The organism is Paenibacillus sp. J22R56 (assembly GCF_056269375.1).
On the sequence record NZ_JBWDNV010000009.1, the window covers coordinates 56,730 to 114,400 of the forward strand.

General features: G+C 47.9%; 54 protein-coding genes, 1 pseudogene and 1 riboswitch (2 of these 56 cut by a window edge). Of the genes and pseudogenes, 5 read left to right on the top strand and 50 right to left on the bottom strand.

Annotation, left to right across the window (positions count from 1 at the left end):
• The 13 genes from pucD to AC0YNT_RS21445 all read right to left on the bottom strand — a co-directional run.
• On the bottom strand, nucleotides 1–59 hold the start of the coding sequence (gene pucD, locus AC0YNT_RS21385; protein WP_475806458.1) for a xanthine dehydrogenase subunit D. The gene continues 2,254 nt to the left of window position 1, outside the view; only the first 59 of its 2,313 coding nucleotides appear in the window; its start codon is at nucleotides 57–59; the stop codon falls past the left edge of the window.
• Between the two features lie 21 nt (nucleotides 60–80).
• Nucleotides 81–983, bottom strand: a complete 903-nt coding sequence (locus tag AC0YNT_RS21390; protein WP_475806459.1) for an FAD binding domain-containing protein — start codon at nucleotides 981–983, stop codon at nucleotides 81–83.
• A 19-nt stretch (nucleotides 984–1,002) separates the two neighbouring features.
• Nucleotides 1,003–1,932 carry an ABC transporter permease gene (locus AC0YNT_RS21395; RefSeq protein WP_475806460.1) on the bottom strand — a complete coding sequence of 310 codons (930 nt, stop codon included), beginning with the start codon at nucleotides 1,930–1,932 and terminating at the stop codon, nucleotides 1,003–1,005.
• A gap of 17 nt (nucleotides 1,933–1,949) precedes the next feature.
• Nucleotides 1,950–3,068: an ABC transporter permease gene (locus tag AC0YNT_RS21400; protein ID WP_475806461.1), complete on the bottom strand. Its 1,119-nt coding sequence runs from the start codon at nucleotides 3,066–3,068 to the stop codon at nucleotides 1,950–1,952.
• Complete coding sequence (locus AC0YNT_RS21405) at nucleotides 3,065–4,609, bottom strand: ABC transporter ATP-binding protein (RefSeq protein ID WP_475806462.1); 1,545 nt, start codon at nucleotides 4,607–4,609, stop codon at nucleotides 3,065–3,067. Before AC0YNT_RS21405 ends, AC0YNT_RS21400 begins: the two co-directional genes overlap by 4 nt.
• A 314-nt stretch (nucleotides 4,610–4,923) precedes the next feature.
• Nucleotides 4,924–6,081 (bottom strand): BMP family ABC transporter substrate-binding protein, encoded by a 1,158-nt coding sequence (locus tag AC0YNT_RS21410; RefSeq protein ID WP_475806463.1) that lies wholly within the window; start codon nucleotides 6,079–6,081, stop codon nucleotides 4,924–4,926.
• Between the two features lie 184 nt (nucleotides 6,082–6,265).
• Nucleotides 6,266–6,868: a nucleotidyltransferase family protein gene (locus tag AC0YNT_RS21415; RefSeq protein ID WP_475806464.1), complete on the bottom strand. Its 603-nt coding sequence runs from the start codon at nucleotides 6,866–6,868 to the stop codon at nucleotides 6,266–6,268.
• Nucleotides 6,789–7,856 carry an XdhC family protein gene (locus AC0YNT_RS21420; protein WP_475806465.1) on the bottom strand — a complete coding sequence of 356 codons (1,068 nt, stop codon included), beginning with the start codon at nucleotides 7,854–7,856 and terminating at the stop codon, nucleotides 6,789–6,791. Before AC0YNT_RS21420 ends, AC0YNT_RS21415 begins: the two co-directional genes overlap by 80 nt.
• Nucleotides 7,857–7,909: 53 nt before the next feature.
• Complete coding sequence (locus AC0YNT_RS21425; RefSeq protein WP_475806466.1) at nucleotides 7,910–9,235, bottom strand: 5'-deoxyadenosine deaminase; 1,326 nt, start codon at nucleotides 9,233–9,235, stop codon at nucleotides 7,910–7,912.
• A 43-nt stretch (nucleotides 9,236–9,278) separates the two neighbouring features.
• On the bottom strand, nucleotides 9,279–10,865 hold the full coding sequence (locus tag AC0YNT_RS21430; protein WP_475806467.1) for a PucR family transcriptional regulator: 1,587 nt from the start codon (nucleotides 10,863–10,865) through the stop codon (nucleotides 9,279–9,281).
• 292 nt (nucleotides 10,866–11,157) lie between these two features.
• Complete coding sequence (locus AC0YNT_RS21435) at nucleotides 11,158–13,119, bottom strand: stalk domain-containing protein (protein WP_475806468.1); 1,962 nt, start codon at nucleotides 13,117–13,119, stop codon at nucleotides 11,158–11,160.
• A gap of 82 nt (nucleotides 13,120–13,201) precedes the next feature.
• Complete coding sequence (locus tag AC0YNT_RS21440) at nucleotides 13,202–14,182, bottom strand: serine hydrolase domain-containing protein (protein ID WP_475806469.1); 981 nt, start codon at nucleotides 14,180–14,182, stop codon at nucleotides 13,202–13,204.
• An 18-nt stretch (nucleotides 14,183–14,200) separates the two neighbouring features.
• A complete protein-coding gene (locus AC0YNT_RS21445) occupies nucleotides 14,201–15,613 on the bottom strand; it encodes an MDR family MFS transporter (protein ID WP_475806470.1) in 1,413 nt (470 codons plus the stop codon).
• 211 nt (nucleotides 15,614–15,824) lie between these two features.
• Here AC0YNT_RS21445 and AC0YNT_RS21450 point away from each other — a divergent pair, with 211 nt between their 5' ends.
• Complete coding sequence (locus AC0YNT_RS21450; RefSeq protein ID WP_167280639.1) at nucleotides 15,825–16,451, top strand: DedA family protein; 627 nt, start codon at nucleotides 15,825–15,827, stop codon at nucleotides 16,449–16,451.
• Nucleotides 16,452–16,509: 58 nt separating this feature from the next.
• Here AC0YNT_RS21450 and AC0YNT_RS21455 read toward each other — a convergent pair whose 3' ends face one another.
• Nucleotides 16,510–16,788: a hypothetical protein gene (locus AC0YNT_RS21455; protein WP_441888951.1), complete on the bottom strand. Its 279-nt coding sequence runs from the start codon at nucleotides 16,786–16,788 to the stop codon at nucleotides 16,510–16,512.
• 210 nt (nucleotides 16,789–16,998) lie between these two features.
• Between AC0YNT_RS21455 and AC0YNT_RS21460 the strand changes: the two genes are divergently transcribed.
• Nucleotides 16,999–18,411, top strand: coding sequence for a hypothetical protein (locus tag AC0YNT_RS21460; RefSeq protein WP_475806471.1), 1,413 nt, complete (start codon nucleotides 16,999–17,001; stop codon nucleotides 18,409–18,411).
• Between the two features lie 66 nt (nucleotides 18,412–18,477).
• Here the strand turns inward: AC0YNT_RS21460 and AC0YNT_RS21465 are convergent, their stop codons facing one another.
• The 13 genes from AC0YNT_RS21465 to corA form a co-directional block, all read right to left on the bottom strand.
• A complete protein-coding gene (locus AC0YNT_RS21465) occupies nucleotides 18,478–19,266 on the bottom strand; it encodes an undecaprenyl-diphosphate phosphatase (protein ID WP_167280642.1) in 789 nt (262 codons plus the stop codon).
• 150 nt (nucleotides 19,267–19,416) lie between these two features.
• Nucleotides 19,417–20,715, bottom strand: coding sequence for a hemolysin family protein (locus AC0YNT_RS21470; RefSeq protein WP_475806472.1), 1,299 nt, complete (start codon nucleotides 20,713–20,715; stop codon nucleotides 19,417–19,419).
• A 139-nt stretch (nucleotides 20,716–20,854) separates the two neighbouring features.
• Entirely contained in the window at nucleotides 20,855–21,214 is a 360-nt protein-coding gene (locus tag AC0YNT_RS21475) for a Lin0512 family protein (protein WP_167280644.1), read from the bottom strand.
• A gap of 14 nt (nucleotides 21,215–21,228) precedes the next feature.
• On the bottom strand, nucleotides 21,229–22,368 hold the full coding sequence (locus AC0YNT_RS21480; protein ID WP_475806473.1) for a DUF3900 domain-containing protein: 1,140 nt from the start codon (nucleotides 22,366–22,368) through the stop codon (nucleotides 21,229–21,231).
• 21 nt (nucleotides 22,369–22,389) lie between these two features.
• Nucleotides 22,390–23,493, bottom strand: coding sequence for a nitric oxide synthase oxygenase (locus tag AC0YNT_RS21485; RefSeq protein ID WP_475806474.1), 1,104 nt, complete (start codon nucleotides 23,491–23,493; stop codon nucleotides 22,390–22,392).
• Between the two features lie 91 nt (nucleotides 23,494–23,584).
• The gene (gene modB / locus AC0YNT_RS21490; protein WP_475806475.1) at nucleotides 23,585–24,268 is read right to left on the bottom strand and encodes a molybdate ABC transporter permease subunit; all 684 of its coding nucleotides are present in this window, start codon (nucleotides 24,266–24,268) and stop codon (nucleotides 23,585–23,587) included.
• Between the two features lie 149 nt (nucleotides 24,269–24,417).
• Entirely contained in the window at nucleotides 24,418–24,864 is a 447-nt protein-coding gene (locus AC0YNT_RS21495; RefSeq protein WP_475806476.1) for a disulfide oxidoreductase, read from the bottom strand.
• A gap of 6 nt (nucleotides 24,865–24,870) precedes the next feature.
• Complete coding sequence (locus tag AC0YNT_RS21500) at nucleotides 24,871–25,659, bottom strand: DsbA family protein (RefSeq protein WP_475806691.1); 789 nt, start codon at nucleotides 25,657–25,659, stop codon at nucleotides 24,871–24,873.
• Nucleotides 25,660–25,763: 104 nt separating this feature from the next.
• Nucleotides 25,764–27,845 carry a HelD family protein gene (locus AC0YNT_RS21505; RefSeq protein ID WP_475806477.1) on the bottom strand — a complete coding sequence of 694 codons (2,082 nt, stop codon included), beginning with the start codon at nucleotides 27,843–27,845 and terminating at the stop codon, nucleotides 25,764–25,766.
• Between the two features lie 203 nt (nucleotides 27,846–28,048).
• Nucleotides 28,049–28,327 (bottom strand): DUF1294 domain-containing protein, encoded by a 279-nt coding sequence (locus AC0YNT_RS21510; RefSeq protein ID WP_475806478.1) that lies wholly within the window; start codon nucleotides 28,325–28,327, stop codon nucleotides 28,049–28,051.
• 20 nt (nucleotides 28,328–28,347) lie between these two features.
• Nucleotides 28,348–30,840 (bottom strand): ATP-dependent helicase HrpB, encoded by a 2,493-nt coding sequence (hrpB, locus tag AC0YNT_RS21515; protein WP_475806479.1) that lies wholly within the window; start codon nucleotides 30,838–30,840, stop codon nucleotides 28,348–28,350.
• A 109-nt stretch (nucleotides 30,841–30,949) separates the two neighbouring features.
• Nucleotides 30,950–31,768: a hypothetical protein gene (locus tag AC0YNT_RS21520; RefSeq protein WP_475806480.1), complete on the bottom strand. Its 819-nt coding sequence runs from the start codon at nucleotides 31,766–31,768 to the stop codon at nucleotides 30,950–30,952.
• Nucleotides 31,769–31,798: 30 nt separating this feature from the next.
• Entirely contained in the window at nucleotides 31,799–32,752 is a 954-nt protein-coding gene (gene corA / locus AC0YNT_RS21525; protein WP_475806481.1) for a magnesium/cobalt transporter CorA, read from the bottom strand.
• 125 nt (nucleotides 32,753–32,877) lie between these two features.
• Between corA and gluQRS the strand changes: the two genes are divergently transcribed.
• Nucleotides 32,878–33,846 carry a tRNA glutamyl-Q(34) synthetase GluQRS gene (gluQRS, locus tag AC0YNT_RS21530; protein WP_475806482.1) on the top strand — a complete coding sequence of 323 codons (969 nt, stop codon included), beginning with the start codon at nucleotides 32,878–32,880 and terminating at the stop codon, nucleotides 33,844–33,846.
• Between the two features lie 57 nt (nucleotides 33,847–33,903).
• Here gluQRS and AC0YNT_RS21535 read toward each other — a convergent pair whose 3' ends face one another.
• From AC0YNT_RS21535 to lepB, 16 genes are all read right to left on the bottom strand, one after another.
• Complete coding sequence (locus tag AC0YNT_RS21535; RefSeq protein WP_475806483.1) at nucleotides 33,904–34,614, bottom strand: adenosylcobinamide amidohydrolase; 711 nt, start codon at nucleotides 34,612–34,614, stop codon at nucleotides 33,904–33,906.
• A complete protein-coding gene (gene cobD / locus AC0YNT_RS21540; protein WP_475806484.1) occupies nucleotides 34,611–35,702 on the bottom strand; it encodes a threonine-phosphate decarboxylase CobD in 1,092 nt (363 codons plus the stop codon). The genes AC0YNT_RS21535 and cobD overlap by 4 nt, the downstream gene beginning before the upstream one ends.
• 18 nt (nucleotides 35,703–35,720) lie before the next feature.
• Nucleotides 35,721–36,533 carry an adenosylcobinamide-GDP ribazoletransferase gene (gene cobS / locus AC0YNT_RS21545; protein ID WP_475806485.1) on the bottom strand — a complete coding sequence of 271 codons (813 nt, stop codon included), beginning with the start codon at nucleotides 36,531–36,533 and terminating at the stop codon, nucleotides 35,721–35,723.
• Complete coding sequence (gene cbiB / locus AC0YNT_RS21550; RefSeq protein WP_475806486.1) at nucleotides 36,515–37,495, bottom strand: adenosylcobinamide-phosphate synthase CbiB; 981 nt, start codon at nucleotides 37,493–37,495, stop codon at nucleotides 36,515–36,517. The genes cobS and cbiB overlap by 19 nt, the downstream gene beginning before the upstream one ends.
• Complete coding sequence (cobU, locus tag AC0YNT_RS21555) at nucleotides 37,492–38,112, bottom strand: bifunctional adenosylcobinamide kinase/adenosylcobinamide-phosphate guanylyltransferase (RefSeq protein ID WP_475806487.1); 621 nt, start codon at nucleotides 38,110–38,112, stop codon at nucleotides 37,492–37,494. Before cobU ends, cbiB begins: the two co-directional genes overlap by 4 nt.
• Nucleotides 38,113–38,123: 11 nt before the next feature.
• Nucleotides 38,124–39,188, bottom strand: a complete 1,065-nt coding sequence (gene cobT / locus AC0YNT_RS21560) for a nicotinate-nucleotide--dimethylbenzimidazole phosphoribosyltransferase (protein ID WP_475806488.1) — start codon at nucleotides 39,186–39,188, stop codon at nucleotides 38,124–38,126.
• 32 nt (nucleotides 39,189–39,220) lie between these two features.
• A complete protein-coding gene (locus AC0YNT_RS21565; protein ID WP_475806489.1) occupies nucleotides 39,221–40,021 on the bottom strand; it encodes a heme ABC transporter ATP-binding protein in 801 nt (266 codons plus the stop codon).
• Nucleotides 40,018–41,055, bottom strand: a complete 1,038-nt coding sequence (locus tag AC0YNT_RS21570) for a FecCD family ABC transporter permease (protein WP_475806490.1) — start codon at nucleotides 41,053–41,055, stop codon at nucleotides 40,018–40,020. The genes AC0YNT_RS21565 and AC0YNT_RS21570 overlap by 4 nt, the downstream gene beginning before the upstream one ends.
• A 1-nt stretch (nucleotide 41,056) precedes the next feature.
• The gene (locus AC0YNT_RS21575) at nucleotides 41,057–42,034 is read right to left on the bottom strand and encodes an ABC transporter substrate-binding protein (RefSeq protein WP_475806491.1); all 978 of its coding nucleotides are present in this window, start codon (nucleotides 42,032–42,034) and stop codon (nucleotides 41,057–41,059) included.
• Nucleotides 42,035–42,195: 161 nt separating this feature from the next.
• Nucleotides 42,196–42,412, bottom strand: a riboswitch (cobalamin riboswitch).
• 143 nt (nucleotides 42,413–42,555) lie between these two features.
• The gene (locus AC0YNT_RS21580) at nucleotides 42,556–44,802 is read right to left on the bottom strand and encodes a heavy metal translocating P-type ATPase (protein ID WP_475806492.1); all 2,247 of its coding nucleotides are present in this window, start codon (nucleotides 44,800–44,802) and stop codon (nucleotides 42,556–42,558) included.
• A gap of 135 nt (nucleotides 44,803–44,937) precedes the next feature.
• Entirely contained in the window at nucleotides 44,938–45,246 is a 309-nt protein-coding gene (locus tag AC0YNT_RS21585; protein ID WP_475806493.1) for a rhodanese-like domain-containing protein, read from the bottom strand.
• 1 nt (nucleotide 45,247) lies between these two features.
• Nucleotides 45,248–45,628, bottom strand: a complete 381-nt coding sequence (locus AC0YNT_RS21590; protein WP_475806494.1) for a DnaJ family domain-containing protein — start codon at nucleotides 45,626–45,628, stop codon at nucleotides 45,248–45,250.
• 119 nt (nucleotides 45,629–45,747) lie between these two features.
• On the bottom strand, nucleotides 45,748–46,059 hold the full coding sequence (locus AC0YNT_RS21595) for a heavy metal-binding domain-containing protein (protein ID WP_167280666.1): 312 nt from the start codon (nucleotides 46,057–46,059) through the stop codon (nucleotides 45,748–45,750).
• Nucleotides 46,060–46,163: 104 nt separating this feature from the next.
• Nucleotides 46,164–46,487: a DUF3889 domain-containing protein gene (locus AC0YNT_RS21600; protein ID WP_475806495.1), complete on the bottom strand. Its 324-nt coding sequence runs from the start codon at nucleotides 46,485–46,487 to the stop codon at nucleotides 46,164–46,166.
• Nucleotides 46,488–46,568: 81 nt separating this feature from the next.
• On the bottom strand, nucleotides 46,569–47,378 hold the full coding sequence (locus tag AC0YNT_RS21605; protein WP_475806692.1) for a VanW family protein: 810 nt from the start codon (nucleotides 47,376–47,378) through the stop codon (nucleotides 46,569–46,571).
• A gap of 26 nt (nucleotides 47,379–47,404) precedes the next feature.
• On the bottom strand, nucleotides 47,405–47,941 hold the full coding sequence (lepB, locus tag AC0YNT_RS21610; protein WP_475806496.1) for a signal peptidase I: 537 nt from the start codon (nucleotides 47,939–47,941) through the stop codon (nucleotides 47,405–47,407).
• 149 nt (nucleotides 47,942–48,090) lie between these two features.
• On the opposite strand from lepB, the gene AC0YNT_RS21615 reads away from it, so the two are divergent.
• Entirely contained in the window at nucleotides 48,091–49,281 is a 1,191-nt protein-coding gene (locus tag AC0YNT_RS21615; RefSeq protein WP_475806497.1) for an MFS transporter, read from the top strand.
• A gap of 539 nt (nucleotides 49,282–49,820) precedes the next feature.
• On the opposite strand, the gene AC0YNT_RS21620 is transcribed toward AC0YNT_RS21615, so the two are convergent.
• On the bottom strand, nucleotides 49,821–51,515 hold the full coding sequence (locus tag AC0YNT_RS21620; protein ID WP_475806498.1) for an ATP-binding cassette domain-containing protein: 1,695 nt from the start codon (nucleotides 51,513–51,515) through the stop codon (nucleotides 49,821–49,823).
• Nucleotides 51,509–52,354 carry an ATP-binding cassette domain-containing protein gene (locus tag AC0YNT_RS21625; protein ID WP_475806499.1) on the bottom strand — a complete coding sequence of 282 codons (846 nt, stop codon included), beginning with the start codon at nucleotides 52,352–52,354 and terminating at the stop codon, nucleotides 51,509–51,511. The genes AC0YNT_RS21620 and AC0YNT_RS21625 overlap by 7 nt, the downstream gene beginning before the upstream one ends.
• A gap of 113 nt (nucleotides 52,355–52,467) precedes the next feature.
• On the opposite strand from AC0YNT_RS21625, the gene AC0YNT_RS21630 reads away from it, so the two are divergent.
• Nucleotides 52,468–53,085, top strand: a complete 618-nt coding sequence (locus AC0YNT_RS21630) for a biotin transporter BioY (RefSeq protein ID WP_475806500.1) — start codon at nucleotides 52,468–52,470, stop codon at nucleotides 53,083–53,085.
• A gap of 62 nt (nucleotides 53,086–53,147) precedes the next feature.
• Here AC0YNT_RS21630 and AC0YNT_RS21635 read toward each other — a convergent pair.
• The 5 genes and pseudogenes from AC0YNT_RS21635 to miaB all read right to left on the bottom strand — a co-directional run.
• Nucleotides 53,148–54,164 (bottom strand): annotated as a pseudogene (locus AC0YNT_RS21635) (S66 family peptidase).
• 20 nt (nucleotides 54,165–54,184) lie between these two features.
• On the bottom strand, nucleotides 54,185–54,655 hold the full coding sequence (locus tag AC0YNT_RS21640) for an NUDIX hydrolase (protein ID WP_475806501.1): 471 nt from the start codon (nucleotides 54,653–54,655) through the stop codon (nucleotides 54,185–54,187).
• A 306-nt stretch (nucleotides 54,656–54,961) separates the two neighbouring features.
• Complete coding sequence (locus AC0YNT_RS21645; RefSeq protein ID WP_475806502.1) at nucleotides 54,962–56,125, bottom strand: iron-containing alcohol dehydrogenase; 1,164 nt, start codon at nucleotides 56,123–56,125, stop codon at nucleotides 54,962–54,964.
• A gap of 93 nt (nucleotides 56,126–56,218) precedes the next feature.
• Entirely contained in the window at nucleotides 56,219–56,704 is a 486-nt protein-coding gene (locus AC0YNT_RS21650) for a YlbF/YmcA family competence regulator (RefSeq protein WP_167280676.1), read from the bottom strand.
• Nucleotides 56,705–56,735: 31 nt separating this feature from the next.
• On the bottom strand, nucleotides 56,736–57,671 hold the 3' portion of the coding sequence (miaB, locus tag AC0YNT_RS21655; protein WP_475806503.1) for a tRNA (N6-isopentenyl adenosine(37)-C2)-methylthiotransferase MiaB. The gene runs 636 nt beyond the window's last position; 936 of the gene's 1,572 nt are visible here — the last part of the coding sequence; its start codon lies off the right edge, out of view — the gene reads right to left on this strand; the stop codon is at nucleotides 56,736–56,738.

Below are 57,671 nucleotides of genomic sequence, written 5' to 3' on the forward strand. Positions count from 1 at the left end.
TCGGGACCGTCAGGACGATTCCGCCAGCGGGCTCCGCTTCCTTGTCTATTTAACAGCATGTTTGACCACCCACCCTCTCTTTAACGAGCCGTTCTTGCTGCCTTCCATAATTCCGAGGCAATCAAATTCGCCGCTGCTTTCTTGCGATAGCTGACAGGTACGAACGTATCGCCCTTAGGCTCGAATTGTTCGACGATCAAGGCATACACCTCTGAAATCGTCTTCTTATTCGCAAGCTTGCCGTTTAAATACGATTCGATAGATTCCAAGCGATACGGAATGGTCTGTCCGCCGCCAAGTGCAAGGCGCACATCGCTTAGCCGATCCTCTGAATCGAGCTGCATCGTTAGTGCAGCTGTGACAACAGACGGCGTAAAAGCATCCCTTCTGCCGACTTTATGGTAAGCGACGAATCGCTTCGTATTCGAATCCAGAATGGGCAAAGTAAGCTCGACCGACATGAGCAGCCGTTCCTTCCAGGCAGCATGGGCCGAAGCCGTAGACAGCCATTCCGACAGCGGCTCCTGGAGACCATTTGTACCGTCATGCCAATGCAAGACGGTATCATATAGGAGCAATGCCGGCAGCGAATCACCAACCATCGACAAGATATTGCCGCCGATTGTAGCCAAATTACGAATGGACGGTGCTGCAATATTGCGAGTAGCTTCGACCAGGACCGGGAAGCTTTCTCCTACCCGCGGACTCGTTCGAATATTTGATAGAGTTGTCATAGCCCCAAAGTTACCCGTTCCAGAAACACTATCGATCTCAAATCCATGCAGCTCTTCAATTGCTCCAATATTAATGAAGTGGTTTGGCATAACTGCCAGTCCTGACTCCCATTGCGTCCGCAGCAGTGTAGCTCCTGCGGTAAACACACCTTCCGTTCCAAGTGTCTGCTTCAGCTGCCAAGCCTCCGCAGCACTCCTTGGATGCCATACGAAAGGAGCTTCAGCCACTCCTTGTGCATTCGCAGCCATAACTCCATCCCCTTTCGCCCTAGAATCTTTGTTCACGAATATATGGTGTACCAAGTGATTCCGGTGAGCCCGACGGTTTGTTGCGGTTACGCCAGCCGAGGAACATCAAGACAAGAATCGTAACGATGTAAGGAATCATTTTGAGGAAATAAGATGGGATCTCGCTGCCTATCAATTGGATACGGAAGCCGATTGTATCCAGTGCACCAAAGAAGTAAGCACAGAACAAAGCGCGAATTGGATTCCATCTTGCGAAGATAATGAGAGCTACTGCAATCCATCCACGGCCCGCTGTCATTCCTTCGATCCAGGTTGGCGAATACACCATGAGGAGATCCGCTCCAGCAAGACCGATCAGCATCGAACCAACAATGATATAACCGTAACGGAAGGTTTGTACCCGAATGCCCATTACATCTGCTGTTGGAGGATTATCGCCAATCGCTCTCAGGTGTAGGCCCCATGAAGTCCGGTGGATGTATAAGTGCAGAACAATAACAAGAATGAAGCTGAACCAGGTTAAAATATCAAGATGAGCGAATATTCCGCCAATAACAGGTACATCTTCGAGCCAATTAAGGTTAACCTTCGGTACAGCACCTGCAACTGGCTGGCCAGTGATGCTTTTACCGATATATGCGCTAAGTCCGGTGCCAAATAACGTTAAGGCAAGACCACTTACAATCTGATTGGCCCTCAGCGTGACGCACATAAAGGCATGAACGACACCTAGCACAGCGCTGATTGCACATGCGGCAAGTAATGTCAGTGCGAGATTACCCGTATGCAGATAGGTCATACAAGCGATAACAGCGCCCATAAGCATAAGTCCCTCTGCGCCAAGCTGGATAATGCCGGAACGTTCGATCAGAATACCGCCCAGCGTTGCGAATAAGAGCGGTGTGCCTGAAGAGATGGCGGCCACGATAATTTGTACAAATACATCCATTGTCTACACCGCCCCTTCTAAGCGTTTCTACGAATACGGAATTTGCTGGCCATACTGCCTGCGATCAAGAAGAAGAGAATCGCGCCTTGGATCATAGAAGAGATCGAAGAAGGCAAGCCAATCGTTTGAACACTGAACCCTCCGACGATCAGACCGCCGAACAGGAATGAAGATACAACTAGACCAACCGGATTCAGCTTCGCAAGCCACGCTACGATAATCGCTGTGTAGCCATAGCCTGGAGAAATACCATACATCAGACGGTGCGTTACACCGGATACTTCCGCCATGCCTGCAAGTCCAGCCATACCGCCGCTGATCAGCATGACAAGCAAGATGTGTCGGCTGATCTTAATGCCTGCATTTTTCGCTGCTTCCGGGTTGGCGCCAATTAAGCGAAGCTCATAGCCCCAGCGCGTATACTTCATCAGGAAGGCGTACAGCAGAACGGCAGCGATAGCGAAAACGATACCTAAGTGCAGCCTTGTGTCGCCAAACAAAGGAAGCGACTGTGCATCTGTAAATACAGGTGTACCTGGAAAATTAAAGCCTTCTGGATCTTTCCAGGGACCAAATACGAAGTAGTTCAACGCCAGCAGCGCTACATAGTTCAACATAAGAGATGAGATAAGTTCATTAACTTGGAAGTAAGTGCGCGGAATCGCGGTCAACAGCCCCCAAACTCCCCCACCTGCGATACTGAATACGACCATGGCGGGGATAACCAGGTAACCAGGCATATTCGGAAAATAGACCGTAACCGCCGTTGCCGCCATCGCGCCGGCAAGGAATTGTCCTTCCGCCCCGATATTCCATACCGAGATCCGGTAGGCAATCGCTACACCAATGCCGCATAGAAGAAGCGGAATAGATTTGACAAGCGTTTCGGTAATGCCAAATGAGGATCCAAAAGCTCCGGTAATCATTTTGGAATAGACCGTGATCGGATTCATGCCGTTTGCTGCAATAAAGATGCCGCAGAAGATCAAGGCAAGCAGCACGGAGATGATCGTCATCCACCATGGGCTTTCTTTCCTTGACGGATCCAGTTCGATTCTTAGCGACAGCAGCTTGCGGCGTGGTGCTGACTCAGGTTGTTCGATTACAATTGTGCTTTGTACCGGCTGCTTGCTCATACGACCTTCTCCTCCTCTGCTTCCGTATCCCGCACTCCAGCCATGAATAGGCCGATCTGCTCACGGGTAGCCTCTCCTCTTGCTAACTCACCAACCATACGACCGTTATAGATTACTAATATGCGGTCGGACAGCTGCATAACCTCATCCAAATCTTCAGAAATGAGCAAAACGCTTTTGCCTTGTCCACGCATTTCGGTTAGGAGACGATGTACGCCCTCCGTTGCGCCAACATCCAGCCCTTGTGTAGGGTGAACAGCGACCATTAAGAGTGGATCCTGTTCCACTTCTCTAGCGAAAAGCAGCTTCTGCTGGTTACCACCGGATAATTGTCTAACGGGTGTATCGAGTCCCGGTGTCTTCACATCGAACTGCTCCACTAGCTGCTGTGACCAGCTGCGGTTCGCACTCGAGCGTAAGAATCCGAAGCGGGACCGTTGATTAGTCCGGTATGATTTGAACAGCAGGTTATCAACAGCACCAAGGCTGCCGGCTAGACCACTTTTCATCCGGTTCTCCGGTACATGCGCTATACGAGCTTCAATGGCACCACGAACCGATGCATTTTTTAATGGAGCTCCATTGAATTCAATCGTACCTTTGCGCCATGGGCGAAGTCCGGTGAGAACCTCAGCAAGCTCTTTTTGACCATTACCTGCAACACCAGCAACACCAACGATTTCACCTTCATGTACAGTGAATTCCATTTGATCCAGTGCTTTACGCCCATGATCGGCAAACACATCCAGCTCATCTACAATCAGGAGTGGTTTGCCCTGCGGACGACTCGCTAGCGGTTTGGCAGCGGCCAACTCTTTACCAACCATCAACCTTGCCAGCTCTCGTTCATTCGTCTCGCTTTTCTCTATCGTATGCGTGAGACGACCTTTACGCATGATCGAGATGCTGTCGGAGATGGCCATCACTTCTTTTAATTTATGCGTCGTAATAATGACCGTCTTGCCTTCCGCCTTCATCTGTGCAAGCGTGATGAACAGCTGTTCTGCTTCGCCCGGTGTGAGTACCGAGGTTGGTTCATCCAAAATAATGAGATCTGCACCGCGGTATAACGTCTTGACGATTTCCACCCGCTGCTGTTCACCTACTGAGAGCTGCCAGATCGGGCGGTCAACCGGGAAGGTTAGACCAAACTTAGTCGCAATCGCATCAATTTCTTCCTGCTTCTTCTTCATCCAGCCTGGCCCGCGCCAGAACGATGTTTTCTCACCAAGAATGATGTTCTCCGCTGCCGTTAAGGTTTGCACCAGCCTGAAGTTTTGGAACACCATGCCGATGCCAAGCTTCATTGCATCCTTAGGAGACCGAATCTTTACATTCTTGCCGTGGATGTAAATATCACCGCTTGTTGGACGATACACACCGGACAGCATACACATCATCGTGCTTTTACCTGCACCGTTCTCTCCAAGAAGAGCATGAATTTCTCCGGATTTAGCCTTGAAATCAACTTGATCATTGGCGATAACGGAGCCGAATTGCTTGACGATATGCTGCATTTCTACAGAGTAGGTTTCGAGCATTCGCGCTTCCTCCTAAAAAGAATTGTCACACAATTGGACGACTTTCTGGCCAATTGTGATGATTCTTACTTCGTAAGCATGTGCTTAAAGAATTGTCACACAATTGGACGACTTTCTGGCCAATTGTGATGATTCTTACTTCGTAAGCATGTGCTTAAAGAATTGTCACACAATTGGACCACTTTCTGGCCAATTGTGATGATTCTTGCTTCGTAAGCATGTGCTTAAAGAATTGTCACCTAACTGGAGGCCAATAAATCAACAAATCCCTTGGGTAAGGGATTTGTTGATTGGCTGTTTCGGCCTGCATCCTATTATTGAGGAATAGTTCCTTCTACGCCTTTTACGAACCAATTCATCCCAAGAATGTCCTCAAGGCTCATTGTTTGGCCTGCTTCCAGCTTCGAAGCGCCAGATGCATCTAGGATTGGACCACTGAATACATTCAACTCGCCGCTCAAGACTTTCGCCTTCGCGTCTTCAACCAGCTTCTTCACATCATCTGGAATGCTAGATCCAAGAGGAGCAAGACCAACCATGCCATCTACCATATCGCCGGAGAATTGCTCACTCTTCCAAGTGCCGTCGATCACAGATTGAACTACTTGTGTATAATAGGGACCCCAGTTCCATGTAGGGTTCGTTAAGTATGCTTCTGGTGCATAGCGAGTCATATCAGAGTCATTACCGCCAGCGAGTGCGCCGCGCTCAGCTGCTGCTTGCAATGTTGCAGGAGAATCCTGGTAAGCAAGCAGGACGTCTGCTCCTTTATCCAGCAAGCTGATTGCTGCTTGACGTTCAGCCGTTGGATCATACCAAGTGTTGCTCCATACCACGTCTACTTTTGCATCCGGATTTACACTTTGAATGCCAAGGGCAAAAGCGTTAATGTTATAGATGACTTCCGGAATTGGGAAGGCACCAACATAACCGATCACATTCGATTTGGTCATTTTGCCTGCCGCAATACCACTCAGGTAGCTGGCTTCATAGTTCTTACCGAAGTAAGTGGACATATTGTCCGCTGTTTTGTAGCCGGCTGTGTGCATAAATTTCACATCAGGGAACTTCTTCGCCACATTCAGAGTCGGGTCCATGTAACCGAAGCTAGTTGTGAAAATGATGTCATGGTTTTGGGCCAGTTCTGTAATGACGCGTTCAGCGTCCGCGCTTTCCGGTACATTTTCTACCGTGTCAGCTTTAATGCCAAGCTTTTCTTCCATGTACTTTCTGCCGTTGTCATGTTCGAAGGTCCAGCCGCCGTCTCCTGGAGGCCCGATATACACGAATGCGACTCGTGGAAGCTTCTTGCCGCTGTCTGTAGCTGCCGGATTTGCCGAAGCCTGCGCATTGCCGTTATTCGTTGCTTCGCTTGTCTTATTGTTGTTATTACTGGAACAAGCGGATAAGATAACGACCATTAATACGAGAAATGCTAACCCCACTGTACGTGCTTTAACGAGATATTTCATATAGTTCCTCCCCGACTCTCTTTAATCATCATGACCGCTGTGGTTGATGTAGCTTCACTATACTTCCGCGTGATAGTAGCGTCAATATATGTGACATGAGATTGGGAGTGGAGATAAAATTACGAACACTCATTGTGCACGATGCACGTCTCTATTGTTTTATATGTAATAATAAGTGACATCGTTATCTTCGTTCGCGGATACGCCGATATCTACGCTCTGCCAAATGGAGGCTGTTCTCATCATCCACATCCAGAAGCAGATTAGCCTCTTCCCCTTCGTACGTGATAACTTCTCCACTATAATCAGGAGATCCAAACAGCTTGCGAGCTCCCATATCCCCACGAAGTCCACGAAGTGCTGCAAACATCGATTTACTAATAACAGCCGGCGGCATAACTACACCTGCAACAGAGGAAGCAGCGAAATCTAGTTCAGGACGCGCTCTCATAATAAAAAGAAGACGCCGCACCATAGCAGCCGTGACAAAAGGTTGGTCACCAAGCCCGATCACGATTGCATCGGACGTCGGGGAGCTGGAAAGCGCGGCGTCTACTCCAGCACGAATCGAATAAGACATTCCTAGGCTAGCTTCTTCGCAGACGACAATATGAAGTTTAGCGGTATAACGAGGATCGTTTCTTAAGCCTGTAAGCCAGTTCAGCGGGTCGTCCGGGCGGACGACCACATGCACTTGCTCCATCCCGCTATCCAATAGAGCACGAAGCGCCATACTGCCGAGCGCTAAGCCCGGGGAAAGCTCGAGCGGCAGCTTCGGTTTGCCCATCCGACTGCTCTGTCCCGCTGCTAAATAAATTCCGGATATGATCATTTCGTGCCTCCTTGTGGTGCTCTTTATTCAGCCATTCCTTACGTAAGGCAATAAGCTCAGCTGTTATGCTGACAGCAATCTCGTATGGCCCTTCAGCCCCAATGGAAAGACCAATGGGAGCTTTCACATTGGCAGGAGGATTTTCTCCTTCAAATAACATATTAATTCTCTTGGATGAACCCATCACGCCTATATACCTCGTCTTATTAGCCAGCGACATATGAATCATTTCACGGTCGTAATGCAGATGATGACTGCACACGATAACCGCATCATTCTCATGAAGCTGTATTTCCTTTTCCAATCGCTCTGGTGTCCCAAGAGCAATCTTCGCACCGGAGAAGGAGGCAAGTAATCCTGGCCGCCAATCTGCAACAAGAACACGGAAGCTGCTTTGGGTTAAGAGATGATAGATTGGAATGGCATCCAGTCCTGCCCCAAACAAAATAACTCTCTGGCGAGGCGTCAAGGTCATGGAGTACCGCCAATCATTAGATGTATAGATTACGGCTGTATCTTTGGTGCAAAGCTCATAGCAAAGCTCTTGCCCCCGAATTTCACGAGAAAACTGAACTTCAATCCCTCTATTTAGCTGCTCTAATGCCGCAAGCAGAAGCACTCGCAGTTCTCCCTCGACAGGCTCGAGAAGAATGCGAATAACTCCTCCGCATCCTACAGAATCTCCCCAGATCGGATCTTCATCCGGCTGCATATTGTATTCAACCATTTCATATTGATTGGCTTCACAGATGGCCGGTACGCGTTCCAGCAAATCCGATTCAATACAACCCGGGCTTACCGTTCCGACTGTCTCCCCGCTCCCCATGAGTAGCATAGCTGCACCGGCCTTTCGATACGCGTGGCCTTCAACCTCAACAATGGTTGCCAGGACCGCCGGCTGTTCAAGCTGCCGAATTGCCCGCAAGATGTCTAACATATCCATCGGCTGTCCCACCTTTTCCATTCAATGATCAAGGGCTTTTGCTATACCCGCTGCTATAGTCTCGCCAGCAGTTCCTTTAACGTCCGATCCGCTTCACGTAATACTAGCGGCTTATCAATTGTTTTCATGATCCGGTTTTCCATCACAACCTGCCCATCAATCATGACCGTGTCAACATCGCCGCGAGTAGCGGCATAGACAACTCTCGAATACCAATCTGCATCAAAGGACGGATAGACATGGAAGTCTTCCAGATCAAGCAATTGCAGATCCGCTAGCTTGCCGACTTCAATACTTCCGATCTTATCCTCCAGACCAAGCACCCGCGCACCACCCATGGTCGCCATCTGCAGCACCGTTTTGGCATTCATGACGGTTGGACCATGCTTTACTTTCTGAATAAAGGCGGTGAGGCGCATCTCTTGGAACATATCCAAATTGTTATTACAAGGAGCACCGTCTGCACCAATCCCTACATCGATACCTTCCTTGAGCAGCTCCGGCACCTCCGCGACACCTGAGGCCAGCTTCAGATTCGAACCTGGACAATGGGTAACCTTAACGCCTCTTTCCTTAATAATCCGTTTCTCTTCCTCATCAAGCCAAATGCTATGAGCTAGAATCAGATTTGGCTTCGCAAGCCCAATATGATCAAGATAAACAACGTTCCTGAGCCCACGTTCTGACTCTACGATCGAAATTTCTTCCCGATTTTCCGACGCATGAGTATGTACCTTCACGCCGTATTGTGCGGATAGATCTCTAACTCCGATAAGCAGCTCTTCCGTACAGGAGACAACAAACCGTGGGCAGAAAGCATATTCGATTCTGCCGCCAGCCGCTCCATGCCACTTCTCAAGCAGCTCTACACTTTCCTTCAGCGACTGCTCCGTCTTCTCTTGAAGCGCTAGCGGAACCTCTGTTCCATGATCCATCATCACCTTGCCGGAGACGGCACGGATTCCGCTCTCGAGAATAGCCTGGAATGCCGATTCAGTATGATTGACGGTCTCCATATCCAGAATCGTTGTTGTACCGCTGCGGATCAATTCCCCAATACCAAGCATAGCCGAATAATAGACAGAGTCCGCATTATGAGCAGCTTCCAGCGGCCATATCCGAGTTCTCAGCCAATCGATCAATTCCAGATCATCCGCACGTCCGCGGAATAACGTCTGGCATAAGTGAATGTGTGTCTGAATAAATCCAGGCAGCAGCACTTTCCCGCCCGCTTCAATAACTCGATCAACATCTGTTACCTGAATATTCGCACCAATTTGGGCAATCTGATTACCAGTTACGAGAACATCTCCGACTAAAATATCATTCGTCTCATTCATCGTCATAATGACGGCATTGCGGATTAATGTGGAACCCATGTGTACCGCTCCTTTGCTATGAGGCTTATTTAATTAATGTCGTTTAGGATTGTTCGTTAATGAGCAGCTTACGGAACAGGAAAGCAATTTTAAGTCTGAGCAGATCATTCATTTTCTTAAAATCAACGCCAAGAATCTCGCTTAGCTTCTCAATCCGATAAGTTGCCGTATTACGGTGAATGTAAAGCTTCTTCGCGGTCTCATTTAGCTGACCATCCTGCTCTAAATAGGTTTCTAGTGTCCGCAGCATTTCGCTCGCATAGTCAGGATCTTTACTTACAAGTCCACCTAACCAGCGATTACAGAAGGCTTCCATCCGATCTCTGGACACATGTTCGAACACAATAGCCAAGTCCATCGTCGCGAATGTCGTGATGGATTGCCCAACCCCCCACTCGGTCGCAAGCCTTTGCGTCTGTCTGCATTCATCAAAACCCTCATACAGCTGATCAGGCCTTTTCTTTCTTGCACTGACTGCCGCTCGAGGACTATCTCCGCTCTCACGTTGAATAGACGCGAAGCATACATTTAACGCGGATTCCAGACTGCCCTCAGTCTGCCCTTCAATCTCGGGGAATACAGAAAGCAAACCTTCTTCCATTACAATATGCATACCCTTCAGTTCTTGCAGTTTCGTGTGGCTTAAAAAATCCGACTTCAGCTTTTCCAGCTTCTCGATCCTTTGTCCGGCGACAGCCTGTGTCGTATCACTAAGCACACAAGTATAGTTGCCCGCAAAAAGCTCAAGCTCCCAGCGGTCTGCATACTCTACCACTTTGTCAATCGGCATTCCGTTTCGGAGATAACGTTTAATGAGGACACCAAAGTCCTTTTGAACCGACAATTCGAAATAGTCTTCGTAATTAAAATTCATTTGATAGGATAATAGCTCCGCAGCTTGCAAATACAAACTCTCTTCTATGGTAGAAAGGAATAATTGGGGATTAAAAAATAGGACAAAACCCGTACAACGCGATTGCTTCATAAGCGGAATTCGGAACGCCTGCCATTGCTTGTTTTTCATCCACTTCTGCTGCTGCGGCCACGGCCAGCTGCTAGTTAATTCAACATCAGGGACTTGCGAGCTGTTATAGACCATTTGTCCTCTTGATCCAATGATCGCCATCGGGAACCCGATAATATCCGCAAGGGAATCAAACAGTTCCGTAATATGATCTGTCTTAAGCGCCATACGCATCAAACGGACCTGCTTATCGAATATGTCCTGCAGCACCCCGGTATTACGCCTTAACTCTTCCTTAAATAAGCCGCTCATTTGATCAGAGAAAGTAAATTGGTACGGCAGCTCTATTAATGGAAAACCAAGCTCATCCGCATAAGCAATTAATTGATCAGGAATAGCATCCCAGAACCGTCCGAGCTTGATACCTAGCCCGGATGAACCCCGCTGGTTCAGCTTAGCCAGCAGCTCAGTCGCATCCTGAGGATGATCTTTGATCAAGTAGGCGGTTGTAAATAACATTTCCCCTTCCTTGATCCAATCCGTAATATCCGGCGCATCCATTACATTGACAGATCTTACAATCCGATTGCGACCTGCTGTACCGGCGACAAGCTTCCCCTCTGATAAAGGAAATACATTCAGCGCCTGTTCAACTGTCAAATGCATCGCGCACCTCCGCTCCATATGTAAAACTAGTCGACGTCATTTTATATAACATCTTAAATCAGAGAGTAGCGTTAATCAATAGGGATGTGAATATATTTAACCACATAAACTCTTAAACTAGCGATATTTCGTCGAATTGACAATATATTTGGAGATTTAACCCAAATACATGACATGATACTAACATAATGTTGATATTCTCAAAAGCTTCTCGACATAGAATACAACTGGAGGACAAAAAAAATGCCGACAAAAGCGAATTTCGCTTTTATCGGCATCGATCGAATAAGGACTATTGCTTTAATTCAGGCAATGGAAGGAACAGCAGGTTTATCGGAAGATTACTGCCGGAAGCTGGTGTGAACGCAATCGTTACCGATTCTTCCGTATCCCCTGTCCGATAAAGGACGCCGGCTTCATTCGCATTACTCAGAATTGTCGTGTTTGTCGCATAAACTAGCTTGTTGTTGATCAGGAATGCACCGCCATAATGGCCACCGCGAGGATTCAGCGCAATAAGCGTATGTGGCTTCACATGCCATAGATTCAGAACATACATTGCTCCATTGTTGCCGTCGTTAGACATAGCTTCACCTGTCAGAACATCATAACCCGACAAACGAGTGTCCACTACTTTGTCCGCAAGAATCATACGGGACGGAACATCGCCGATGGTCTGCAGTACGTTGATGCTGCGGTTAGCATTCTCGAATGTACCACGAACATGCTTGCCGTCGCGTGGCAGGATCGGAAGCTGTGGCAATGCCTGCAGCACGTCTTTGCTTGCATCTACAACAATTACGCTGAATTTGATTGGTGCTGAAGTTGTCACATCTGCGTACATCGTAAGAATACGGCCATTAACAACTTCTTTGCTGCTAAGCGGGCTGAGAACAACACGGCTTTGACCTGCAGGAATCGTAGTAACAGTTCCTACTGGATTAGTCGTTCTGGACAGCAGGTAATTCGCAGTTGCTGCTTTACCAGCTTGTGTGACATAAGGCGCAGGACCACCAAGTCCAATACGCTCATCCGTAACAGTAGCTGCTGTACTGTTCTCATTTGTTGCTACGATATAAACTTTTACAGGATTAGGACGGTTATTCTGGTTATGAATAAGGAAACGAACATTGCCGCTAGCGGTATCTTGATAATAGATACCCTCGTCATTAATCATTTCAGGGCTGTTGCTGCGAATAAACGTTTGCTGCCCCGTATTAACAACCGTGTATGGCTGCGTAGGAAGCTTCAACACGCTGGCGCCGTCGATCGTAAATTTCTCACCTTGATCGGTGTATAGCTGATCGAACTCTTGTTTCGTATAAAGCGATTCATCTGTGATCGTAACGATCTGTGAGAATTCGCTCGTCAAGCCATGTGAATCTGTTACTTTCAAAGTTACGGTCTGTTCGCCCGGTTCGAAGAAGGCTTTGGCGTTATTCGTCCATTCCCGCTTCGTAATCTTGTTCTCGTCATCCGAGCTAATATCATTATATGAAATGAGTTCGCCCATCTTGTAATAGGACTTATCTGTTGCAAAACGTGCTTCTGGCGGCATATTCTGCGGCAACACGTTCACCGTTACCGAATAAGGATCGCTCCATACGCCGTTTGCATCTTGAACCCATTTGGTCACTTTATAAGTTCCCGCTTCAGCAAACGTTGTTTGTTTGCCTTCCCAGCGTTCGTTTACAATAGCTGCGCCACTAGGCTGATAGGATTGATCAACATATGTCACTTCTGTTTGGCCGGCATAGATGACCGAAGGGCTGACCGCAAATTTAGCAATCGGCTTGAGTGTCCATTTCAAGACCAGCTTTTTCTCAGCTGGAATGGAAGATAGAGTGATGCCAAACGGGCTGAACACCGAACGAAGCGGAATCATCAGACTGCCTTTTTGTACAAAAGGCGTACCTGTAAACGTCATGCGAGTTCCGTTCACGGTATAGGAAGATTTGTTCACCGCATAACGAAGCTCTCTAGTTGCATCACGAAGGATATATTCCTTCTTGCTGGCATCATACTGGACAGTTGCACCTAATCTACCGGCAATAGCAGTAGCGGAAATATAGGTTGTCCCTTTTAATTCTGTGAGCGGCTGAGCTGCTAAATAAAGTTTGCCGTTATGGTACATTTGCTTTGTTTTCTGAAGAAGGATCAGTTGGTTTTGCCCTGCGCCGGAGCTTTCTGCTCCAACAGGTACTGCAAACAAGAGCAATGCAGCAAGTACGACTAAGGTGACTTTCTTAAACATGGGATTCTCCTTTTCTCTAAATGGATGGTTTGAACAGACATAGATTAAACGCATCCTAGCACAAAAGGTTGCACCTTTAAGACTATTTATTTCTGGCTCCTGCAATATGTTCAAATAAAATATTACGAGATTGGACCGCCTCGTTCCGTCCCGCAAGTGCTTTACGAAGCACAACTACCAATCGTTCTTCAGGCGCAACGAGTAAATACTGCCCCCCATGACCAAAGGCAAAATAACAATCAAATGCCCCATTATGCTCGACTGGCGACTGCCACCAATGATAGCCGTAGGCCCCATAGATAGGAGGCTCGTAGTGAAGAAGGCCGCGATGATGCTTTCTCGTTGACTCTTGAATCCACTCTGCTGAGATCAGCTGCCTGCCGAACCAATCCCCTTCCCGCAAATAAAGAAGGCCAAGCTTCGCCAGATCACGGCCATAAAGCTGCAGCCCGGTACCTCCTTCGTTAATCCCCTTGTGAGAGGTCCATTTTGCTTGATGAAAGCCCATCGGCTTAAAAAGACGGCTTGTCGCATAATCGAGCGCGCTTTGCCCCGTTGTTTTCGATAAGATAACGGACAAGAGATGGGATCCCCCTGAGTTATAGAGATACGCGGTCCCAGGTTCGCTGATAAGCGGACGATCAAGTACAAACCGAATGGGATCTGCCGATTTCTTCATTGCTTTATACGGCTTATCGAAGTCGGGCCAATCCCAGCCGGACGTCATCGTCAGCAGATGTTTAATTTGAATACCATCATCCGACAGACCTTCGAAATAATCGGCAATAGGCTGCTCTACACTTTGGATATGACCTTCAGCAATAGCAACCCCTACCAAAGCTGACAGGAGACTTTTCGTACAGGACAACAGAGGTCCAACCGTATCTTCGCCCGCGCTGTACCATTCCCAAGCGATTGCATCTTCCCGTAAAATGATGGCGGTGGTCATCTTCGACTCCACCAGCCATTTCTTCATTTGATCCAGCTTTGCTTCATCTAATCCTGCATCGGATGCAGAGATGGAGCGTAAATAAAGATCATCCGTGTTAGATGTTGTTGTCATTCTACGTGATCAGCCTTTCTAGGAAGATGCATCTGCAGTATCGGAAGCTGCGCCTTGTGTAGTTGTTCTTGGCAAAACAAGCATTGCCAGCATGACAATTACAGATAGTCCGACCAGTATGATAAAGATCCGATGAAGACTATGTTCCAGCTTGACTGCATCGATGACTTCTGTACTGCCCGTATGCAGCAGAAGTCCAAATAACGCGATCCCAACCGTCTGACCAAGCGTTCGGATAAAGTTATTGCTTCCGATAGCTGCGCCGCGCAGCTCCCATGAGACCGATGAGCTGACTGCAACCGTAAAGCTCGTTAAGGATAGCCCGAATGACATACCGGACAGGAACGTATAAATCATAAAGAGAACGATTGATGTATGTTCCGTCATCAGCATGAAGCCTATACTACCGACAACCAGAAACATTGAACCAACAAAAGCGATCTTGCGCATGCCTAGCTTGGCGATCCAATTCCCGGCAAGGATAGCTCCAAGCGGCCAGCCAATCGACAATGGGATCATGGCTAATCCTGAATATGTAGCACTCTCTCCGATTACGCCTTGAATCCACAGCGGCAGATAAAAGATCGCAACAACATTGATCACACAAAGCAGAAAGCTGATTGCATTCACCGTACTTATCGTGCGCAGTTTAAATAATTGAAGCGGGATTATTGGCTCAGGAGAGCGTTTCTCGATGAAGAAAAATAAGACCAAGAAGAACGCAGCAGCGATCAATAATAAGATGATAATCATCGATGAATGACTTGTTTCACTCGTCTCACGAAGAATGGTCAGCGCATACAAGAACGCAAACATCCCTATAGAGAATGCGGCAATTCCCGGATAATCAATATAACGCTTCTGTTTCGCGAACGCTTCCTTCATGGATGTGGACAGCAGCAGGATCGCCAAGATGCCAAACGGAAGGTTCATATAAAATATCGCCCGCCAGGACACATAATCGACAAGAAGGCCGCCAGCCAGTGGACCCGTGATACCTGCAACGCCCCAGATGCTGGACATCCAGCCCTGGACCTTGGCCCGTTGTTCGAATGGATATAAATCACCGATAATGGTGTAAGGAATCGTCGTTAAAGCGCCTGCTCCAAGGCCTTGTAAAGCTCGAAAAGCAATAAGCTGCGACATCGTCTGGGCAAGCCCGGATAACATGGAGCCTGCAAGAAAAATGACCGCTCCTGCAATAAACATTCTTTTTCGTCCGAACAGGTCGGATAGCTTGCCATAAATCGGCGTAGTTATGACCGTAGACAATAAGTAAATCGAAATAATCCAGCTGTATTGCTGAATGCCATGCAACTCGCCAGTTATGCTGGGCATCGCGGTACTGACGATTGTTCCTTCAATCGCTGCCAGGAAGGTTGCGACGAATAACGCAATAGTTACAGTACGTCGGTTGCTTGTTGTATTCATTATTTCTCCTTTCCGTTGCCATTATGAATTTATTTCAATGTCTGAGCTCTCTATTATGGTACTCACTGCTGGAAAAGATCAATCCATTTTGGGCTTTTTGGATGAGGAATTACCCTACCCGAAACCACTCATTTATGTTAGCCTTATAGGAGTGCCTTAAAATTAAAAATGTAACTCAAAAAATGCTTATTAGTAAGGGATGAATATATAAATGGGTTATGACTTCTTAGTTTCCATTATTGATCAGTTCGGCTATGTGTCTCTCTTTCTAGTCCTGTGTTTGGGCTTGATCGGGCTGCCTGTTCCGAATGAGGTTGTCGTCATGACAGGAGGAGCATTCGCAGCATCGGGTCTGCTTAGCCCGGTTCCAGCTTACTTAATGGTCTTCCTTGGAATCTGCTCGGCTATGACCTTTAATTACTCCATCGGCCGATTTGCCGGAAGCAAAGTGTTCGATTGGTTTATGAAAAAGAAGAACATGGATAAATTCGTGAATCAAGCTCAGCATATGAGTGAAAAATACGGCGGTTTCGCGCTTAGTATCGGTCTTGTCCTCCCTGTCCTGCGGCATGTGATGCCGTTTGTAGGAGGCACGAACAAGATGAATTACAGACGATTTGCCCTTTTTGCTTATCCAAGCGCCTTCTTATGGACTTTGATTTACTTTATTATTGGTACATTTGTAGGTGACAAGGTTCAATCCCTCGGAAATACGATTGCCGATAACGGCATGATCGTTGTATATGTCCTTTTAGCCGTAGCGGCAGGTGCAGCAGCCTGGCTGTTCATCCGGAACCGTACTGCGAAGAAGAACGAGAAAGCAGAACGTTCCATGTAAGCATAAAAAACCTCCGATTCCCGCTTCGGGATGCATCGGAGGTTTTTTATTTCCATTCTTAATGGTGCTCTAATACTAACTTCTCTTCTGCTGCATTTACCAGGTAATCAAACAGCTCGTCATCCTCTTCGAGCATATCCTCAACGGCAAGCAGCTCGTCCTCGTCGCCTGATTCATTCAGGAAAAACAAACCATATCCCCATTCTGTTCTTTTACGGCTATGAATGGTCATTTCGTATTGGTTCTGTTGTCCAGCAATTTCGAACTGTATACGGCCAACGAAGCCATTTTCCTTCGTATAGTCCATTGATGCACCTAATATTTTTACATTATCCATTTGTTCTAATCTTCCTTCCGAGATTCGTTCATTTTGTAAAAATAGCCTGTTTATTCATTGTATACGGTTTGTGACATTCGTCAACAAATGATCACCGCTCTTAAGCACATTCTCATAACTCCCGTGATGAACGCCTATGATAGGCCTTGCATACTGTACATTACGGCAGCGGATACCGCAGCCGGGTATCCCATGAGAGGGTGATTGTTTATGGCCATTGATTTAGTGGCGCTGCATTGGGTGTATCTCGTGTTTATCGTTGCCATCATCGGCTTTATGCTGATGCGGCGTGATACGTCGCTCATATGTATCGTCGGCATCTTTGTACTTGGCCTATTGGCAACCGAATCGCTGAGCGACTCTGTCAGCGGCGTGTTCAACAGCTTCATCTACGCAATTACAGAATTAATGGGCACTATTCTCATTATATCCATAATCGTTGCAATGAGCCGGGTCCTGATCCGAACCGGCATAAACGAAGTGATGATCTACCCGTTCACCCGTTTCCTACGGACACCTACACTAGCTTTCTGGGGAATCGGTCTTATTATGATGGTTACCTCCTGGTTCTTCTGGCCTTCACCAGCCGTCGCCCTGATTGGTGCAGTATTGCTGCCAGTTGCTTTACGTGTGGGTCTGCCAGCACTTGGAGCAGCAATGGCGATGAACTTGTTTGGTCACGGGATTGCGTTATCAGGTGACTACATTATCCAAGGTGCTCCAAAGCTTACAGCTGATGCGGCTGGTCTTCCTGTAAGTGACGTTATGCAAGCGAGTATCCCGCTCGTCATCGTAATGGGTCTCGTCACCACCATTGCGGCCTACTGGATGATGCGCCGGGATATGAAGACGGGCAAATGGAATGACGGCATTATCAGCAATGTCGAAGGAGATAAAGAGCTTACAGGCGGTGAAGATCTAGCCTATAAAAATGTACTGTCTCGCGGAGCAAAAATCACTTTAGCCGTCTTGATCCCGCTTCTCTTTGCTGCTGACGTCGTTACGATGTTCCTGCTAGATCTCCAGGGCGGCGATGCAACCGCACTTGTAGGCGGAACCGCTATTTTCATCATGCTCCTCATCACGATGCTGGCTCATAAGAACAAAGGTCTGGAGAAAACAACTAGTTATTTGATCGAAGGCTTCGTGTTCGGCTTCAAAGTGTTTGGACCTGTCATTCCAATCGCCGCATTCTTCTATCTTGGGGACTCCGGCTTTACCGCTATCTTCGGAGATACGTTGCCAGCCGGCTCTCAAGGCATTGTGAACGACCTTGGTGTTGCCCTTGCTAATAATGTTCCCGTCAATGGCGAGGTTGGCTCTGTGACCTTGACACTCGTAGGAGCCGTCACCGGTCTTGATGGATCTGGCTTCTCCGGCATCTCGCTTGCTGGCTCTATCGCCCAGCTGTTCGGCGGTGCAATTGGTTCAGGTGTCGCTACCTTGACCGCTCTTGGCCAAGTAGCCGCGATTTGGGTCGGCGGTGGTACGCTTGTACCTTGGGCGCTTATCCCTGCAGCAGCTATTTGCGGAGTCAGTCCCTTCGAATTGGCACGCCGCAATCTGAAGCCCGTTATTATCGGCCTTAGCGTAACTACGATTGTAGCGATGTTCTTGGTGTAAACGAGTATAAAGAAAAGGATGATTCGAAAGGTCTCTCGACCCTTTGAATCATCCTTTTGTGCTTGTTTACAAGATAATAAATGCAAATACAATAGCAAGTGCAAAGCGATAATACGCAAACCAGGACAAGCTGAGCTTCTTAATCAGGTTCAGGAAGGTTACGATAGCAATCATTGCAACGATAAATGCAGCGATAAAGCCAATAATAAAGAGTGGTGTATCCGATCCTGTCAGAAACTCACGGCTTTGAATCAAGTCAACACCACTTGCACCAGCCATAATCGGTACCGATACGAGAAAAGTGAACTCGGCCGCAGCCTTTTGGCTTGTTCCGAAGAACATACCGCCAGACATCGTAGAGCCAGAACGCGAGAAGCCTGGCCAAAGTGCGAGAACCTGGAATAAGCCAATTGCGAATGCTTGCTTGTATGTAATGTCATCAAGCTCTTCTGCTGTAACTTTCTTCTTGATGCGGTCTGCAACAATCATTAGTATACCGCCTGCAACCAGACCAATAAGAACCGTTTCTGAGCTGAATAAATAATCTTTGATGAATCCATGAAGCAACACGCCAATTACGCCAGCTGGAATCATGGCCAGAATAATGTGCAAGGCATTAATGCCGGATGATTCCTTGAAGTTAAAATTAAGCAAGCTGATAAATTTTCTCCGATACAACACGAGGACGGCTAGCACGGCACCAAGTTGTATAACAACCTCGAACACTTTGGCACGGTCATCCTGGAAGTTCAGCAAATCTGCAGTCAGAATCAAATGTCCGGTTGACGAGACAGGTAAAAACTCCGTCAAGCCTTCAATGATGCCCATAATAATGGCATTAAATAAATCTCCCAAATGTAGTCCTCCATCTCCTATTATTTCCGCGAACAGCACTTCTCTTTAAACCAACCTTTTAATAATAGCACAAGCGTAAGACGAGCGAAAGCAACCAACGTTTTAGGAGAAAAGCCGCATTCCTATCTTAGGAAAACGGCTCATCAGTCCCTATTCATTAACGGGGTTAACGACATGGAAGATAATTTCGATTTTGCGGATCCGATGCCGTTCTTTCTCCCGGATGATAAAAGTCAGCTCTTCGTGATCCTGCGGTTCCCCAACTTCCAGATCTGGGTATTGATTAAATAACCAGCCACCAATCGAATCTACATCATGGCTTTCAAGATGACAGCCAATGGCATCATTAACCTCACCAATTAGCGCTTTGCCGTCTACAATAAAACGATTCGGCTCGACCGCATCAATTTCCTTCACCTCATCGGCATCAAATTCATCACGAATTTCGCCAACGATCTCCTCGATAATATCCTCGATCGTAATCAGTCCGGATGTCCCACCATATTCATCATGCAAAATAGCGATATGCACCCGTTCCAGCTGCATCTTACGAAGCAGCTTCTTGATTGGCATCACTTCCGGTACAGACATCACAGGCTGAAGCATCGTTGCAACATCTGTCTCATTGTTACCAAAATACTGCATAAAGAACTGCTTCGTATTGATGATTCCAACGATGTTATCCTTGCTGCCCTTAGCGACAGGGAACCTTGTATATTGCTCTCTTCGGATTATCGAGATATTCTCCACCTTGGAGTTCTCCATAAACAAACAGACCATATCCGTCCGCGGAACCATGATCTCCCGAGCTAACCGTTCGTCAAATTCGAATATCCGGTTTACGTAGCTGAGCTCGCTCTTATTAATTTTTCCGCTTTCGTAGCTCTCCGACATAATACTCCGGATCTCTTCTTCGGAATGAGCTTCCTGCTCTCCTGTTGGCTTGAAGCCAAGCAGCCTGACGACCCCGTTGGCCGAGCCGTTAAGCAGCCAGATAAACGGAAACATCACTTTATAAAAGCCAATGATAATAGGAGCAACGGATAAACTGATTTGCTCCGGTTTGATGATGGCTACGGTCTTTGGTGCCAGCTCGCCTAGAACGACATGCAAGTAGGTAACAACGGCGAAAGATAAAATAAACGACAAGACATTAACCAGTTCGCCGCCAATATGAAGCTGGTGAAACAATGGATCAAGCAAATCATGAACCGTCGGCTCTCCAAGCCAGCCGAGTCCAAGCGCAGTAATGGTTATACCAAGCTGGCAGGCGGACAAATAGCTGTCCAAGTGCTGCAGAACATTTTGAACCGCTGCTCCATTACGAACCCCTTCAGCGACCAATTGCTGCACCCTGCTGGTACGAAGGCGGACGACTGCAAATTCAGTTGCTACGAAGAAAGCGGAACAAAACAGCAGCACCGCAAACAAGATCAGTTTCAGAACCATGAGCGTCTCCTTCTTTTCTTCTGAACTGTTGATAACTACTTGTATGTTACCCCGTCAACGCGTTCATGAATCCTGCAAAAATAAACCGTATACCTATCCACTAAAGGACAGATATACGGTTTACACTTTACCTCGCCTATTAATAACCCACTTCCACCGATGCATTCACGATGTAGATCAGATCATTCTTATCCTCTTTATCCGGTAGAACGACACCACTTGTTGTCATCATACCACCGTCCATGATTTCAACGGTAACCTGACCATAAGGCAGAACCGCCTTAACCTGCTCTACATCAAGCAATTCCTTATCACAAGGAACAGCGAGCTTGACATGTACCTTCATATTGTCGAGCGTCCCACCTGGTAAGACCGATCGAAGCCCCGGCATTGAATTATGATGAATTGCATTCTGAACCGCACGTATTGACGCTTTCGTAATGTTCTGACCATGCAGATCACAGCCCATTCCGATCTCAATAAAAAATAATTTGTCCATTCCGTTCCCCTCCATTACCAAGGTACATCATCATCTTGCGCCGCTGATGAGTTGTCATCTTCATACGGCGGTATTGCTGGTTCTTCTTTCACATTCGTACCGATAATCGGCAGAATTTCTTCAAGATCCGGCGGCTGCAGCAGCTCGACTGGCGATACACCTTTTTCGAATTGGAACGCATCACCTTCAATTACGGTTACATAACGTCCATTATGTTTTGCGAAATGCAAAGTTACCCCAAAGTCTGCAAGCAGCCCTTTTATCGTTACCCCACCAAGCTTAAACGAGAATGGCAGGTCCGGCTTCTGCTCAACAAGAGCGGCGGAAGCGGTTGTTACCTGCTCATGCGTCCAATATTCCTGCAGCTCACGCTTCTCGCTTGCCGCCCATACTTCAATAGCATTCTCTTCCTCACGACGTTCCACACTTTCAGGAGCAGCTTGCCATTTGTCCTCCATATACTGCTGGACCATCCCAAGCACCTGCTCGCCCATCACTTCAGGCAAAGGCTTCTCGTAGGATACGAACTTCAGGAAATCCTCGAAATAGCGAGCATGTGAAGCCTGATGAATTTTGAGCTCCCATTGATCAAGAGATCCTTCCTCCGGCATATGCGGATATTGGATTGACTTCATGCCACGTGCACTGATAGCCATTTCAACATGAGAAATCAAGCTTCGTTCGTCTGAGATCCGCGCGATTTTTGGTTCAAAATCACATTTGAGCAGGAACAGGAAAGGTTCATCGAAATAAGTGTTCAGCTTCGCTCTGGCGATAATAAATGCTCCGCCGCGAACCGCTGTCGTATCCATATAAATATGTACCAATTCATCGGCGATACCGATAAAACGTTCCTTGCTGTCAGCTTCCCGTAAACGTTGGAACAAGTTATAGTTCTGATTACTACCCAGCTCATAGCCTGGTTCAACCATAAATCGTCCAATTTTCGTCGGAGCATTCTCCGTATTGGGATTGCGCTCTACCTTACGTTTTACAATCCGAGTAAACTCGCCATCAAGGAATCGCTTGATCTCGCTATCTTCATAATCGTCTTCATCCAGCGTTTGAAAATGCTTGTATCGTTTCGAGGACGAGCTGTCCTCACCATCTGTTACGATAACGAAGAAAGATAAATATTCCATTCTGAAATCCACTTTGTCGTTTCCCCCATGTCATTAAGCTTCATAATCATTAAGAACATATGGCAGCTTCTGATAGCGATAAGTCGGCTTCAGCTCCGTGTTATCAAATCCGCGATGCCAGACCGGTGTTGTAGACGGCGACATCGGTGGAATTAACCAAGACCAATTGCCAGTTAAATGGCGACCGTTATTTTGCTCCTGCTGAGCGAAACGCATGAACTGCTCGGCAGCTGTATGATGATCAACGATGCTGACGCCGTGTTTTTTGTAAGAATGAATAACAGCAACGTTCATCTCTGTCATCGCACGATCCTTCCATAGGGAAGTATTAGTCGTTGTATCAAGGCCCATAAGCTTGGCAACGTTCGGAAGCTGATTATATCGGCCAGTATCAGCAAGATTGCGTGCTCCGATTTCCGTTCCCATGTACCAGCCGTTAAACGGCGCCGCTGTATACGTGATACCACCGATCTCCAGCAACATATCCGAGATGAACGGAACGGCATACCATCGCAGATTTAGCTCCTCAAAATTTGCGATTTCCGGATGGGATAAGGGCACTTCCTTCACAAGTCCTTCCGGCAGCTCATACCATCTCGGCGGCTCATTATTCACTTGAATAACAAGCGGCAGAATATCAAAAGCAGTCCTTGCACCTTGCCAGCCCAATGTTGTACATACACGGGTAAAAGCAACTGAAGCTGGGTCACCAACCACTCCCATTTCCGTGTCATACCCAGCATAACGTACCAACTGATGATTCCATATACGAATTCGCTTCTCTCCCTGCTGCGGGGCAAAGACCGTAATTGTAGGACGAATACGCCCATCATTTGTTGCATATTTCATGTGATTAAATATCGAGTCTGCAATTTCATCCGACTTATGTAAAGAACGAGCATCTCTCACTTCAAGTGACTGCCAGAATAAACGGCCAATACAGCGATTGCTGTTGCGCCAAGCCACTCTTGCTCCGTGACGGAGCTCCTCCATGGTATGCTCATAGCTGCCTGTCTTTAAGATAGACTGCTCAATTTCCGCAAGCCGCTGCTTTGCTTCTTTTTCGGTTTTTCCTAATTCTATATAACAATCGGCGATAAACTGCTCTGCCTCTTTGTAGAGTTCTGTTGCAATCATACTTTGTGCCTACTTCCTAAAACGACTTTCCTCTTAAGATACCGTATTTTTTCCTTAGTCGCCACCTCAGTGAGCCTGGAAACAACGGAGTTCACTTATTGTTCAACGTTTCATTTAACCGTCCTGTCACAATTAACATCAGGAAGGATACTGCGATAATAGCTGCTGTCCATGACCAGGCTAACGGCATATGTCCAGATTCGACTGCAGTATAGATCGCTGTTGGTGTTGTTTGAGTCACTCCTGGGATATTACCTGCTATCATAAGGGTTGCTCCAAACTCTCCAAGACTTCTAGCGAAGCCAAGAATGTAGGAAGATACGAACGAACGACCAGCTAGAGGCAGCGTTATATAACGAAACACCTGCCATTCACCTGCTCCAACCGATCTTGCTGAATCCTCCAGATGCCGCTCTACCCCTTGAAAACCTGTCTTCATCGTTTGATATACAAGTGGGAATGCGACCACTACAGCTGCAATGACGCCAGCAATCCAAGTGAAGATAATAGGCTGATTAAACAGCCATTCATAAGCGATTCCAACCCATCCTCTCCGACCTAGCGTAACAAGCAACAGGAATCCAATGACCGTAGGCGGCAATACAAGAGGCAGCATAAATATCGTCTCAAGAATAAGCCTCCCTCGGCGTTTCTTTCTCGTCATCCACCAGGCAGCCCATACTCCAAGAATGGCTACGAATAGGCTGGCTGTAAAACATATTTTCAAGGATAACACCAGCGGTGCTGACCAATCCTCCCAAGTCCATTCCGACAATCTGATTCACTCCGATACCAATACCCATGATGTAAACCATTATAGACAGGCCCTATGCAAAGTGTAAATGTCACATCAATATTAAACAGAAAAATCGCCACATTCCTTCAATCTGAAGAGAATGCGGCGATTATAATTAACCATCTTAATTATTCGCTTTTCTGACGGCCAAGCACCAAGAAAATAAGGATTAAGATAAATGCCGTCAATGCCATTAGCGGGATCGTAATGAAACCAAGCCAGTTCAAATAATCATAGTTGCATGGAATACCTGAGCGGCACGGCATCATTTCGCCAACCTTTGGGAACCAGATCTCAAAATTATGATAGATCGAAATGAGCATCCCAATCACACTAAGCGGCAATACATAACCAATGATTCTGCGGTCACCGCGGTAAACAGCAATGCCAAGCAGAATAACTTGCGGATACATGAAGATACGCTGGTACCAGCACAAATCACATGGGATAAACCCGCGTATTTCACTGAAATACAAGGATCCTCCTGTAGCAACTAATGAGACAATCCAAGCCAAATACAAACCATATCGCTGGAACCAGCTTTCATAGATTTCGGTTTCATTTGTCGTTGTCAATCGTTCCTACTCCTTATTAACCGCTTCATCAATTGCTGCTTTGATGCTCGCGTAATCAAGGTTGCCTGCATATTGCACTCCATTAATAAAGAGTGTTGGTGTACCGGTAACATTCAGCGGGCCTACCATTGCATTATCCTTGTTCACTTCGCTTTGGTACGTCTTATTGTCGATATCCTTCTTCAGCTTGTCGAAGTCAATCGAAAGATTCGCATCCTTCGCGAGTTGTACCAGATAATCTGATGTTGCCCAATTGGTCTTCTCATTTTGTTGGTTATCATAGATCGCTTTGTAATAAGGCCAGAAAGCCTCATTGCTTTGCTGTTGTACAGATTCCGCCGCCAATGCTGCGGTTACGGAGTCAGGACCGATAAACGTATAATTCGCGAAATAAAGTGCTGCTTTACCTGTATCGATGAAATCTTTTTCAATCTGAGGCTCTACGTTCTGCGCAAAATATTGACAAACCGGACATTTATAATCGCCGAACTCGACAATTTTGACCGGAGCATCTGCACTTCCCTTCATAGGCATGCCAGTTAAATCGATATCATACACCTTGTTGCTTAATTCCGCTTGTTGTTTCGATTGATGATTGATGCCAAGAATAATAACGACAATAACAGCTACAATCGCCAGTGTTAATACGATCAGCGACTTGTTGGATTGCTTCTTAACCGGTTGATACTTCGTATTTGGCCTTGGCCGTTGTTTCGCTTTCACTTGATTACTCAAACTTGTCCATTCCCTTCCCGGCATTTGAATGAGGCTCAGCAGCACCGCACACAATTTCATACGCACGGTGCTCGGAATACGCCTATACTTGTAGCCTAGTTTCAACGGGCATTAATGTCAATATGAAGCTCCAACATGACGAAATACTGTCATATTTAAAGTAACTATTCTTTACTAATTAATGACGTTAAGGAATCGCGATGAAGCAGTTTCAACTTATGCAGTGCTCTTGTACAACCTACATACAACAGCTTTGCATCATTATCCGAATACTTATCTGCTCCTGCGTCGGCAATTAATACCGCGTCGAACTCCAGTCCTTTGGACAAATACACCGGCACAACAGATAAGCCTCCGCCATACTCCGGCTGTTTGCTTTGGACCAATGATGCATCAAGTCCCTTGCTAAGCAAGAACTCATGTAGTTCTGAACACTGCTCTGCTGTGCGGCCGATAACCGAGATCGTCTGGAATTGGCCAGTAGCCTGCCATTCTTGAACGGACGATACAACTTTGCTCAACCATTCTTTATCAGTGACTTGCTCAACCTCAACTGGATCGCCGCTCCGGAACACAGGTACTGCCGGTTTTACACCACCGCCCATTGCTCCCAGAATACGATTCGCGAATTCAATAATCTCCATAGTTGAACGATAGCTTCGGTTCAGTTCGAAGAAACCTGTCTGCTCTTCTGTGAATAGATCAATAAGCTCCGTCCAGCTCTGAATACCAGCGTAAGCATGAATCCCCTGCTGCAAGTCACCAAGCACCGTCATCGATGGTGATTTCTGACACAATCTCAGCGCTTCAAGCTGGAATGGAGAGTAGTCTTGTGCTTCGTCAATAACGATATGGTCGTAAGACGAAATCTGCAGGCCATACAGACGCAGGTGAATGTATACTAGCGGTGCTAGGTCTTCAGCTTCTACCTGTCCGTTCTTTAAGGAAGCTGCCGTTGCCGAGGCAATTGCTTTCGGGATAACCGTCACAGCTTGTTTTCCTTGGAACAAGGAAGCATATAGCTGAGGTGCCGTGAAAGATGGGATTTTTTTCGAAAAGGCGGTCAATTTAGTCTGTGCTTTGGCGCGCAGCTTCTTATCTACGACCTTGCGAAGCTTCAGCTCCGATTCAAACCAGCGGCGAATACGGTTGACGAGTCGGTCCCGCTTCTTCATTAAAGTCTCATCACCGTAATCGGTTTCGAACCATTCTTTCATGAGTTCTGGTTTTAAAATCAATCCTGGCAGAGGCTCAAAAGGAATAACGGGTACAAGCCGCTGCTCGAGCTCTTCGATGCGGGCGTCGATCGCTTCTTTAAATGTGAGCGAGCCTTTTATTCTGCCCGGTGCATTCGCCATCTCTTCTGCCGATCGATGCTCCTCAAACCAATACGATAGAGCATCTGATGCACTGCGCAGCTTCACCTCATGGCCAAGCAGCTCCAGCGACCAGTCAACGAATGTCGTTTGCAGAATGTCGCCTACCCCAAGCTCAGGGAGGACTCCGGAGATATAATCAAGGAACATACGGTTAGGAGCGAAAATAATCATCCGCTCAGCTTTTACTCGGTCAGCATATTGATAAAGCAGGAACGCCAGCCTGTGAAGAGCTACTGTTGTTTTACCACTACCTGCAACCCCTTGAATGAACAGGGCCTTATTACGTTCCGACCGGATGATTCTGTCCTGCTCATGCTGGATCGTAGAAACGATATCCCGCAATTTATTATCTTTGTTCTCGCCTAGGCGGTATAAGAGGAATTCATCCGTTACGGATTCTTCATCTTTCCCACGAACATAGCTGTCTACCATACGGACAAGCTCGCCTTGCCTTACCATAAAGTTACGCTTCAGATGAACAAAGCCTTCTATCTCGCCTTCCGGCGCGACATAGGCAGCTGCATCCTCCCCGCCTGTAAAAGAATAGAATAGGCTGGCTACAGGGGCACGCCAATCTACTACGAGCAGCTCATTGCTGCCTTGCTTCGCAACACCAGCTTTGCCGATATACAACGGCTTATTCTCGCCATTTGGCAGCTCTTCGAAGTCAATTCTACCGAAGTAGGGTTCACGGAAGGCTACCTCCAGACGCCGTTTGCGTTCTTCACGCTGCAAATCGAGCATTTGCTCCGTAAAATCATCACCCGTATAACGGGGGCCAATGCCAGCCAGCTGACTCTTAATATCGTCCATCGATCGAGCCAGTCTTTCTTGCTCTTCTTGATAGGCACTTTGAACCTGTGTCATGTCAGTTACCTCCTAAAAAGAATTATCGTACCATAGGCTGCAATACAGCCATTGGCGGTGATTCTTGCATCGTAAGCATAATCCAAAGAATTATCGTACCATAGGCTGCAATACAGCCACTGGCGGTGATTCTTACCTCGTAAGCAATTTGGAAAAAACGAATAACCAATATACCACAGGACGAGAGTTGTAAGCAATTACAGCTAGAAATTCATTCCGATCAATCCCAATAGGTAATAGATGACTACCAGATTAAAGATAAATAAGAGCGGAATACCTACCCGAAAAGAAGTATGTTTGGTTTTGTGCCGCCATACCTGCATCCCGATCCAGGCACCAAGTGCCCCACCGATTGCACTAATACCAAACAGCCTTTTCTCCGGTACACGTCTCTTCTTATGTCTGGCGTAGCTCTTGTCCATTCCCATAATGACAAAAGCAATTATATTAATAACAAGTAAATAGATAATAAGAATCTCCATAATAATCCCCCTGCTCCTGCTTAAGTACGCGGCTTTACCCGATTCGTCGGCTGTGCCGCATAAGGATCATCCGGCCAATAATGCTTCGGATATCGTCCCTTCAAATCCTTCTTCACTTCAAAATAAGCCTCATTCCAGAAGCTTCGTAAGTCTCTCGTCACTTGAACTGGTCGCTGCGAAGGCGACAGCAAGTGCAGCGTTAGTGGAAGCCTTCCTCCTGCAAGCCGCGGCGTTTCTTGAAGTCCAAACAGCTCCTGAAGACGCACCGCAATAAACGGGGCATCTGGATCGCTATAATCAATCGGTATTCGCGAACCGCTTGGAACCGTCATATGTGTCGGTACCTGCTCGTCAAGCTCCTGCCGCTGCGCCCAGCTCAGCAATCCTTCCAGCAGCTGGACCATATTAAGCCGCTGCAGATCGGAGCGGTTTTTCATTCCATATAGATGAGGCAACAGCCAGTCTTGGACCGTTGCAAGAAGCGTTTCTTCGGATACGTCTGGCCATCCACTGTTATGATGTGCCATCTGGAGCATTCTCGCCTGCAGCTGCTTAGCAGCTTTCGTCATGGATAACAGCTCCAGCCCTTCGCGGGCAATTCCGTCAGCCAGCGCTATTGCTACTCGTTCAGGTGAGGGCTGCTGAAGCGGTGCTTCCTTTAAAATAATAGCGCCAAGCCGGATTCTTCGGCGGGCTCGAACCGCGTGTGCGTCCATGTCCCATTCCACAACTTCTTCTACTTGCAGCTGTTCACCTGCTGCCTGCTCCAGCCTGTCCATATTCAGCTCAGCCGCGAGCCGGATTCGGCTTTCCATTCCCGCATCATCCAGCTCAGCAGCCACAAGATACGCCGCTCGAGACATGGGCTGAAGCTCTGGCAGCACAGCTCCTCTTCCGTTCGCAAGCAAATATCGGCCATCCGATCGCCGCTGTGCAATTCGGTCCGGATAAGCGAAGGCAAGAAGCAAACCTAACTCGGCAATACCTTCCGATCCAACAGCCAGTTGCTGCTGCTTCCCATTATCCTGAAGCATTCGGCTCCATTGCTGAGCCTGAGCCTTAACTCGCTGTATGGCTCCCCGATCCGCTTCCAGCCGGCCACTATAGCCGCGTAGCACTTCTAGTCGAAGCCTAACATCCACATTACGCTCCTGTGGCAGCAGATCACGCTCACTAAGAAGAGCAGCGAGCTCACATGCTGCCGCTGCTAAGCCTAGCTGCTCTGCCTTCAGCAACATGAATCCTAGTCTTGGATGGAGACCTAGCTTCGCGATTCGGTCTCCCCACTCCGTTGGTCTTCCCTCTTCATCTATAGCATGCAGCAGCGTTAAGAGTTCAATCGATTGGCGGTAGGCAACTTGTGGCGGAGGATCAAGCCATGCCAGTTCAGTAGGTTCCATCACTCCCCATACGGCAAGCTCGAGCGCTAACGGCGTCAAGTCTGTCTCTAGCAGTTCTGGGGTGTTCTGAAGTGGCAAATAAGGATGCTCCTGCTCGGTCCAAAGCCGGTAGCAGACACCAGGTGCGAGGCGTCCTGCCCGACCTCGCCGCTGATCAGCGGAAGCCTGCGATACAGAAGTTGTCGCAAGTCTTGTCATCCCCGTACGAGGCGAGAAGCGTGGTACCCGCATAAGGCCGCTGTCCACAACGATCCGTATTCCCTCTACCGTTAAGCTGGACTCCGCAATCGAGGTGGCGAGAACAACTTTACGGTAGCCTGGCTTGCATGGTGCAACTGCCGCATCCTGTGCCTCCAGCGGCAGACTGCCATGGAGCTCGGTTATTCGAATGGATGAATCTAGCCCGGCTTGAGCAAGTAAACCAGCTGTACGCCGAATCTCCCCTATCCCAGGCAGAAAGACAAGCACATCACCAGCATGTTCACGAAGAGCTTGTACGATTGTCTGCGCAATTTGCGGCTCAACCCTGCCTTCCATCCTTGTGCTCCGATAAAACGTCTCCACCGGGTATACTCGACCGCTGCTCTTAATGATTGGAGCTCCACCTAGCAGCTCCGCCACCGGCTCCGCATCAAGTGTTGCAGACATGACTACAAGACGTAGATCCTCTCGCAGCAGGGTTTGGGATTGCAAGGCTAACGCCAGTCCAAGATCACCGTGAAGATGCCGCTCATGGAATTCATCAAATAAGACAGCCCCAACCTGTTCCAAAGCTTGATCCTCTTGCAGCATTCTCGTTAGGACACCTTCTGTAACGACTTCAATCTTCGTTCGCGCGCTTACCTTCGTATCAAGACGGACACGGTAACCAACGGTATCGCCAACTTGTTCTCCAAGCATGCTCGCCATATACTTCGCAGCAGATCGTGCAGCAAGTCGGCGCGGCTCCAGCATAATAATCTTGCGTCCCTCCAGCCAAGCTTCCTTAAGAAGAGCAAGCGGAACTCGAGTCGTCTTACCTGCACCGGGCTCAGCGACTAATACGGCATTTGTTCCTTTCTGCAGCGCCTCCAAAACTTGAGGCAATACTTGGTCTATTGGCAGTTGCGTCATGATTCACACATTTCCTCTCATTCGTTTAACCTCGTTAATCACCAACAAATTAATGCCATTAATAAATATTATTTAATGACGTAAAATAACTAATAATTAATGCCGTAAATTATTTCACAAGCCGGACCATCTGAGCAACCGGGCGATTATCGCCGGTCAATATTTTTTCCGCTGACCGAAGCTGAGAAGAGCCATCGCCGTCCAAGAAAATACCGTCTTCCAGTTTGCCTCCTGCCACCTGCTCCACAATTGCATCACGGAACGCTTGCAGGGAGCCTTTGGTACTGCTGACAATCAAATACAACATACCTTCGTGGTCATATGCCATCGCGGAACGAAGACGATTATCCTCTGGATTTGGTGCCTGCTCGTTCTTCATTTGTTCAAGCCAATCTTGATCTTCGCCAAGGCTCATACTAATTCCGCCCTGCGCCCAAAATCTCGTATGATCCATTACCTTCAGATCAGATGCGTTACGTACCACTTGGACAGACAACTTATCGGATGCTCCATCCCAGACGAGTGTTCCCCGTGCATATTTAGCATTTTCATCACCTGAACCATACTCTTTGATCTCACCGTTAACAGGCATCCCGTCAACAACAGCAATACTAAGCAGCGCCTTCTCGTAGAAGAATCCGCCATTCACGCCATAATACGGTGTTAGTGCAACATTATTCTGAATAGAAGTGAGCGTTACATTCGATGGGCTCGTCTTTAGCACATGCAGTTCCATCCCGTTTGATGATAACAGTTCTTCGTATGTATAGGCAGAAGGCCCCTTTTCTACAGACCCTTTACTCTTCACTTGAAGAGCGTAGAGCATCACAGCAAACAGCAGTGCAAGGACTAGGAAGATCCCTCCCATCACGGCAATGATTTGCAGTTTTCTCTTTCGATTGATTGTCTCTATCGATTCGTTATTCATTATGTACTTCAATCCCCCGCCATTCTCTTCCTAATCGAACCAGCCTTTTCTACGGAACCAGACGTACATACCTGCCCCGATCAACACCATAAAGCCTATTAGTCCAAAATATCCCCAGTGCCATCTAAGCTCCGGCATATTATTAAAATTCATCCCATAGATCCCAGCAAGAAACGTCAGTGGCATAAAGATCGTCGTAATAACCGTCAGCGTCTTCATAATCGAGTTCATCCGATTCGAGCTATAGGACATAAAGCTGTCCCGCAAATCCGCAGTCATTTCACGTGCAGCATCTGTCATTTCCGTCAACTTGAGGAGATGGTCATAAATATCCCTATAGAATGCTAGATAACCGTTAAGTCCTTCAATTCGTTCGGTATTAAGCGTACGGTAGAGCAAATCCCGCATTGGCAAAATCGTCTTACGGAGCCTCAACAGCCGTGAACGGATATTAAAGATCTCGTCCATTGTCATCTGATCCGAGCTATCACTTCCACTTCCAATCTCCATATCGAGCACTTGCTCTTCAAGCTCCTGTACAGCGGGAAAATATTGATCGACCAACTGGTCAATAATCATATATGCCGCGAACATATAGCCGTCCTCACCAAGCTTGGAGGCATGATGAATCTTCCCCCACGCATCGTTAATCTCATGCGATTCCTGCACATGATAGGTCACAATAAACCGGGGACCAATAAATAGATTAACCTCTTGTACCTCCAGGCTCCTGGCGTCAATTGAATGCAGTACAAAAAAATGCGTATCATCGTAGTGGTCAAGCTTCGGACGCTGCAGCAAGTGGCAGCAATCCTCAATAGCCAGAGGATGAAAATGAAAATAAGTGTCGAGCAGCTTCGTCTCCGCAGGAACCGGTTCACTGAAGTCCACCCAATACCAGTCCAAATCGAGCTCCTTCAAATCATTTAGTTGCAGGTCATTCATCCACGTCTTATCTTTCGTATACCCTTTTATTCGAATCATAGCTGTATCCTCCATCGTAATAACCGATTCTCCTATTTTAACGTGTAGAAGCCATTCTGTAAAAAAGTTGCACACGGTAAAAAGGTCATGCTATCATCGTTGTCAATAAAGGAGAGTCGATCGTTATGTCGAATATACGCGGACGCTTCGCCCCTACTCCGTCCGGGATGATGCATCTCGGCAACGCTTGGGCAGCCTTGCTCGCTTGGCTGCAGATCCGCAAACAGAACGGACAATTTGTTCTGCGGATGGAAGACATCGACGGGCCGCGCTGCCGCCCAGAGCTTGCAGAGCAAGCGCTCACCGATCTGCGCTGGCTTGGGCTGGATTGGGACGAAGGCCCGGATGTTGGCGGGCCGTATGCTCCCTACACACAAAATGAAAGAATTCATCTCTATGGAGCCGCCATGGACAAGCTTCTGCAAAGCGGTCAACTTTATCCCTGCTATTGCAGCCGCGCTGAGCTTCATGCTATCGCCAGCGCACCACATGGGCTGTCAGCCGAAGGACCAGCCTATCCAGATACTTGCCGCCTGCTTACCGCCGAACAGAGACAGGAACGGCAAGTCCATAAGGATCCTTCCCTTCGGTTCCGTACAGATGAAGAAAGGCCAATTCTATTTAACGATGGCATAGCCGGTATCCAACACTTCCCGCCTGGAGCAGGCGGCGACTTCGTTGTTCGGCGCGCAGACGGAATCGTGAGCTATCAACTTGCGGTTGTTGTAGATGACGCAGCCATGGGAATCACAGATGTCCTGCGTGGAGGAGATCTGCTGGATTCCACACCACGTCAGCTCATGTTGTACGATGCTCTTGGTTTGCAAGCGCCACGTTTTGCGCATATACCCCTCTTGCTTGGTGAAGACGGCAAGCGGCTTGCCAAACGCCATGGAGATACTTCCCTCGCGGGGCTAAAAGCAGCAGGCGTACGCTCCGAACAAATAATCGGTTGGCTGGCCTATCTAGCTGGTCAACTCGAACGGTTCGAACCCGTTGCAGCATCTGAGCTTATTCATTGTTTTGAAATGGCTCGGATTCCAAACGATTCAATTACCATTCATGATACTTTAATGAAGCAGCTGTTCAACTGAATGGAGTAAAAAAACGAGAGCTAGTTCCAGCCCCACGTTCAATGTGATGGTCCGGAATCAGCTCTCGTGCTGTGTTTGGCATGATTCATATACCCTCTCGTATACGAGTCTGCCAATGGCGTTGCCTATTGTTGTTGCGGTTCCAGCATAAGCATGTATGGCTCCATATTCCTTACTCCCGCTAAACCCAATAACGACCGCATCTGTCGTGGTTCCTGTGGCAATTTGGCCATTATCCGGATCTAGCAGCTGTAAGTCCTGTAAAGCTGCGGCCTTCGCTTCCGCATACGTGATCACTGCATTCGTCATAGCTGATTCCGTCATTTGGCCGTCAATGAGTAGCACTGTATTAATAGTACCAGCCGAATAGGCCGAGAATGTTTCCCTCCGCAATCCTGCTCGAGCCGCATTACGAGTGCCCGCAGTAGTGATGCACAGCAGCTTGAAGAGATCCCCTTCCAGCTCGGCTACCGAGGCATGTGTCAGCTTGGCCGCCGTTAGCAGACCTATGGTTTGTTCCGGTGCATATCCCCATTGGTATAACTGACTTTCCGTATCCTTCACCGGATCCGTCCCCGCATAATCGAGTGGAACTTTCCAATTCACAATCGTAAAAGCATCTGCCATACCACCGTTATGTATCGCATTACTTAGTGTCTTTAGCTGAACTGGACTAGCGATTTCGATTCGATCTTCCAGGAGTGTAATTTTAATGCCTTTCCAAACGACAGACTCAAAGCAATCGCCATGACGAAAAGGCTGACTCATCGGATGCCAGCTTCCTGGAATTTGGCTAAACCTCGTTCAAGCGCTTGCAGCAGCCATTTATTCTGATGCCTAAGCTTTATCGCAAATCGGCAATACGATTCATCTAGTCCAATAAAATGGGAAGCATCCCGAATGAGCACACCCATCCGCCCCATCTCATACTGCAGGCTAGCCGCCGTCAATCCTGGCCGTTCTGGCAGCTGTACAAGCAAATAGTTAACCGCACCTGAAACAACCCGCAGGCCAAGCTCTTCCAGCCTGCCAATGAGCCAAGGACGTTCATCCTTCAGCCATTCCATTGTACGGGCGGCATACTCTTGTTCATCTAGTACCGCTTCTCCAATTAACTGAGCCAGAGAATTCACGCTCCATGGTACTTGAAGCTTGCGTAATGCCGTAATTTGCTGAGGTGCTCCCACCATATAGCCAAGACGAATACCCGGTATCGCATAAAACTTGGTCATCGATCGGATTACGAATAATCGGTCATGATTAGCAGCCTCTCGGATTAGCGTAAACTTCTCTTCTTCTGGTATAAAGTCCATAAACGCTTCATCTACCACAACCGTGGCACCTCGATAGACCAGCTTCATAATAAGAGCAGGGTCAACTAGTTGGCCTGTAGGATTGTTTGGGGAACCAAACATATAAAAACGAGCGTTACATCCGTCAAGCATTGATTCAGTCAAGGCAAAATCATTCTCAGGCGATAACATCACCGGAGCAATAGAACCTCCAGCCTTTATAATCGCATCACCATACTCCGCGAAACAAGGATAGGCTAATGTAGTCATCGTTGGCTTAATCGAACGTACGACCAGATCAATTAATTCTGCTGCGCCATTCCCAATCAGAATCGACTGCTCATCCACTCTATGAAGCTGCGCCAGCTTTGCTCGAAGACCTCGCACGGCAGGATCCGGATACCGGTCAATCTGCTCGGCATATTGTAATAGGACACGTTTCACTCCCTCAGGCGGGCCAAACGGATTCATATTGGAACTGAAATCAATAAATTGCCTTGCAGGAAAGCCGTAGGTTTCTTCCGCCGTCCGTAAGTCTCCTCCATGTCCATATCGTTCAAGCATGATTGTTCCCCCTCATCGCTAGATTACGTGAATAGCCAGTAAACCTGCAAATAATAGAACCGCTTCAACCGCTTCGTTCAAAGCACCGTAAGTATCTCCTGTTAATCCGCCAAGTTTACGGCTAAGCCATACCGCGAGCAATGTCCCAATCATCCATGTAAGCAACACACAACCAATCAAGACGACTATCGATTCGTACAACGTAAATCCATCAATCGTGGTACATATAACCGTTAAGAGGACTGCTACAACAAATCCTCCAGTCACTTCACGAAGGGAAGCAAGATGGAACAATGCCCCAATCCCTTCGCCTTGTCTCGCATTTGGCCAGCCTGCAATGGCTGCTCCCATCCACCACCGGCTCCAGATCGGTACTATCGCAAGTAGTGACACCACATGTTTTCCATCCTCCTGCCCCAGCCATTCCGCCAGCACAGCGAATTTGAACAGCAGCAGCAGCACCGCCGCGATGACACCCATAGCGCCAACACGGCTGTCCTTCATAATTTCCAGCATCCGTTCACGCGAGCGATGACTAAGTACACCATCGGCCGTATCCATCCAGCCATCTAGATGCAGCCCTCCACTTAACGCTGTCCAGACAATAAGCAGCAGCACAGCTGCAGGCATGGATGGTGAAAAGAGCCCGAGCACACCGAACATACCAGCAAGTATAGATCCGATGATTACACCCGCGAATGGAAAATAAATGACCGTCCGTGCAAGCGTCACCGGTTCAAAAGGAACCGTGAGCGGAACCGGGATTCGCGTTAGAAATTGAAGCGCAGCGGCGGCGGCTTGTCCATGGCGCTTTATAGTAGAAATAACCATATCGTTAACACTCCAACCATCATCAGAATACTTACCGCGTACAACAGCCAAACGGAACGCACAATATCGTAAGGCTCCAGCTCTCTTAGCGGCCAACCCATTCTTGCCCGCTCGCTTGGCTCGCCAAAGTAATAATTGAGACCGCCAAGCTCAATTCCAAGCGCACCTGCAACAGCTGATTCCGGAATACCGCTGTTTGGGCTAGGATGGCGGCGAGCAAACTCACGAATGGATGACCACGCACGTGCTGAGGACATTCCTTTGTGCAGGAGGGCGGCAACCGTTAACATTAGTCCTGTTAATCGTGCCGGTATATAATTCAGAACATCATCGATCCTTGCCGAACACCATCCGAAGTTTACATAACGCTCATTACGGTAACCAACCATGGAATCAAGCGTATTGGCAGCACGATACATCATGGCAACTGGCGCAGCTCCAATCAGAGCGAACAATATCGGCGATACAAAGGCATCTACTGTATTTTCCGCTACCGTCTCCACAGCTGCTCTAGAAGCTTCAGAAGGAGTTAATTGAGAGGTATCACGACCTACGATATATCCCACGTATTTACGTGCGTCTTCTAATCTATCGGCAATTAATGGGCGGTAGACGAGCATCGCTGCATCCTTCAGTCCTTTAACAGCAATTGTCGTTGAAATAAACCAAGCGTTGACGATATAGCCGACCCATGGATGAATCCAAGCTGCAGCGGCCGTAATTGCCCACATGGTTCCAAAAGATAGCACCAGGGTTACCGCCATGAGGAGGATACCAGATGCTTTTACCTGTATAGCGCTTCGCCCCTCCTCATTAGCCCGAAGATGCCTCTCAAGCACACGAATAAGCCGACCGATCCAAATTACAGGATGGGTCGGCCACTTCGGATCGCCGATGATCCAGTCTATCGCAATAGCTGCAGCAATAAGCAGCAAGGTTTCTTGCAGGGAATAAAAGATCATAAGCTCTCCCACCGAAATTGTAAGGCTTTTAGTTCAATCGGAATTCCCGCTGTAACAAGGAAAACCTTCTCGGAAGCGGCAGCAATCCGTTGATTCAGCCTTCCCGCTTCATCTCTAAATCTTCTGCCAAGCGGATACGCAGGAACGATCCCATCTCCCACTTCGTTGGTAACAAGAATGAGAGGATAAGGGTATTCCGATGCAGCACGGATAAATGCATCGATTTGTTCACCCATCCATATAGCAGGAACAGGATGTTGTTCTACCGCTGATTCGGATTGTTCCCGCTCTTCTACTTCCAGCAGTAGATTCGTCAGCCATAAGGTCAAACAATCAACGAGTACTACTAGTGGTTTCTGTCCGAGCTCTATCTGCTTGGCTGCTTCGCTTGTCAGCTCACGCAGACGTCTAGGCAGCTCCATCGGCTCTTCGATGGTTACCCATTTGAAATTGCCTTGCTCCCGGTTATGGCGATGCATCTCTACCCGCTCCGCCATCTCTTCATCCCAGACTCGGCTCGTAGCGAGGTAAATTCCTTCTTTTCCTAGCCGAGCAGCCAGCAGCTCAGCGAAGGAGCTTTTGCCGCTCCTCGCACCGCCTGTTACTAACATCACCATCTGAACAGCACCTACTCTCTAGAGACGCCTGCACTGTCAAAGGTCGCCATTTCCTGCATCAGCTTTAACGCCGCATCAATGAAATGGAAACATAATACGGCACCTGTACCTTCGCCAAGCCGCATATCTAGTTGAACCATCGGTGACAAGCCCATCGATTCCAGCACAGTAGCATGTCCCTGCTCTTGTGATAAATGAGATGCAAACAGATAAGGCTTCACTTGCTCCGCCAATCGTACGGCTACCAGTGCAGCAACGGAAGAGATAAAACCGTCAATCACAACTGGACATCCATTTGCAGCAGCACCAATGATGAAACCAGCCATACCCGCAATCTCTGCGCCGCCAACCTTGGCGAGCACATCAATCGGATCTGCTGCATCTGGCTCGTTGACAGCAATCGCCCGTTTAACGACCTCGATCTTGTGTCTCCAGCTCTCGTCATTAATGCCCGTTCCCCTGCCAACCGATTGTTCCGGTGATAACCCGGTTAATACCGATGTTAGTGCTGCGCTTGGCGTCGTATTGCCAATTCCCATCTCGCCCGTTGCAAACAATCGATACCCCTGCTGCGCCAAATCATCGGCAACTTGGACACCGGCCATAATCGCTTGCATAGCCTCATCACGGCTCATCGCAGGCTGCTTCGCCATATTGGCTGTGCCGCGCACAACCTTGCGGTTGATCAAATCAGGATGCTCAATATCGGCATTAACACCCATATCCACGCAATACACATCAGCTCCTGCTTGACGAGCAAGCACATTTACCGCTGCTCCGCCGCCAAGGAAGTTCAGCACCATCTGTGGAGTAACCTCTTGAGGATAAGCACTTACCCCTTCCTCGCAGACACCATGGTCACCTGCCATCACGACAACTGCTCTTCGGCTGAGGTTCGGCCATAATCTGCCTGAAATGCCGGCTAACCGGAATGCAATATCTTCTAACTTTCCGAGACTTCCTGTTGGTTTCGTCAATTGGTCAGAATGAGCTTTTGCATGCTGAGCAGCTGATTCTTGGTAAGGTGCAATTTGTCCGATTACGTTCTCCAATTGAGCATAAGCTGAGTTAGCCATTAGTTCAAACCTTCTTTCGATTCTTTATGTATCTATGTAACAGCTAATATCTGTCTTGAACCCTTAGGTTGCAGCAAGATTTGTGGTGTTCCAGTAATAGGGTGAATCACGATCGAAGCTTCCGTCTGATACACTTCACGGATTAAGGCTTCGGTTAGCACTTCCCTTGGGGTACCAATTGCAGCGACTCCGCCTTGATGCAAAACAATGATCTGATCACAATACAAAGATGCGAGATTAAGATCATGCAAGACGGCTACAACGGTGAGGCCGCGATCCTGCTGCCATTGCCGGACTGTATCGAGCAGCTGCACCTGATAACCGATGTCCAAATACGTAGTAGGCTCATCAAGCAAAATCACTTCGGGCTCCTGCACCATCACTTTCGCCAGTGCAACACGCTGCCGCTCACCGCCGCTGAGCTGATCCAATGACCGATTAGCTAGAACGGTCAAACCCATCGACTCTAAAGCAAAATCAATTAAAGCCGAATGGTCCTCCCTCTCATCACCAAACCAGTTCTGATAAGGGAATCTGCCCATCTCAATGACCTGCCTAACTGTAAAACCTGCAGGGGGCAGGCCGCCTTGTTGAAGCACGGCAAGCCTTTTCGCAAGCGCCTTCCGGGAGTAACCAGACATCCTCGCTCCATCAAAACTTACCTCGCCGGATGAAGGCTTCATAACTCCAGATAACAGCTGCAATAAAGTTGATTTGCCTACACCGTTTGGTCCGATAATCCCATGAATTCGGCCTGGCTCCAGGTCGAATGTGATGTTGTCTAGTACAGGACGGCCGTTAACCGTCTTGCTTAATCGCTCTACGGAGATCATACTTGGCCCTCCTGTCCTTTTTTACGTCGATACAATAAATAAGCAAAGAACGGAGCTCCTAATAGTGCCGTAACAACACCTAGCGGGATTTCCTTTGGTGCGAGCACCACTCGTGCAATGGTATCCGACCATAAGATGAAGATGCCTCCGCCAAACGCAGATAAGGGGATTAACAACCGATAATCAGGGCCAACAATTAATCGGATGAGATGAGGAACAACCAGTCCTACAAATCCGATTACTCCACTGACCGATACAGCTGCCGCCGTAAGCAGCGTCGAGCCGATAAGTACAATGAGCTTCGTCCGTTCCACTCGAATACCAAGATGTGCGGCATGGCGCTCACCAAGTACAAACAAATTGAGCGCTTGACCGTAAGCGATGAGCAGCGGCAAGCCGATAACAAGGCAAGGCAGTACGACATAAATGTCTGCCCAGTTCTTCATCGCGAGCGACCCCATCAGCCAGAACAAAATCTGGTTAACCACATCATTCGACATCGATACCATCAACGATACAAAAGCTCCAAGGAAGGATTGAATAATAACACCGGATAATACAAGTGTCTCGATCTGCATAACACCTCTGCTGCGAGCAAGAAAAAATACGCCAAGCAAAGTGAGTGTCCCCGTTACAAAAGCAATGACCGGAATGGTCCACTCGCCAATTAATGTCTGGTAACCAAATAAAATAAGAAAAGCCGCTCCTACCGAGCTGCCAGATGACACGCCTAGTGTATATGGATCGGCAAGTGGATTACGCAGTACACCTTGAAAACCTGCTCCAGCAAGCCCAAGACATGCACCGACTAAGACACCAAGCAATACGCGGGACAGCCTGACTTGTGTGACAATCGCAATCTCTCCAGCGCTCCAATGTACACTTGCATCATCCATCCATGGAAGCTGGTGTAACAGAATCCCCCATACATCAGAGAATGAAATTGTCGAAGAGCCGATCGATAGGCTAGCTACGATAGAAACAGCAAGAAGGAGCATGGCTGCTCCTCCGTAGACCGCTAATTTTCTTTTCATATTACTTAATAAGATCCGGGTGAAGAACTTTCGCAATTTCCAGCAGACTGTCTGCAAGGCGTGGGCCTACGCGTGAGCTCTCGTCATTGCCGATGGCAAACATTTGTTTGTTCTTCACTGCATCAATCGCATCCCAGCCTGGGCGGCTGTTAAGGGCGGAGACGATCGGGTTCGGATCTACCTCCAAATCAGGATATAGGATAATAGCAGGATTCTGCTTAACAATCTCTTCTGCACTTACTTCATACCAGCCCGCTTGTGCACTGCTTGCATTCGTACCGCCGGCAATCGTGAGCAGCTCGTCGAGGAATGTACCCGAACCAACTGTCCAGCCTGGCGAGAATTCAAGATAAACAAGTTTCTTTGGAGCATCCTTCACTGCATCAGTCACCTGCTGCTTCACCGTACGCATATGCTCTGCTACACCAGCAGCTTCATCGTTCTTATTCATAATTTTACCGATTGTTTCAATTTTGGCAATGGTTTCATCATAAGTCAACGGATCAGTTGCAAGAACTGGAATGTTCAACTTACGAAGCTGTTCAATCGCATCGACATTCATGCTTGATGAAGCCAGTACAAGATCTGGATTAAGCGCTACTACTGCTTCAATATTCGTATTCATGTCCCCTACTTGAGCCTTCGACTTTGCTACTTCTGGATAGTTGCTGTTAGAGTCTACACCAACAACCTCGTCACCAGCTCCAATAGCATAAATCACTTCGGTCTCACTTGGCGCTATGGAAACAACCTTTGTTGGCGCCTTCTCGAAGGATAACTCTATACCTGTCGAATCCGTTACTTTAAGGGGATAAACTGTCTCTGCTGCAGCAGGACTATTACTAGGCTGCTCACTTGGAGCTGCCGTATTGGCTGTACCTGTATTTGCTCCCTCATTTGTATTGCCTTTGTTCGAGCCGCAAGCCGCCATAATTACAAGCATTGCGGTCAGCATGACTGCCAAAATCAGTTTCTTCATGTTTCTCTCTTTCATTGTACCTTTGCACTCCCTCATCTACTATTTGGTGAAATTAAAAAAGGCATTCCCGGCAAATGTGCCGGAAATGCCGGAAGTCCCTATGCGTGAACGCAAAAAGGACAAGATCCCTCATTCCAACACTTCCCTAATTCCACGTAGGTACAGCGTTATGCAAACAGGCAGGTCTCCTGACTTGAAGCGTATACGTACAGCGTCTTCCCAGGCTCTCATTACCCAGTGACTTATGCTGACGTACAGGTCTATACAAAGTAGACCACTTCTTACAGTGGCGGGTCCGTGCCGGATTTTAACCGGACTTCCCTATTAAGCTTGCAAGAGCCTAATGGCTCTAGCAGCACCTGTTTCACGAATATTCAATTACGACCAACGTAACTATACCACCCATATTCTAGAATTGTCCAGCCAAGCTTACACGGATGCGCCTAACTTGGAAGCAGCAGCATATGTTCTGCGGGTGAAATATAGCCCCGTATAGAGTGAGTTTATATTTTCTTATATTTTTAAAAGGACTGAACTGCTGCTTTTCTAAGACGGGCGTTAAGCCGGATCGCATTGCCAACAACAGAGACGGAACTAAACGCCATCGCTGTTCCAGCCATCCAGGGCTGAAGCAGTCCGCAGGCTGCGAATGGAATAATCAAAGCGTTATAGATAAAAGCAAATGTCAAGTTCTGCCGGACATTACGTACTGTCAGACGGCTGATCAGCAACGCCTCCGGTATAGCTGTCATCCGAGGCTGCAGCAGCGTAATATGGCCAGCCGTTAAGGCCGCATCTGTTCCATCTCCCATCGCCATCCCTACATCGGCTGCAGCTAGTGCAGGAGCGTCATTCCAGCCGTCACCGGCCATTCCGACTTTATAATCCTGCTCCTTCAATCTCTCTACGAGCGCAAGCTTATCCTCAGGGAGCATATTCGCATGTACTTGTGTTGGGCTGATACCGGCAATTTGTGCCGCGCTTAGTGCTGGTGCCGGATGATCTCCTGTCGCTACGATTACCGTCACCCCGGCTTTACGAAGCTGGGTCACCGCTGCTTTTGCATAAGGCTTAACGGCATCAATGAAGGAAATTGCTCCGATCACCTTATTATTATCCGATGTATAGAGCACCGTCTCACCAAGCTGCTGGCGCTCCTCTGCAAAGCTGCGAATCGAAGCGCTTGCGAACGTCCAATGCTTTGAAGCTGCGAAGCTAGCGTTGCCAACACCAATTTTCCGCTGCTCCACAACCGCTTCTACCCCTTTACCCGTTGTATATTCGAAATCCGTTGCAGCCGGTGGAACAAGACCCGCTTGCATAGCTTCCGCTCGTACCGCAATGGCAAGTGGATGTGTGGAGCTTGCCTCAACCGCAGCTGCGAGACGCAGCAAACCTTGGCGGCTGCCAAACGTCGTGTGCACTTGACTGACACGCGGCTTCCCTTCTGTTAAGGTACCTGTCTTATCAAGCACAAGCATATCGAGCTGAGCTAACCGTTCGAGCGCTCCCGCCTCTTTGACGACAATTCCCCGTTTCGCAAGCCGGCTTGAAGCTACAACAAGCGAGATTGGTGTAGCAAGTCCTAATGCACATGGGCATGCAGCAAGCACAACCGCAACCGCACAACGGAATGCCATCGTCCAATTCCCTGGGTCGGCCACCGTTATCCAAAGAACAAAAGTACCAAGCGACAGCATCAGCATTGCAGGAACAAACCAGGCAGATACCGTATCCACCTGACGTTGAATCATGGACTTGGAACGCTGCGCCTGCCGCACCAAATCAACAATCCGGCTTAACATGGTGGAATGGCCTGCTGCCGTCGTTCGAATGCGTAATGCTCCACTGTCATTCCTCGTACCCGCCCACACGGGATCGCCGGGACGTTTGGCTAGAGGTACGCTTTCACCTGTAAGCAAAGACTCGTTTATTTCCGATTCACCACTCGCTATAATCCCATCGACAGGGATAACCTGTCCAGCTTGGACAATGACATAATCATTCTCTCGGACAAATTCCGTTTGAATGTCCATCATCACGCCTGCCCGCTCCACCCTGACCACTGTATTCAGCAGCTTGCTGTAACCCGAAGCATCCGACTGTGCCCGAGAGGTCACTGACGCTTCGATAAATTTGCCAAGTAGAACGGCCGTTATGACAACAGCTGATGTCTCGAAATATAAGGGTACTTCATGCGCAAATAAAGCAGCACGATCCGCATTAAACACAAGGTAATGGCTGTACAAATAAGCAGCCGACGTACCTGTCGCTACCAGCACGTCCATATTGGTCGCACGCGAACGCACCGCATGATAAGCCCCGATATAGAATGGCAAGCCAATAATGAACTGAATAATCGTAGCTAGTCCAAGCTGCAACCAAGGATTGGTCAACAACGAAGGCATCTCGATCTTGGCAAAAGGTGCCAAGTGCTGAACCATCGCCGTTAGCAAAGGAGCCGTTAAGATCAGCGAGATAATCAGCCTTAGCCTAAGCCGGCTGCGTTCCTTCTCAAAACCTTCCTTCGCGTGCTCAGGCAGAGCCGCCTTAAAACCGATCTTGCCGATCTGCTCCATAATCTTAAGCGGTTGAATTTGATCAGGCTTATATTGCACCCAGGCTGTTCTTGCTGAATAGCTGACCGCTACTGCTTCAACACCTGGCATTTTCCCTACTGTTTTCTCAATTCTTGCCGCACATGCGGTACAACTCATCCCTTGCACGGAAAGATCTATCGTAATTCCCTTATCATCCATACCGTCCATACAGCTTCACCCGCCTTTTACTTGTCCATCCTTCCACTCGAACAAGCTCCTGCGTTAATCTATATGATACGAATGGAGTTGCCATGCACAAAAAAAAGCGTGCTAATGGGGAATCCCACTATGCACGCTTCCTTATTATTTGCCGTATGCGACTTCGCCGTTCCACGCGAGCATGCCGCCGGTCATATTCGTTACCTTATAGCCTTGTGCATGCAGGAAATCGCAAGCTTTTCCACTGCGACCACCGCTGCGGCAAACCATAATCAGTGATTCGTCTTTCGGCAGCTCGCCAAAGCGTTCTCCGAACACAGATAGAGGAAGACTAACTGCTTCCTGAATATGTCCGGATTCCCACTCATCATCCTCGCGAACATCGATCAAATGCAATTTCTCGCCACTCATCAGGCGCTCTTCTACTTCTGCTGGTGTAATTTCGGAATACACGTCATTCCACTCCTTCAAATTTCTTCAAGATCTTAGACTCATACTGCTGAAAGGCAGGTGATTGCTGCAGTCCCCGAGCTTCCATGAGCATCTTATACCTGATTTCCTTCTCGGTCAGCTTCTTCTTCAAGACAGCTTGTTCATCGGGAGTCTGGCATAAACGGATCAGATCACGGAGACTCACGATTTCCTTCTGGATAACCATCTCTTCTGGAATCATGCCTGCATTACTCAACAGCTTGTAAGCCACACGCAGCTCTTCCGGCACATGAGAGTTATCCTCAAGCTCCAGTGGCTGACCCTTGCCTTTCAGGTTATCGAATTGCCCTTTTGCCATTGCTTCCTTAATGCGTTGTTCAACCATTGAGGACATGAAATCCATATTCGATCCCGCCTCCTATACTTCTGAATTGTAACGGTTTCAAGTATTCGATGTCTAGCGTAAGGTCATTGGAATGGAAAAGAAGCCCCCGGTCAGCCGGAAGCTTCCTCTAAAGTTTGTTAAATTCGTACTGCCGTACCACTCACGGCTACCATCAGCATGCCGTCACGTACAACCTCATAGTCAATATCGATGCCAACAATCGCATTTGCTCCAAGCCGTGAAGCCTGATTTTTCATTTCGGCAAAAGCGACATCTCTTGCTTCTTTCAGTTTGCTTTCGTAGGCTCCCGAACGACCCCCAACAATATCGGTGATCGAAGCGAAAAAGTCGCGGACAACATTCGCCCCCATTATTGCTTCACCCGTTACAATACCTGAATATTCGATAATAGGATGCCCTTCAAGCGTTGCAGTTGTTGACACTAACATGATTATTTACCCCTCTCGGTATGATGAAACTTTACTTTATAACTAAAAGACTTATCATGAAATACGTCAGCTTCCGTCAGATGTTTCATTTTTTTAAATCCTAACTACTGCCTGATCTCTTCTAGTTGGACGTCTCTCACATCGCCTGTATCCGCCACCACTTGTATACGGACCCGCACACCAAATTCGGAGCCGGCTCCCCTGAGCCATAACACAAACCGCTCTTCCGCATTCGTTGTCCCGGATGGAAAACGTCCTTCATATTTGTAATCGATTATGTCAGCCTCCGGATACCGGTTAGCTGCCTCCTGCATCGCAATTCTGCCGTATTTGGCATATGCCGGTTCAGCATGCGCCATCGATGGAGCAGCCATACCAAACATCGTGACTAGAATCATATAGATCAACGGTTGTCTCAAGGATCTCATCCCGTACAGCCTCCTATTTTCCAATCTCAAAAAATTGGTCTATAGGTTAGTGTGGCTGTAGAAAGCGGCAAGCATACATTGTCAGCTCTGCTCAAGCAATGGTGCGTACATCATAATCGCTTCATTGCCAGTAATATATTCCTCACCCAGCAGGTCACCTTCCTCCAGAGCATACTTTTTTCGATAAATCGCATTGCTCCGGATATAACCACCCCAAGGCTTTAACTCGATGCGATGATCTTTCTCAATCACTTCGTAACGGTATGTGGCCGGCAGCGATGACCGCCATTCTCCCACAAGCTTATCTTCCGTTAGACCTACGACCAACTGATACGGCTCATCCGTCGGATTATAGATTTGCAGATCTAAATAATTGTATGCACAGGTTGCTCCACTCCCAAAGGGCTGTGTGCGTCCTGCGTCAGGGAATACATCGTAGCTGTGGCGATGCCGCTCAACAACCTGCAATGGAGTATGCAGCGTCATCCAATAAAGAAGATTCGACATCTGGCAGAGTCCCCCGCCAACCCCCGTCTTAAAAGTCCCATAAAATAAGATCATTCCGTCAACGTATCCTTTTTGCCTTGTAGGCTTGCCAATTGCACGCCAGTAGGAAAAGGTCTCGCCAGGCATCAGAACCATCCCGTTCAGCTTTTCCGCTGCCAGCCGCAAGTTTATGACTTTATTCGTCTGGAGCCACATCTCGACATTGCGCAGCTGTCTCATTAACGGCGTTCCATGTGTATAAACGACATACGGCAAAGATTGCTCTTTGCGGATCTTGGCCAGCTTTGTTCCGCTTAGCAGCCATTTCATTCTCCTCTTATTGGTAAACCACCATTTGCCCGCTTTCAGGCGTAATATCGATCGTTTAACCGGACGATGCTGCATCAGACTATTCAACCCTAAGTCTCCTCTCATAGAAGTCCAAATTTGGTAAGAGGCCAAATTCGGATAACAACCTTCCCTTCGATACTGGAAAAAGCAATTGGGCCAATCGCCCGGCTGTCTTCACTATGCTCGCGGTTATCTCCCATGACGAACAACTGCTTGGGTGCAACGGTGTACGGAAATGACATTGTTCCAGATAACGTTTTCCCTTTCACATAGGGCTCTACGTATTTCATCCCGTTCAAATAGACAGCACCATACCGCAAATCAATGATATCGCCGGGGAGTCCTACTACTCGCTTTACTAACCTTAAGGGGCTTTCTGGGCCATGGATGACAACAATGTCACCACGTTCTGGTGACTTGAACCGATAGGACCATTTATCCTCGATCAGTCTCTGACCTGCGACAAGTGTATTTTGCATAGAGATGTTATGTACTTCGGATTGTGCGTAAACATAATTTTGGAACAGTAATGCGATGATGATCGCCAAGATTATAGACAGCGTCCAATCTCGAAGCTCTCTTAACACTACGGTTTTCCTGGTTAGTTGTTCATCCATTCCAGCACCCCTTGCACTAGAAAAAATTGACAGGGGCCACACCTATAACGCTTCTACCCGGTGAAAGGTTTCTTGGAGGTAAGCAAAATTAGAAGTGACAGGCTGAGGCATGTCTTATAAAGTAGATTTATATGAGGGAGGTAGCAGGAATGGAACCATCAACACGAAATCATCGACTACTTTTTATGACGGTTACCTTAATGTTCTGGATTGCGATGTATACATACGTACCAACATTGTCTCCGTATTTGAGCACACGAGGGCTGTCGCTTGATTTAATCGGTATTGTGCTTGGCAGCTACGGCTTTGTGCAGCTGCTCATTCGTTTTCCATTAGGGATGTTGTCTGATCGCTGGGGGAAAAGAAAACCGTTTATACTGCTTGGCATGCTGGCTGCAAGTGTCAGCTGTCTCTTGTTCATTATTCCGGGAAGCTGGTTGTGGCCGCTTGCGGGCCGGGCAATGGCAGGATTATGCGCTTCGACATGGGTCGCTTTTACGGTGATGTATGCGAATTATTTTGCCGCTGAGGAAGCGACTAAAGCGATGGGCAATATTAGTGTGATGACCGTCTCCGGTCAAATGATCGGCATGCTGCTTAGTGGGTGGATGTCCGATGGATTTGGAGAAGATGCTCCATTTGTGCTCGGGGCCGTTATCGGAGGAATTGGCTTGCTGCTCGCACTTCTTATTCATGAACCAGACAAACCGCTGCATGAGCGCAGCGGAATCTCGTTCTCGATGATTCGAAGTGTGATCCAAACGAAGCTTCTGCTGCAGGTAGCTATGCTGTCTTTACTTGCGCATTGTGTGCTATTCATTACGATGTTCGGATTTACGCCGCTCAAAGCTGAGGCACTGGGCAGCAGCGGACTCGAGCTTACCCTGCTCGTGTTCGCCTTCATGGCGCCGCATGCTCTCGCTTCGATGTTCACGGCAAGCTGGTTCGCACCCCGGTTTGGCAACTGGGTCACGATTGGCACAGGCTTCGTTCTTAGTGCGATCTGCACCGTATCGATCTGCTTCGTTCATAATATTTGGGTACTTATGTTTACACAGATCATTAATGGCTTTGCCCAAGGCCTGCATATTCCACTTCTTCTTGGGCTCGCCATTCGCGACGTGAATCCCCAAGGCCGCGCTACCGCTATGGGACTGTATCAAGCGGTATACGCAGCTGGCATGTTCGCCGGTCCCTTCCTAGCAGGCTGGTTGAACGAAAGCTGGGGTTTAAACAGCGGCTTCGCTCTTGGCGGAGTTTTTGGATTAATGGCTGTTCTGTTATGTGTTGTGTTTTATAGGCATGATCGGAAGAAGATGATTCATGGAGTATTGAAGTAGGGTGATTGGGTTGTCCTATGGGATAGTAGTCATAAGATCCTCAGAGGGTCTTATGACTACCAGTTACATATAACGATTACTGTATAAGACCCTGGCAGGGTCTTATTGTACTTCTGATGCTCATGTTAGTTTAATTTTTTGCCAAGATTAAGAGAATAAGACCCTGTGAGGGTCTTATGATTACTAATACAACTTAATAAACACCGCATAAGACCCTCGCAGGTTCTTATTTCGCGTGGTCTAAGTCCAGCTGGTGTAGTGAGGAGTTTGATGAAGAGAGAGCTCTCTTGCATTTTGCCTTTGAGCCCTTGATCATTAACGAAGTTAAATATTAATTAGATTTCAGGGGCTGACTAAAAGAGTCAGGATCATCATAATCATTTAATTAATGTGGCTAATTATTTGGGTCAGAACGGTTACACTATCAAGACAACTCATAAGCATCAGAACAGTAAATTGATTGACAGAAACTAATAAAGATCAGTTCGGTTAATCATTGAGACTAACTAATTAGTATCAGTTCAATTAAATGATTTAGATCAACGAATAAAGATCAGGATGGCTGCGGCAGTTGCAGCGAATATAGCAATCAGCATATCTTCTCGGCTAAATCGCAGACGCAGGCCTTGGGTTGGCTTTGCAGCCGGGTGTCCGATGCCCCGTGCTTCCAGCGCATCTGCCATTTGCTCTGCCATACGAAGTAAAGAACGAATATAGGGTACCATTGCAGGAAGCAGCATTCGGAATGGAAGTGATCCGGATGCTGTTGTTGCTTTCCCCCGTGCATGAGCGATCTTAACATATCGCTCCCACTCATCTGCAAGGAGCGGAATGAAGCGGAAGATTAAGGTGACCGTTAACGCAACTTGTGTGACTGGAACTTTAAATCGATTCAACCAGCCAAACGTCTGCTCCAAGCTTCGCTGCACACGAAGAGGTGTTACGAGAGCCATAAGCGGCATGCCAAGCATCATGACGAGCAGAAGCCCGCTGAAGCGCTGTATGTTTTGCATCGCCGGTGCCCAGTCAAAAGAGACCGGATTAAGATGCAGTCCCGCAATAATGGCAATAATTGCGATCATGATGATGTAGGCCCGGATGGCCTTCATCCAGGGCCTTATTTGTTCCCGCAGCGGGATTAGCGCTGCTGCGGATAAGGCTGCGGCGACAGCGAGCCCTGTCCAGCTATGCTGGAGCAGGATCGTTGTCGCAAGCAGCAGATACGCGGCGATTAGCGCCCGCGGATCGAAGCGCGAAGCGAGCCGGTTAGGCTGCGCGAGCGTGGTGGTTGTAGTGGGAGCCGCCGAGATCTGCGGCGGCTCTGTTGTTGCCGTGCAGGCGGCTGCGGTTTGCGCAGCAGCAGCCTGCACGGGTGTAGCGGCGCACTGCGCCGCCAATAGCGCCGCGAGCTCGCGCGGCGCCGGCCACGGCGCGCCGCTTGGCTCCGCCGGCGGCGCAAACCCTGCCGCGCGCAGCTGCGCAAGCGCGCGCTGTGCCTGCGGCGCTGCGGCCTCGTGGGCGTGTGTCGCCGCCCACGAGGCCGCGGGAGCCGCTTCGCGGACAGAGCCGCCGTCAATAACGGCGACTTCGTCCGCGAGCGGCAGCAGCGCGTCTAGGTCGTGCGTTGCCACGACCGCTCCGCGCCCCGCCGCCCTGTGCGCATCAAGCATCGCGCACAGGCGGCGGATGCCGTCGGCGTCTAACCCCGCCGTCGGCTCATCGAGCAGCAGCCATTGCGGTTCGCATGCCAATAAACATGCGATCGCAAGCCTTCGCTGCTGTCCTCCGCTTAGCGTCCAAGGATCCCGTTCAAACAATTCCAGTGGCAGCCCCGCCTGCTCCATTGCACTGACAATCCTTTTCTCCCTCTCCTCCGCTGTGATTCCATATGGTTTAAGAGAGTAGTCAAACTCTTCCCTAACGGTTGAAGCGAACCATTGTGATTCCGATTGCTGCAGCGCAATTCCGGTATTCATCACGATAGACTTGTTTAACCGGGGTTTTCTACCTGCGCTTGTCCACAACGATTCATTGCCTTGTTCGATACCCCCACTATGCAGGCGTCTTAATCCTGCTAATGTCTCCAATAAGGTTGATTTGCCTGAGCCGTTATGGCCAACAAGTAAAGTAATGGCACCTGAACGGAAAGTAAGATTAATCCCGCTCAGCAATTCCTTTTCCCGTTCACTTTGTGCAACAACCGTTGCCTGATTTAACTTCCAATCCCCTACCATCTTTGTTGCACCGCCTTCGCTAACGTCTCAGGTGTCATAGGCAGCGGTTCAAGCGGCAACCCTAGCTTCTCTAACTCCCATGCGGTTTGTATCACATATGGAGCCGTGAAGCCCATACTCTCACAGATGCTATGGCCATCCTCATCCCTCGCGAAGAAACTCTCTGCTTTATGATCAAAACGCACTTCCCCTTGCTCGAGTGCCAATACACGGTCACCTGCTGTAAGCTCTTCAAGCTTCTGAGTGATCCAGATGACGGTAACTCCTCGTTTATTCAACTCCCGCACCTTCTCCATGACTTGAATACAGGCTTCGGGATCCAGCATCGCTGTTACTTCATCAAGGATTAACATAGGCGATTGCACGGCTAGGCAGCCTGCTATTGCCGTCAGCTGCTTTTGCCCGCCGGATAAGGTCTCAACGCGTTGATGCATTCGAATATGCATACCAACTAGACGCAGCGCGTCTTCCGCAAACTCTGGAATCTTAGAACCTTCTACTCCATGCTGCTCAAGCATCATGACGACATCTTCCCATGGCGTCGAACCAATCATTGAAGCATCGGGCTGCTGCAGAACAATTGGAACCTGCCCCGTTACAAAACGAACCGGATCCCGCTCAACCCTTCCCTCTATATGCATCGCACCAAATCCCGCGATTACCCTTGCCAGTGTACTTTTCCCGCTTCCGTTGCGGCCAATAAAGGTGATCCATTCCCCTCCAGCCATCGACACATCAATTTGGTGAAGCAAGTATGGCTGAGCATTTAATTGTTCTCCATATGTAAGAGGCTTTACTGACACATTGGACAGCTTCACCAAATTTTTTACCAAAAACATTCATCTAACCTCTTCCCCAAATGATAAAGCTGTGCTAAAATCCGATTTGTTAACCTAATTCAAATATAAATGGTTAACATTAAAAACGCAATAACTAAAGGAGTCGATCCATTATGCGCACAAGTAGTTCTATTCGAAGCACCGTATTTATCGCCCTATTCGCAGCCCTTTTCATTGTTATGAGCGCCATTCAGATTAAAGTTGGTTCTTACGTGCCTATTACTCTCCAGACGCTCGCCGTTACATTGGCCGGTGCCATTCTAGGTCCGCGTAAGAGCTTTATCTCCATTGTGATCGTCATTGCCCTAGCGGCAACAGGCCTGCCACTTTTTGGTGGCAAAGGGGGACTTGAGACTTTAACAGGGCATACAGGCGGATTTATTTTTGCCTTCCCATTCTGTGCTCTATTGATTGGCTTTGCTACTCAAGCACTCTTCCGGACTGAATTCATCATGCGTAACCGCATTTTCTCCATTATTGCTTTATTTATTGTTTTTGAATTGCTAGGTTCGTTCCTAACTTATGTACCTGGAGTACCTTGGCTGATGCATGTTACGGGTCTAGACTTCGGCAAAGCAATGACCGCCGCCTGTTATCCATACCTGCCAGGCGACGCGATCAAATCCTTTGTAGCGGTTATTATTGTACTATCTCTTAAACCATATATTCAACGAATTCAGTCGTCAATCCAATCGACAAAAGGTAACAAGTCGATCCATACAACTGCTTAAAATAATAAAGAACCATCCTTTGACGACGGATGGTTCTTTTAATTAATATATATTTAACCCCATTAAGGAGCGAAAGATTGCCTCACAACTCCTTTTCCATCCCCTGCTTCAATCTCTGCCAAAGCTCCATTTATAAACGTCATTTGAGGAGGAACATGACCACAATCGATATCATAAACAATCGGAATCTCAAATTCTCCCGCAAGCTCCTGATACATATCCTCCAACGTATAGTTACCGACTGGCCGATTAACCGCACTTCTGCCAAACAAAATACCTGCACAATGGTCAAACCAGCCAGCCAGCTTCATTTGCACAAGTGATCTCCGTATATCTACTGTATTGAGCTCACAATTTTCCAGATACCACACAATAGGTTCTTGCGAGATCACATGATGTTGAAAATGCCGGACATCGCCGTAAGGAGTCCCAATTAAATGTCTGATAACATCGATACAACCACCTAGTAAGCGGCCTTGAAATTTCACAGCCTCGTTCGAAACAACTTTCCAAGAGGTTGGCTCATTCAAATGAAAAACACATGGAGAGGGATCGTCATGGTTCCATTCTTTTTGATAATAGGGAGATGATTGCTGAACGACAGATTCCCCGATGTTCGTAGTTAAAACGTTTTCCCACAACCCTGTCGTCTGATCGGACCATTCTCCTCGCTGATCAATGAGATTTGCCCCATGTGCCGTGGCGATTCCTGTCTTTAATGTAACGGCCAGCAATAATACACTTATATCAGAATAGCCCATTATCCACTTGCTCTTGATCTGCTCCCAATCGATAAACTCCAACACTTCGATCAGCAGCTCACCACCCCATGGTGGAAAAATCATTCCGATCGCATCATCCATCATCATCTGATTGAATTCCGCAGCCCTTACTTTCGCAGTAGCTGACTTTGCTTTATGCTCCGTCCACACGGTCTAACCGCAAATCACGCTGTATCCATTGGCCTCCATACGGCTGCAGGCTGATCTCAACATATCATGCAGGTCTGCACTTACTCCTGAGGAAGGCGCCGTAACCCCTATTGTCGCCCCTTTGTGAAGCAGCGGATATTGAATCATACAAATCCCCCTTTTTAGCCTTATCTATAACAACCCGAACGTTCTGCCAAATAATCTTCTAAGGCATCCTGATGCTGCTGAACAAAGAGCGTTGGGACAGCAGTAATTGGAAAATAAGCCAGCTCCAGCGTTTCATCTCCGTCAACATTTAGTTCTCCTTCAATAGGCATACATTTGAAAAAGAGCGCAATTGTCTGAGCTTTATCTCCGTTCGGATATTCATCAAAATATTTAGTGTACACACCGATAAGGTGCTCCACCTCCACTGTTAACCCTGTTTCCTCTAAAACCTCACGAACTGCCGTTTCTGCTGCAGATTCTCCAAGCTCCATTGCACCTCCTGGAAACCCCCAGGCATTGCGGTCGCCTCTCCTCTGCAGCAGAATTTCATGGTTATCATTGCAAATAATCGCCCCTGCAAAATTGAGAAAGATTAACTCATGTCCTGCTTTCTCACGAATAAATCGAATATAGTTCGGACTGTTAGACATAGATTCATCCCTCTGAATTTATAATGATTAAAAAATACGACATCCGTTTCAAATATCCCTTCATATAACAAAACAAAAAAGGGCTGTCCCAAAAGTCATCAAAATGACGATGGGATAACCCCTCTTTTATAGGTTAAACAGCATCTGCCTCATACGAATTGTTCTTCCGATCGAAATCCACTCTTTGTGAGAATAGAACTACCACCAACCATTCTAGTAAAAAAATTAGGCTGGATCTTTAAGTTTAGCTATTGCGTTGTGAGGGGCTAATGTGAGGAGTAAGACAGCCTCTCCCCACTCAATTCCTTACAGCGACAATCGATAAATCGCCGCCACATCTTCTTTCTTCAGCTTGCGGAAGTTGCCGCGTGTACCGCTGCCTGTTGTTTTCTCCGCCATTTCCTCGAGTCTGCTGTCGTCAATATCATAATCCGCGAGGCGCGAAGGAGCGCCGATCGAATTCCAGAACTCACGGAGCTTCGCGATTCCCTCGCGAGCAACTTCGAGATCGTCACGGCCTGCTGCTTCAACTCCGAATACATTTACCGCGAATTGCTTAAAGCGTCCTACATTATCTTCAACCACGTAGTTCATCCAGTTCGGGAACAGGATGGCTAGACCACCGCCGTGCGGAATATCGTATACAGCGGAGACGGCATGCTCCATATCATGGTTCGCCCAATCGCCGATTACACCCATCGACAGCGTACCGTTCAGTGCCATTGTGCCGCAATACAGAATCGTCTCACGCAGCTTCACATTCGTCAGATCATTCACAAGGCCTGGAGCCGTAGCAATAACCGTACGCAGGATCGTCTCACAGAAACCGTCCTGAACTGGCGTATTGGCATCGTGATGGAAATATTGCTCGATCACATGTGCCATCATGTCGACCATACCATAGACCGTATGATCCTTTGGAGCACTTGCCGTAAACGCAGGATCAAGAATCGAGAAGGTCGGGTAAGCAAGAACGTTGCCCCAGCCATGCTTCTCGAGCGTTTCTTCATTCGTAATAACAGAACCGGAATTCATCTCTGAACCGGTTGCTGCAAGTGTAAGGACCGTACCAAGCGGAAGAGCCGCTTCCGGCTTCGCTTTCCGGCTGACGACATCCCAGAAGTTCCCCTCATATTTCGCAGCAATAATAATTGCTTTCGCACAGTCAATCGTACTGCCGCCACCAACTGCTAGTACCCAATCAATGGACTCTGAACGACATAGGTCAGCACCGCGGTGTACCGTCGATAGACGCGGGTTAGGCTCAACTCCGCTCAGCTCAGTAACTGAACAGCCTGCTTCATTCAGCTTCGCAAGAACTTGCTCATATAGTCCGTTACGCTTAATGCTGCCACCACCGTAGACAAGCAGTACACGTTTACCAAGGCTAGCTGCTTCGATAGGAAGCTGTTTCAATTGCCCTTCACCAAAGTGCAGGCGGGTAGGGTTATAGTATGTAAATGGATTCATGGTTTATCTCTCTCCTTTAAGGAACATGATTTTTATTGGGTGAAAAAGAAAGAGAAGCGTTCTTCATAAAAAAGAACCGCCTCTCCATTTATTTTAGTCACATTCTTCAGGCGCTTCAACTTGAGCGTCTTCTACATTGATTTTCTCTGATACGGTATCACGAACGATTGAGATAACAAGCTGCAGCAAATAGTTAATGTCGGATTGGCTTTGCTGGAACTCCGATACGATTGGAATGCCGTCCAGTTCATCCTGCAGCGTTTCCATTTCGCCTTCGATTTTTTTCACCATTTGCTCATTCTTGAAAGTTGTTTCAAAGGCTACCACTTCTTTTTGCTTCTTCTTGATCATTGTGATAAGCGATTGAACGCGGTCATTGCCTTGAATTTGCTTCTCAGCACGGCGATATTGCTGTACTTCCTCGGAAGTAAAGATCAGGCCAGCAAGCTCCTTCGCTTTTTCCATAATATCATCACGTACGAGAAGGTCACGTGTATCAAATTTCGGCACATCACACGTATGGCCATGCTCATGATCATGATGGTGGTGAGTATTAACTGCAGTCTGCTGTTCGGACATCTATCATCTCTCCCATTATTTGAGTCACATCTTAAGATACATTGCTGGCGGAATTCGCCAAAGGTTCTGCTTTAATATACCATGTTTTTGCTTCTGTTACACGAACATGTACAAATTGTCCAATCCATTCCTTTGGACCTTCTAAGTGAACGAGCTTATTTGTTCGAGTCCGGCCCGCCAAAATATGCGAATTGTTCTTACTCTCGCCTTCGACAAGCACCTCAACAATCTCGCCTTCCATTCGCTCATGGCTCTTGCGGCCAAGCTCTGCCATCAGCTCATTGAGCCTCTTCAGACGCTTCTTCTTCACTTCCGCAGGGACATTGTCTTCCATACCTGCTGCAGGTGTTCCCTCACGAGGAGAATAGATGAACGTATAGGCAAAGTCGAATCCAACCTTCTGAACTAACGACATCGTCTCCTCAAACTGCTCATCAGTCTCACCAGGGAAACCAACGATAATATCGGTTGAAAGAGAAACATTCGGAATCGCCCGTTTAATCTTGGCAACTAGCTCCATATAGAGTTCGCTGGAATATTTGCGACTCATTCGTTTGAGTACTTCCGTGCTGCCGGATTGGACCGGCAGATGAATATGCTCAACCAAATTGCCTCCCTCAGCCAGCACATCAATTAGATGATCATCGAAATCCCGCGGATGGCTGGTCGTAAAACGAACCCTAGGAATATCTATTTTTGAAATATCAAACATCAAATCGCCAAATCGGTAAGTGATATCTTCAAAATCCTTGCCGTAGGCGTTTACATTTTGTCCAAGCAGAGTAATCTCTTTAAACCCTTGGCGAGCGAGCTCACGAACCTCGGCAATCACATCCTCAGGACGACGACTGCGCTCCTTGCCCCTTGTATAGGGTACAATGCAGTATGTACAGAATTTATCGCAGCCGTACATGATGTTGACCCATGCACGCATGCCATCCCGCTTCTTGGGCATATTTTCGATGAT

Bases quoted from the DNA above. Each gene is read 5' to 3' on its own strand.
- cobT (WP_475806488.1), bottom strand. From the start codon at position 39,188: ATGGCTAACTCAGCTTATGCTCAATTGGAGAACGTAATCGGACAAATT.
- AC0YNT_RS21410 (WP_475806463.1), bottom strand. From the start codon at position 6,081: ATGAAATATCTCGTTAAAGCACGTACAGTGGGGTTAGCATTTCTCGTA.
- AC0YNT_RS21640 (WP_475806501.1), bottom strand. From the start codon at position 54,655: ATGTCTAACAGTCCGAACTATATTCGATTTATTCGTGAGAAAGCAGGA.
- AC0YNT_RS21580 (WP_475806492.1), bottom strand. From the start codon at position 44,802: ATGGACGGTATGGATGATAAGGGAATTACGATAGATCTTTCCGTGCAA.
- AC0YNT_RS21645 (WP_475806502.1), bottom strand. From the start codon at position 56,125: ATGAATCCATTTACATACTATAACCCTACCCGCCTGCACTTTGGTGAA.
- AC0YNT_RS21475 (WP_167280644.1), bottom strand. From the start codon at position 21,214: ATGGACAAATTATTTTTTATTGAGATCGGAATGGGCTGTGATCTGCAT.
- AC0YNT_RS21535 (WP_475806483.1), bottom strand. From the start codon at position 34,614: ATGAGTCAGCCTTTTCGTCATGGCGATTGCTTTGAGTCTGTCGTTTGG.
- AC0YNT_RS21470 (WP_475806472.1), bottom strand. From the start codon at position 20,715: ATGGTTCTGAAACTGATCTTGTTTGCGGTGCTGCTGTTTTGTTCCGCT.
- AC0YNT_RS21485 (WP_475806474.1), bottom strand. From the start codon at position 23,493: ATGATTGCAACAGAACTCTACAAAGAGGCAGAGCAGTTTATCGCCGAT.
- AC0YNT_RS21390 (WP_475806459.1), bottom strand. From the start codon at position 983: ATGGCTGCGAATGCACAAGGAGTGGCTGAAGCTCCTTTCGTATGGCAT.
- AC0YNT_RS21620 (WP_475806498.1), bottom strand. From the start codon at position 51,515: ATGGTAGGGGATTGGAAGTTAAATCAGGCAACGGTTGTTGCACAAAGT.
- AC0YNT_RS21450 (WP_167280639.1), top strand. From the start codon at position 15,825: ATGGGTTATGACTTCTTAGTTTCCATTATTGATCAGTTCGGCTATGTG.
- AC0YNT_RS21395 (WP_475806460.1), bottom strand. From the start codon at position 1,932: ATGGATGTATTTGTACAAATTATCGTGGCCGCCATCTCTTCAGGCACA.
- AC0YNT_RS21435 (WP_475806468.1), bottom strand. From the start codon at position 13,119: ATGTTTAAGAAAGTCACCTTAGTCGTACTTGCTGCATTGCTCTTGTTT.
- AC0YNT_RS21510 (WP_475806478.1), bottom strand. From the start codon at position 28,327: ATGGAGATTCTTATTATCTATTTACTTGTTATTAATATAATTGCTTTT.
- AC0YNT_RS21595 (WP_167280666.1), bottom strand. From the start codon at position 46,059: ATGTTAGTGTCAACAACTGCAACGCTTGAAGGGCATCCTATTATCGAA.
- AC0YNT_RS21400 (WP_475806461.1), bottom strand. From the start codon at position 3,068: ATGAGCAAGCAGCCGGTACAAAGCACAATTGTAATCGAACAACCTGAG.
- AC0YNT_RS21455 (WP_441888951.1), bottom strand. From the start codon at position 16,788: ATGGATAATGTAAAAATATTAGGTGCATCAATGGACTATACGAAGGAA.
- AC0YNT_RS21570 (WP_475806490.1), bottom strand. From the start codon at position 41,055: ATGAAAAGAAAATTAGCGGTCTACGGAGGAGCAGCCATGCTCCTTCTT.
- cobS (WP_475806485.1), bottom strand. From the start codon at position 36,533: ATGGTTATTTCTACTATAAAGCGCCATGGACAAGCCGCCGCCGCTGCG.
- AC0YNT_RS21600 (WP_475806495.1), bottom strand. From the start codon at position 46,487: ATGAGATCCTTGAGACAACCGTTGATCTATATGATTCTAGTCACGATG.
- AC0YNT_RS21460 (WP_475806471.1), top strand. From the start codon at position 16,999: ATGGCCATTGATTTAGTGGCGCTGCATTGGGTGTATCTCGTGTTTATC.
- AC0YNT_RS21415 (WP_475806464.1), bottom strand. From the start codon at position 6,868: ATGGGCAAACCGAAGCTGCCGCTCGAGCTTTCCCCGGGCTTAGCGCTC.
- AC0YNT_RS21575 (WP_475806491.1), bottom strand. From the start codon at position 42,034: ATGAAGAAACTGATTTTGGCAGTCATGCTGACCGCAATGCTTGTAATT.
- hrpB (WP_475806479.1), bottom strand. From the start codon at position 30,840: ATGACGCAACTGCCAATAGACCAAGTATTGCCTCAAGTTTTGGAGGCG.
- gluQRS (WP_475806482.1), top strand. From the start codon at position 32,878: ATGTCGAATATACGCGGACGCTTCGCCCCTACTCCGTCCGGGATGATG.
- AC0YNT_RS21605 (WP_475806692.1), bottom strand. From the start codon at position 47,378: ATGCAGCATCGTCCGGTTAAACGATCGATATTACGCCTGAAAGCGGGC.
- AC0YNT_RS21430 (WP_475806467.1), bottom strand. From the start codon at position 10,865: ATGCATTTGACAGTTGAACAGGCGCTGAATGTATTTCCTTTATCAGAG.
- AC0YNT_RS21405 (WP_475806462.1), bottom strand. From the start codon at position 4,609: ATGCTCGAAACCTACTCTGTAGAAATGCAGCATATCGTCAAGCAATTC.
- AC0YNT_RS21440 (WP_475806469.1), bottom strand. From the start codon at position 14,182: ATGACAACAACATCTAACACGGATGATCTTTATTTACGCTCCATCTCT.
- AC0YNT_RS21590 (WP_475806494.1), bottom strand. From the start codon at position 45,628: ATGGATTTCATGTCCTCAATGGTTGAACAACGCATTAAGGAAGCAATG.
- AC0YNT_RS21565 (WP_475806489.1), bottom strand. From the start codon at position 40,021: ATGATCTCCGTAGAGCGATTAAGCAAGACGGTTAACGGCCGTCCTGTA.
- AC0YNT_RS21650 (WP_167280676.1), bottom strand. From the start codon at position 56,704: ATGTCCGAACAGCAGACTGCAGTTAATACTCACCACCATCATGATCAT.
- AC0YNT_RS21420 (WP_475806465.1), bottom strand. From the start codon at position 7,856: ATGGATATGTTAGACATCTTGCGGGCAATTCGGCAGCTTGAACAGCCG.
- AC0YNT_RS21445 (WP_475806470.1), bottom strand. From the start codon at position 15,613: ATGAATACAACAAGCAACCGACGTACTGTAACTATTGCGTTATTCGTC.
- cobU (WP_475806487.1), bottom strand. From the start codon at position 38,112: ATGGTGATGTTAGTAACAGGCGGTGCGAGGAGCGGCAAAAGCTCCTTC.
- AC0YNT_RS21630 (WP_475806500.1), top strand. From the start codon at position 52,468: ATGCGCACAAGTAGTTCTATTCGAAGCACCGTATTTATCGCCCTATTC.
- cbiB (WP_475806486.1), bottom strand. From the start codon at position 37,495: ATGATCTTTTATTCCCTGCAAGAAACCTTGCTGCTTATTGCTGCAGCT.
- AC0YNT_RS21615 (WP_475806497.1), top strand. From the start codon at position 48,091: ATGGAACCATCAACACGAAATCATCGACTACTTTTTATGACGGTTACC.
- corA (WP_475806481.1), bottom strand. From the start codon at position 32,752: ATGATTCGAATAAAAGGGTATACGAAAGATAAGACGTGGATGAATGAC.
- AC0YNT_RS21625 (WP_475806499.1), bottom strand. From the start codon at position 52,354: ATGTTTTTGGTAAAAAATTTGGTGAAGCTGTCCAATGTGTCAGTAAAG.
- AC0YNT_RS21425 (WP_475806466.1), bottom strand. From the start codon at position 9,235: ATGGGTTCCACATTAATCCGCAATGCCGTCATTATGACGATGAATGAG.
- AC0YNT_RS21505 (WP_475806477.1), bottom strand. From the start codon at position 27,845: ATGACACAGGTTCAAAGTGCCTATCAAGAAGAGCAAGAAAGACTGGCT.
- cobD (WP_475806484.1), bottom strand. From the start codon at position 35,702: ATGCTTGAACGATATGGACATGGAGGAGACTTACGGACGGCGGAAGAA.
- AC0YNT_RS21500 (WP_475806691.1), bottom strand. From the start codon at position 25,659: ATGAAATTGTGTGCGGTGCTGCTGAGCCTCATTCAAATGCCGGGAAGG.
- lepB (WP_475806496.1), bottom strand. From the start codon at position 47,941: ATGGATGAACAACTAACCAGGAAAACCGTAGTGTTAAGAGAGCTTCGA.
- AC0YNT_RS21520 (WP_475806480.1), bottom strand. From the start codon at position 31,768: ATGAATAACGAATCGATAGAGACAATCAATCGAAAGAGAAAACTGCAA.